The organism is Paenibacillus mangrovi (genome assembly GCF_022898935.1).
Lineage (GTDB): Bacteria > Bacillota > Bacilli > Paenibacillales > Paenibacillaceae > Paenibacillus_AQ > Paenibacillus_AQ mangrovi.
Window position 1 is genome coordinate 461088 of the sequence record NZ_JALIRP010000001.1, and the last position, 56319, is coordinate 517406.

Sequence of the window (56319 nt, forward strand, 5' to 3'; positions counted from 1 at the left end):
TATTTTCCCAAATGGAGTCGATTCTGAGCGCCGAGGAAGGCCCATGGCTCAAGGTTAAACGTGCATCCATCGCTTATAAATCGTCTACGCAGTTTCTCGAGACCATCCGCCGTTACAAGGATCTTCTGGAGCAAAGCGGCATGAAATTCAAGCCGATCCGCTTCAAGGGCCGTCTGATTGTTTCGGAGGAAGTGATGCGCGAGAAGTTCTACAGCTTTGATTCAGCGGTGCGGCTCGCCAACCGGGTGGAGCTGATGCGGGATTGGCTGCTTAAGGAGCTTGCCCAGTTCGCGAAGAACGAGCGTCAGGCACCTTGGGTTGATGAGCAGATTGAGCTGCTCGATCCAGATGAATATCAAAAAGCCTATACGAGAATGCGCCGTAAGCAGACGGCCAAGAAAAACGCCACCTTCGACGACTTTGAGCTCGAACGCAGCCTGCTGGCCAAGATGGTCGTCAACGAGTGGTTGAAGCCTGTGCGGAAATGGATCAAGCGAATGCGTTTCGTGGATGTGCAAGCGATGTATGAAGAGCTGTTGACCAACAAGGACATCTTCCTCAGCATCAGTGGCGGCAGCGGGCTCCCGGATGAATGGGAGGAAATGGGCAGGCAGACGGTCCGGCTGATGAACGAAGGAAAGCTCGCATACGAAGATGTGACGCCGTATTTGTATCTGCTGGATCTTCTGAAGGGATTCCAGATTAACAGTGTGATACGCCATGTCTTTATTGATGAAGTTCAGGATTACTCTCCTTTTCAGCTCGAATATGTCAAAAGAATTTTCCCACGTGCACGGATGACTGCGCTTGGAGATTTGAACCAAGGCATCTATGCGCATACGGATGTACTTGGAGGCAGCCTGGAGTCGCTGAAGCAGCTGTATGGTGATGCAGATACCGAAGTTATCTCGCTTACACGCAGCTATCGGTCAACGCTGGAAATCGTAGATTTTACTCGCAGCATGATGCCTGGAGGAGAGTCCATCATTCCGTTCAACCGCTACGGAGAAAAACCGCTTGTAAAGCTGTCAGACAGCAGGGAGAATCTGCACCGCAGCATCGTAGAGGATATTAAGAAACTCAACAACCAGGGCTATGAACATACGGCGATCATTTGTAAAACCGCTGAAGAATGCGAGCAGGTCTATGAGGCCCTTAAGGATGAGCTGCCGCTCAAACGCATTGCCAAAACGACGCCGTCGTTTGTGACCGGTACGCTGGTTATTCCATCCTATTTGGCAAAAGGCGTCGAGTTCGACGCGGTTGTCATCTATGATGCATCCGGGGAAGCTTACAGCAGGGAATCGGAGCGTAAACTGTTCTATACGGCCTGCACCCGCGCTATGCACCAGCTTCACATATACAGCCTTGGAGAACCTTGCCGTTTCATTCAGGACGTCAGCAAGGATAAATATATTCTTCAGTCATAGTCGCTTCAATGCAGTTAACTGAATAGCAGCATTTGAGTTCTTTTCGGAAGATTTATGACGACAGGAGCGCCTGACCGATAAATGCCTGAATAGTTGCGTGCAAAACAAACCACAATAGTACTTATTGAATGCAAAGGTGGTTTTGTCATGGAAGACAAGAAGTGGGATTTAGCTGCGCTTGCATCAATTCCTTTGATCATGACGCTTGGCAATTCCATGCTGATTCCCATTTTGCCGCAAATATCACAGCAGCTTCAAGTCAGCGCGCTTCAAGTCAGCATGCTCATTACTGTGTATGCGGTAGTCGCCATTCTTTTGATACCGATTGCAGGTTATTTGTCTGACCGCTTTGGCCGAAAAAACGTCATCATTCCAAGTCTTATTATCGCGGCTGCTGGAGGCGCATTGTCCGGTATTGGTGCATGGATGACAGGTGGACTTACCGCTTACTGGATTATTCTTGGCGGACGTTTTCTTCAAGGAATTGGTGCAGCAGGGGCTTTTCCAATCGTTCTTCCGCTGGTCGGAGACATGTTCAAGGAAGAGGATGATGTCAGCAAAAGCCTTGGAATCATCGAGACCTCGAATACGTTCGGCAAGGTGCTGAGTCCCATACTCGGTGCAGCGCTGGCCAGTGTGCTGTGGTATTTGCCGTTTTTGAGCATTCCGGTGATGTGTATCCTCTCCCTGCTGCTTGTCCTTTTTTTTGTCAAAACACCGAAAAAGAAAAACCAAGATAATCTTTCTATTAAACAGTTTCTATCCGACACGAAAAGCATTTTACGGGAAAAAGGCCGATGGCTGTATGCGATCTTTGCCGTTGGCGGAATCAGTATGTTTATTTTATTCGGCGTTCTTTTCTATTTATCCGAAACGCTTGAGAGCGAATATGGTCTACATGGAGTCGTAAAGGGCCTGGTGCTTGCAATCCCGCTAGCCTTGCTCTGTCTGGCTTCCTATGCAGCTGGCAAAATCATCGGGAAGAATAAGAAGCGCATGAAATGGACCGGATTTGCGGGCATGGCGCTCTCGACGGTCTGTCTTGTCATTACCGGATTCAGCAGCCAGATTTATTTTGTGGTCGCCTTTTTTTCGCTGTGCGGGGCCGGGATCGGCTCCGCGCTTCCGTGCATGGATGCGCTGATTACCGAAGGTATTGAGCAGAAACAAAGGGGGACGATTACTTCCCTGTACAGCAGTATGCGTTTTATCGGTGTTTCCCTTGGCCCACCTGCCGTATCGCTGCTGATGAAGACGAACCACTGGGTATTGTTTGGCGTCATGGCAGTCGTTGGGGCAGTTGGCGGTCTGCTGACACTGTTCGCGGTGAAGCCCGAGGGGAATAAGAATGATAAGCCTACTGATCATAAAACGAAGCCGGAGGCTAGCATTCTAATGAAGTCGGCGAAAGTCCGCTAATGACTTATGGACCGAAAGTGTCATGTTCGGCAGCTTTACCTTATACAATATATTGATGTCCCTGTCCCTTGCGCCATTTGTTTCAGGTCTGCCGGTGCAGGCTTGAAACGCCGCCCGAAGCTCCTTGGCCGGGAGCCATCTCCAAACTTTATCGTTTATTCGGTATGCCTGCTCTTAAGGGATTCCCAAGTACATTGAAGCAAAACATACGCTGAACATCGTTCTCTTGCAATGAATAACAGACGAGGCCGGCTACTGTATGAATAAACGATAATGTTCAGGCTCCTGCTGTTCCAAGGGGAGGGACATCCACAATCGATTATTAAGCCCTAAATTAAATTTATCGGGGCTTTTTTTGTTGTGCTTTTTTTAACTTTTAAATATTAAAAAAATAAGTATAAAAACAAAAATATATCTGGTATAATCAATTCAATTCAAATAAAAACAAATATAAACAAATTAAAACAAACAATACAGGAGGCATATCATTCATGGTACAAAGCCGGTGGAATCACGAAGAAGCATCCAAGCAAAAAGCAGGGGTAGACGAACTGGTATACCGCTCCAACCTGATCGGAAGTGACCGGAGCGTATGCAACTGGGGTGGAGGAAATACCTCGCTCAAAACCGTCGAGAAGGATTTCCGCGGTCGCGACGTGGAAGTCATGTGGGTCAAAGGCAGCGGATCCGACCTGGCCACAATGAAGGCGCAGCATTTTACCGGTCTCCGCCTGGAAGATATTAAGCCGCTGATTGAGCGCGATGAAATGCCAGATGAGGAGATGGTGGCTTATCTGTCGCACTGCATGATAGACAGCAAGCATCCGCGGGCATCCATTGAAACGCTGCTGCATGCTTTTCTTCCATATCCGCATGTGGATCATACCCATCCGGATGCGATTATCAGCCTCTGCTGCGCGGATAACGGCAAAGAGATCGCCAAAGAAATTTATGGGGATACCTTTGTATGGGTGCCATACATCCGTCCGGGCTTCACATTGTCCAAAATGATCGCCGAAGGCGTAAAGAATAATCCAAATGCCCAGCTCGTACTTATGGAGAAGCACGGCCTGGTAACCTGGGGAGAAACCTCGGATGACTGCTACAACCAGACGATTACCATGATCCAGAGGGCTGAACAATACATAAATGACCGCATTCAGGAATCCGAAGTTTTTGGCGGATGCCAAGTGGAAACTCTTGCGGAAGAGCAGCGCAAAGCCATCCTCGCAGAAGTTATGCCTGTCATCCGCGGTGAGGTCAGCGACGGCAAGAAAATGATCTGCACGTATGATGCGGGAGATGATGTACTGCAGTTCGTGAACAGCAAAAACGCCAAAGCCCTGTCACAGGTCGGAGCGGCATGCCCGGATCACCTGGTACATACGAAACGCGTTCCGCTGTTCGTGGACTGGACGCCATCCGCAAATGGAGCAGCAGCGCTCAAAGAAGCCGTACGTGAAGGCATTGAAGCCTATAAAGAGGAATACAAATCCTATTTCGAGCGCAACATGCATGAAGGCGACGTGATGTTCGAAGCGGCTCCGCGTGTCATTCTGATTCCAGGCATCGGCATGGTCAACACGGGGAAAAGCATTGCCATGGCAGGTGTCAGCGGAGCGCTGTACCACCGCGCGATTGCGGTTATGAAGGGGGCGACGGCACTTGGCGAATTCGTATCCCTGAACGAAAATGAATCCTATAATGTGGAATATTGGCCGCTCGAGCTTTATAAGCTGACGCTGGCTCCAGCTGAAGCGGAATTTTCCCGCAAAATCGCCTTTATTACCGGCGGAGCAGGCGGCATTGGCAGTGAAACGGCCCGCCGGCTCGTGTCCGAAGGCGCCCATGTCGTTCTAGCCGACTTAAATCTCGAAGGCGCCGAGAAGGTTGCAGCCGAAATCAATGCAAAGTATGGTGAAGGCCGGGCTACGGCTGTAAAAATGGATGTAACCAGCGAGGAGATGGTCATCGCGGCATTGGGTGAAACCGCATTAACCTACGGCGGCGTGGACATTATCGTGAATAACGCTGGTCTGGCAACCTCCAGTCCGTTTGATGAAACTTCGCTGAAAGAGTGGAACCTGAACATGAATGTTTTGGGTACCGGCTACTTCCTTGTGGCCCGTGAGGCGTTCAAGCAGATGAAGGAGCAGGGGCTTGGCGGCAGCATGATTTTCGTGGCTTCGAAAAACTCGGTATACGCCGGCAAGAACGTGACGGCCTACAGCTCGGTCAAAGCGCTGGAAGCGCATTTGGCCCGTTGCATTGCCGCCGAGGGCGGAGAGCATGGCATCCGCGTGAACACCATTATGCCTGACGCCATTCTGCAGGGCTCCTCGATCTGGAACTCGAACTGGCGCAACGAACGTGCAGCGGCTTACGGAATCGAGCCTGACCAGCTTGAGGAGCACTACCGCAAGAGAACGACGCTGCTCGTGAACATCTATCCGAAAGACGTGGCGGAAGGCATCGCCTTCTTCGCTTCTTCGAAAGCCGAGAAAACGACCGGCTGCATGCTGACGATTGATGGCGGCGTTCCGGCGGCATTTACGCGGTAACTACTAAATCCGAATATGCAATCATCCGATTTTTCGTTAGGAAGCAATCCCCGTCATATCTTATGATTGGGGATTGATTTCTTCTTTTAGAGATCCGACAAGATATGCTATCATAACTTAAAAAAAAAGGAGGGGAGCTAGAGATGAAAGTATCGCTTTTTATTACTTGTATCAGTGATGCGCTGTTTCCGCCGGTTGGGGAGGCTATGGCCCAGCTTCTCGCCCGGTACGGCGTCCGTCTTCATTTTCCCGAAGTGCAGACCTGCTGCGGTCAGCCGGCTTTTAACAGCGGCTATTGGGATGAGGCCAGGGCTTCAGCCAAAACCATTTTGGAAGCGTTTAACGACAGTGACTTTGTGATCGCTCCATCGGGCTCCTGCACGGGCATGATTCATCATTATTATCCCAAATTGTTCGAAAACGACGCCGTATTGCTGGAAAAGTGCCATCGGCTCAAAGACAAGACCTATGAATTCACTCAGTTTCTTGTTCAAGTGCTGGGTGTAACGGATGTCGGAGCCTATTTTCCGCATAAGGTGACTTACCATCCTTCCTGCCATGGTTCGCGTCTGCTAGGCATTAAGGAAGAGCCGATGCAGCTCATGAGCCATGTTGAGGGCATGGAGTATATTCCACTTCCGTATGCAGAGGACTGCTGCGGCTTTGGAGGCACCTTCGCCATCAAGATGAGTGAAATCTCCGGAGCGATGGTGGAAGAGAAAAGCCAGCATGTGCTGGAAACGGAGGCTGAGGTTCTCGTAGGCCTGGATATGGGCTGTCTGCTTAATATCGGCGGTAATCTGAAATTTCAGGGCAAGCCGGTTCGTGTGATGCATCTGGCGGAGCTGCTGTATGAAGGGGTGAAGAACCGTGAGCAAACCGCAGGGGTCTAACGTCAAGGAACGCGCCAAATCCGCGCTCAAGGATGAATTTCTGATCGATGCCGTCAAATTTACGACCGAAAGGCTGAAAAACGGCAAAAAGGCAGCGACAGCGGAGCATGGCAACTGGGAAGAATGGCGGGAGCGGGGCCGGCAGATCCGTCTTCATACCATCGCTCATCTCGATTACTATTTGAGTCAATTTATTGCAAATGCCCGCGCACAGGGGGTGCATGTTCATTTTGCACCGGAAGCGAAGGACGCTGCCCGGATTGCCGTGGAAATCGCCAAGCACCGGGGGGCGAAGTCCGTCGTGAAATCGAAGTCGATGGTGTCGGAAGAGGTTCACATCAATGAGGCCTTTGAGAAGCTGGGGATCGAGTCCATTGAAAGCGATCTCGGTGAATATATTATTCAGCTGGCCAATGAACCGCCATCCCACATTATTATTCCGGCCATTCACAAGAACCGTTATCAGATTGCCGAACTGCTGTCCAAGGAAGCCGGGGAGACGCTGCCTCCGGAGACCAAAATTTTGGCCGGCTTCGCCAGACGCAAGCTGCGGGATAAGTTCCTCGAAGCGGATATCGGGCTTACAGGCTGTAACTTCGGTATCGCTGAAACGGGAAGCGTCGTTATTTTTGAAAATGAAGGCAATGCCCGCATGGTCAGCACCGTACCGAAAACGCAGATTACGCTGATGGGTATGGAGCGCCTGATCCCATCATGGGATGATCTGGAGGTCATGGCAACGCTCCTGCCAAGATCGGCTACCGGACAGAAGCTGACGGTGTATATGTCCGGCATAACGGGACCAAGGCGCGAGAACGACGGGGACGGACCAGAGGAAATGCATATTATCATCGTCGACAACGGCCGTTCGCTACAGCTTGGAGATCCGGATTTTCAAGAGCTGCTGAACTGCATCCGCTGCGGCGCCTGCTTAAACGCTTGTCCGGTCTACCGGCATATCGGCGGACATTCCTATCCGGGAACCTACAGCGGTCCCATCGGGGCTGTATTAACACCGGCGCTGAACAAGAATACGCAGGAATGGCAAGACATCGCCAATGCTTCGAGTCTTTGCGGTGCCTGCTACGAGGCTTGTCCTGTCAAAATACCTCTGCATGACATGCTTGTTTATCTGCGCAACCGCAAAGTGGAAAGGGGATATACCGCTTCCGGCGAGAAAATGGCTATGCAAGGCTTCAAGCTGCTGATGGGAAGCCACAAATGGTTCCGGCAGGCAGTAAAGGCAGGTCAAATTGGACAAAAGCTCTTGGTTCGGGACGGTTATATCCGTTCGCAAATCGGTCCGCTTGGGGGCTGGACGGCATACCGCCACATCCCTGCACTACCGAAGCGCTCATTCCGCGAGCAGTGGGCAGGCTTGTCTAGTGAAGTCGAGAAGTCGATAAGGCCCATGCCTGATGAAATGAAAAAGCGAATGGAACAGACGGTTCAGGCGCGCGGGAAAGGAGGACATCACGCATGAGCAAATCTGATCCGGCATTTCTAGCGAAGCTAAGCAAAGAATCGCAGGAAGCCGAGAAGCTGTTTATCGGCAATATCGCAAGCAGGCTGGGGCGTTCAGCCATCAGTCCTCTGCCTGCGCATCCTTTTCGCGGAGCGCCGGAGTTCTGGACCTCCTATGAGCTTGAGCGGGAGGAGAGAATCGCTCGTTTTATGAGCAACTGGCAGGCTGCGGGAGGATTTACCGAAAGGGCAGACTCGATGTCCGAGATTCCGGATATCGTTGCTCGTATCCTTGGAGAGCTGAATGCCAAGTCAACGATCCGGCAAAATCTACCTGAGCTGAAGCAGCTGGGATTGGAAGAGAGGCTGCCGGAGCTTCGGCATGATGCCTGGGATAGTCTGGATGCGGAAGGATCCCTTCGCACCGCTGAGCAGGCAGATGCCGGGATCGTCTTGGCGGACTATGCCGTAGCCTACACCGGCTCGATGATTGTTATGTCCAGCGCGGATAAAGGGCGATCCGTCTCGCTGCTGCCGAATATCCTGATTGCTATTATCTCGGCAGACCGCATGTATACCCGTCTCGGGGAAGTGATGAGCCGCGTTGCTGCGGTCCCTGGTGATCAGTTCCCGGCGGGCATACATTTCATATCGGGTCCAAGCCGCTCCTCAGATATTGAAAATGATTTGACCATTGGTGTTCATGGCCCCGGCGTGGCCTACGCATTGATCGTTGGATAAGTGTCCCGCCCGCTGCATTCGGCGCAAGCCGCTGAGTCGGCGGGCCCTTTTTTCTTGAGAGGGTGCTATAATCTAATTATGACGGCCGGCAGATCAAACGCCGGCTATGAAAGAGGGTAGCTATGTTAGTTGCGGAAAGATACGATAAAATCGTGAGGCTCGTCAATGAGCGGGGGAGCATCCGCGTATCGGAGCTCAGCGAGTTGTGCGGGGTAACGGAGGAAACGATCCGCCGCGATCTGGACCGCCTGGAGCAGCAGGGAAAGGTTCGACGCAGCCATGGCGGGGCTGTCAGCGTCAAGGAGGCACAGGCGGAAACGCCGTATTTTGAACGTGAAGTGATGCATCAGGAGGAGAAGAAACGGATCGCACGTGCGGCCGTTGCATTAATTGAGCCATATGACCGGATCGCGCTGGATGCCAGCTCGACAGCATGGTACATGGCTTCTATCCTGCCGGATATCCCGCTTACAGTACTGACGAACTCCATTAAGGTGGCTCTAGAGCTGTCTTCCAAAGAAAAGATTGAGGTCATCTCCACCGGAGGCATTTTGGCGGCCAAATCCTTGTCCTATGTCGGACCGATGGCTGAGCGCAGCCTGGAAGCCTATTATGTGGATAAAGCGTTCGTATCCTGCAAAGGCGTTCATCCGGAACGGGGTATCAGCGAATCGAACGAGCTGCAGGCGATGATGAAGTATAAGCTGATCAAGCAGGCTGCGAGCGTCTATCTTTTAGCCGATGCGAGCAAAATCGGGGTGCAAGCTTTCACGCACGTAGCCGGTTGGGAAGAGATTGATGCCGTAATTACGGACAGCCACATCGGTGACGGGGATGCCAAGATGCTGCGGGAGAAAGAGCTTGAGCTGATCATCGCGGAAGAGGCTTGATAATCAATATGATGCAGGCTGCAATATTTGCACGAAGAAAGAGGCTGCCTCCTTTGACTGGATAACCAGTGGATAGGAGACAGCCTTTTATTATAGTTATGGCTCTAATACTTCAATTAACGTTTAGGCAGAAGCTTGACGTATTCATCGGACAGCTTCATCTGAGCCAGGTTATATTCATAATCACTTTTGTATTTGGCAAAATCGGTGACAGGCTCCAGCGTGTCCAAATTGATCGCAGTGCCTTCTTCGAATGTTTTGCCCGGAACATACATAATTTCATTGTTAAAGAAAGAGCCGGTTGGCAGGTAATAACGGCTGCCTACGATATTGTGATCGATGTTCAGCAGATCATGGCCGAAGGCGGTAAATTTCTCATCTTTCAGGGAAATTCCCATCAGATTGGCAAGCGTCGGCATAATATCCACCTGTCCGCCAACCTGTTTCACTTCCTGTCCTTTGACTCCGGGTACGTGAATCAGCAGCGGGATATTAAAGCGCGTTACACGGGGATCATACTTGATGCCGAGTGCCTTGCTGACCATTTCCGGATCGTTATCCTGCGGCTGAAGCCCGAAATGGTCGCCGTAAATGACAAGCACGGTATCGTCCCACATGCCGTTTTGCTTCAGTTGGTCAATCAAGGTTCCAATCGCATAATCCGTATAATTCACGGCAGCCAGGTAGTCTCCAAGCTGCGTGCCTTTCAGATCTTCAGGAAGGGTCATTTTCATGCGGTCTGCCGGTACATTAAAAGGAAAATGGCTAGATACAGTAACAAACTGCGCATAGAATGGCTTTTTTTCCTGATGAAGCTTCGATAAAGTTTGGACCCCGAACTTGTACAGCTCTTCATCAGAAGCGCCAAATTCATTAAAATGGTCGTTTTTATAATACGGTTTATCATAGTAATGCGTGAAGTTTAACGCTGGATACAGCTTATCCCGATCCCAGAACTTGACGTCATTCACATGGAAGGTATCCGCTTCGTAATTTTGTTTCTCGAGCAGTCGCGGCATGCTTGGAAGCTCACGATCACCGTATCCTGTCGACATAGGGATGTCGCCCGTTGGATAGATGGAAGTGTTGCTCATAAACTCCGCATCAGAGGTGTTGCCCTGACCGATCTGCTGGAATATCTTTGGAAAATAAAAGCTGTCTTTAGCCAAATTGTTCAATACCGGAGTAATCTCCTGATTATCAATGGACAGATGGATCGGGAAGTTCTGGAACGCCTCCATCTGGATTACAATAACGTTTTTGCCTTTGGCTGCACCGAAATACTTGGGCTGAGCCTGTGGATTGTCCTGATATTTAAAGGTTTTTTGCGTTGAATTAATTTTGTCTATGGTCTCGTTAATATTGCCTGAAGCAACCTTAACCGCGTCCTCTTTGGCTCTGATGCCTGCGGCGACTTGGTAATTAATGAATCCCAGATGTTCAGCCTGAAGCACCTCGTTGGTAATGGAACGGTCCTGGCGGATAAAGAAAGCGGAAGCAGCCAGGGCAATAACGCCGATGACAGCCGGCCATCTTTTGCGCAGAGGCGTGGACATGCTTGGCCCCCGCTTCATCACTTTACCGATGATCCAGACCACCGCGATGATGATCACGTCGGCAAAGAAGAGATAATTTGCCGTTTCAATCGTGGATTGGACGCTTGATTTGATCTGCGTGACCTGATTCAGTTCTGAAAGGGCGGTATAGGTCGGCACCGAATTGAAGTGTTGAAAATACAGCGCTGACGCGAAAAAGATAACAGAGCAAAGCAAATTAAATATCCAATACACGATTCCCTTCGCCCTGGAAGGCGTCACGAGCTCAATCAGGGAAAGCAGCACGAGCAGCGACGCTACATCCGCTGTGACGCGGCTCCACATAATCTCGTGGAAGAAAAAGTAGCGTAGAAGCAAAAGCTTCAGCAATAACAGAATAAAGACCCCAATGACGGGCGTCTTAGGTTTGGATGAACGTATAAATAAGTCTCTCATTCTTACTCCTCTTAATCCATGTAATGAATTTTCGTAAAGTTACCTCCCTGCCTGTTTTCTATGATTTCTATTAAACAATGAAAATACTAAATTAACACAGATTTCACAATCTGTTAATCACTTTTGGGGCTCCGGACCACAAATTCCATAAAAAAATACCTGGACGAGCTCTTCAACGAACTTCTCCTGGTTCTCACGAAATTTGTTCGATTCCAGCATCCGATAGGATGAATCGTTCAGCATGTTGAGGTACAAAATGACGGTTTCAATGGAGATGCTGTCAGATATTTCGCCGCTGGCTTTGCTCTTGGTAATGAGCTCGACCACCAAAGGTACGCTGCGCTCCTCATAGCTTTTTTGCACAAACTCCCGAATTTCCGAATCCTCCTGCATTAGTTCCGCTATCACGGAAGGGTGGAAGGAATGGGTCGCTTGTTTCTTTTGGAAAATAATATATTCGATTTTTTCCTTCAGAGAATAATCCCCGCGAATAAACGTCTCAAAATCCTCTATGGTCTGAAGTACATAGTCCTTGAATGCCTCGCGGATTAATGCTTCCTTGCTGCCAAAATAATTATATATGGTCACCTGGGAGACTCCGGCTTCCCTGGCGATATCTGCAATACGGATTTGCTTCACACTGCATGACGACAGCATTCGAAGCATGGTTTTCTTGATTCTATCTTTAATTTGCTGGGCCCTGCGTTCAAAACCGTTCATTCACATGTCAGCTCCATCTTCCGGCACCTGCCGCTTAATAATGAAATTATAGCACAGAAATATTTCATAACTCTATTGACGAAATATTTTCTCAGGCGTATGATCTGGATATGAAATAATTGGTTGTTCATATTTCATAATTTTGTTCCCGAGTGGGAGGGGCAGGTCATGCTTACAGTATCGCATGTAACGAAGGTATTTCCGGGAGGAAAAGGGATTTTTGATGTTTCTTTTACGGTCGGAAAAGGGGAGGTATTCGGATTTCTAGGTCCGAACGGGGCGGGGAAATCAACAACGATCCGCCACATCATGGGATTTATGAAACCGGAAAAGGGATACGTCCAAATTAAAGGCTATGATACCTGGAAGGATCAGGGAAAGTTTCAGAAGCTGGTCGGTTACTTACCGGGAGAAATTGCTTTTATGGAGGGAATGACGGGAAAGTCTTTTCTTGATTTTATGTCCAGTCTCCGGGGTGGCGTGAATCAGCAGCGCAGAGCTGAGCTCATCAAGAGATTGCAGTTCGATGACCGGACGCCAATCCGTAAAATGTCCAAAGGAATGAAGCAGAAGGTCGGGATTGTCGCCGCATTTATGCATGAGCCCGAAGTGATCATTCTGGATGAGCCGACATCGGGTCTGGATCCGCTCATGCAGAAAGTGTTTATTGAGCTGGTTTTGGAAGAAAAAGCGAAGGGAACCACATTTCTGATGTCATCGCACAGTTTTCCGGAAATTGAGCGTACCTGCGACCGAGCGGCAATTATCAAAGATGGTAAAATCATTGCCGTCAATAATGTTCATGAGCTGCAGGCGGTTCAGCGGAAGCTGTTTGAGGTTACCTTTGAAAATATAGCGGACCGGGATGCTTTTCTCAGCAGCGGTCTCAAGATCGATTCATATCAAGACAAACAGGTGCGCGTGTCGGTTCAGGGGGATTACAACCGTTTTACCCAGGAAACGGCCAAATACAAGATTCGCAGCATCGATGTGTTTACGCAGAATCTCGAGGATATTTTCATGGATTACTACGACCGGGAAGGAAGAGACTGACATGAATATGCCGTTATATGGACAAATGATGAAAAACCATCTGCGGACGATGTCGAGTTATGCGTTTGGATCGGCTTTTTATATTTTGCTGATGTTCTGGATTTATCCGAGCATGCAGACGCAGTCGGAGAGCTTGAACGCACTTCTTGCCTCTATGCCTGAAGGACTCAGCAAGGCGTTTGGCTTCGAAAATGGGTTCGGCAGCATTGACGCATTTATTTCTGGTGAATATTATGGGCTGCTGTTTATACTGATTCTCTCCATATTCAGCATCATGACCTCCACGCAGCTGATGGCGCGCCTTGTCGATCAAGGGTCGATGGCATATCTGCTGTCCGCCCCGACGACCCGGGTTAAAGTGGCTTTCACACAGGCTATTGTGCTGCTTACAGGTCTGGTGGTGATTACAGCGATTACAACGCTGGCCGGTTATGCAGGGTACGCCTGGTTTATCGGAGACTTGAATGATTTTAATTCGAACAGCTTTTTGCTGCTGAATGTTGGTGCGTTTTTACTTTTCTTTGCCGTATGCGGCATCAGCTTCTTAATTTCGGCCGTGTCGAATGATGAGAAAAGAGCGCTTGGCGCCTCTGGAGTTGTGGTATTTGGATTTTTCAGTTTGAACCTGGTCGGCAAAATCAGCGATAAGCTGTCCTGGATGCAGCATATCTCATTATTCTCGCTGTTTGATCCAGCAGGTATTGTCAAAGGCACCGTGGACTGGATGCCAGTTGTCATCATTTTATTGGCCGTTGGATTGGCCGGATTTGCTGCAGGAATCATCCTATTCAGAAAAAGAAGCCTGCTTCTGTAATTCGAGCTATACTAGGGAGTAGAAGAAACGTTAAACAGGAGGCCCCTATGAAAGCACTCATTCTGGCTGCGGGTTACGCGACAAGACTGTATCCGCTGACTCTGAACATGCCGAAATCTCTGCTCCCTTTAGGTGATGTAACGATTCTGGACCTGATTGTACGGAAGATGGAAGAAGTGGTTTCCATATCCGAAATTATCATAGTATCCAACTCCAAATTTTATGAAGCTTTTATGAAGTGGGCCGAATCCCGTTCCTTTAATAAGGCCGTCAAAATCATCCATGATGGCTCCACATCCGAAGATAACCGGCTTGGAGCCATCGGTGATATACAATTTGCGATCGAATGTGAAGGATTTGATGAGGATCTGCTCGTTTGCGCCGGGGATAATGTGTTTACGTATGATCTAACTTCATATGTGGACTACTTTCAGAAGCAGCAAAGGGACTGTGTACTTGTCCAGCATTTGCAGGATACGGAAGAACTGAAGAGAGTAGGCGTTGTAGAGCTGGATGATTCGCAGCGGGTAATGTCTTTTGAGGAGAAGCCTCAGCATCCCAAGACGGATATCGGGGTTTTTGCGGTGTATCTGTACCGGAGAGAGACGCTGCCTTTATTCAAGGAATACTTGCAGGAAGGGCATGAGCCCGATGCCCCCGGTTATTTTCCGGAGTGGTTGTCCCGCGTAAAAGAGCTGAGAGCCTATTTTGCAGAGGGTGTCAGCTATGATATGGGAACGCACGAGGCCTACCGGAAGCTGCAGGAGCTCGTGAAAAATAATCGGTTGTGATGATTAAAAACCAAACAAATGTTCTTGTTTTGTGCTGGCCCAGATGGTATGATTAGGAAAAGGTACATACCATTTTGGATCATCCAAAGGAGAGGTTCTCATGAATACGAAGCAGGAAAAATTGGAAGCCTTCGCTGAGCTGATCGGATTCGCCCAATCGCTGGAACGTTTGCCGGAAGAACAGTGGACAGGTCCGATTACAGAGGGCAAATGGTCGCCGCGCGACATTATGAGCCACATCATGCTGTGGGACAAATACTTCCTGGTGCATGCGGTTCGCCCGATGGCAGAACATCAGCCGCTTACGCTGAAGAACCTGGATTTTAATGAGTTCAACCGAGATGCAGCAGCCTATGGATTAACGCAAAGCAAAGAGGAGCTGATCCGCCAGATCGTGGAAGCGAGGAGTCAGCTGATTGAATTGCTGCAGAGCATTCCAGAATCAGAATACGGCGATAAGCATGGCGGCACCATGTCCGTCGATGAGTATCTGGTAGATTTTTATGAACATGATCGGCATCATATGGGACAAATTCATACATATATAGCAGGTCTGGCATGATCATTTTACGTCAGGGAGATTTGGCGGTCCGATCCCTTTCGGTAGAGGATGCATCGCTTCTTTTGAAGTGGCTCAGTGATCCGCGCGTACTGGAATTTTACGAAGGACGTGACCGGCCGCTTGATCTCGAAAAGGTACAAGAGCATTTTTACCGGGAAGACAGCGATTCTGTTCGAAACATCATTCTCTATCGCGACGAGCCGATTGGCTACATCCAGTTTTATGAGGTTGATGCGGAGGAGCGGGAGCTCTACGGATATGGAGAGTCTCAGGAACGAATCTTCGGCATGGACCAGTTCATCGGAGAACCCGGTTGCTGGAATCAAGGAATAGGAACGCAGCTGATTCAGGCGATGACGGCCTATTTATTCGGCAGCCTGCAGGCGGACCGGATCGTCATGGACCCGCAGACATGGAATAGCCGCGCGATTCATGTTTACGAGAAATGCGGGTTTGTGAAAAAGAAGCTGCTGCCCAAGCGTGAATGGCATGAAGGCGCCTACCGGGATTGCTGGCTGATTGAGCTAGCTGGAATCTGAGCCGACATAGAAAAATAAAGGGTTGTTCCCATAGGTCTAAAAAAGACTTGAGGGGAACAGCCCTTTTCTCTATGAAAACGTCATTTCTTGGCATGAAACCATGCACCTAGATCGTAAACTGTACTAGAATCTAATTTAATTATCCAAGGGAGGTCCGGCATGAGGATCGGGGATCAATCTGGGGACCAGCCTTTAGCAGAACTGTCGGCCTCACTGCAATTAGAAATAGCCGAGTTCGACGTGTGGAAGAAATTCTGGTCCATTTATTATGATCAGGGCTCGGTTGGCTTTAGCCTGCAGACGGGGCCGGGGCTAATTCTGCCTGTTGGAACCGTATCTTATTGGGTGAAAAACGGCAGCAACACGATAGGGGGTGTTATAGTTTCCTCTAATGCGATTCGCTGCCTGTTCACCATTCCGCCTTTTCAGGCGGATGCGGCATTAGTCAGGCTCTTATCCCGGAAGATGCAGCAGCTTGAAGGAAGTAGCGGGACCGTTCATGCTTGCGATATTTTGCCGGATCAAGAGGATTTGTTCATCAGGGCTGGATTCCGTCCGGATCCTCATCGGTACCGGTGGATGCAGCGGCCTACTGCCGAATTCGTCCATCCACCCGACCATCATATTACTTTGCGTACTCCTAACATGATGAAGGAGGATGGAGAACAAAGGCTTCTTTTGGAACGTGAGATTGGCCTGTTCCTGTTTAAGCATGCTAACGAAGTCGCAGGAGCGGCGGGATTCTCTTTTTCGGAGGTGCTGGCCAAGCTTCGCCGCTTTGCCGCCCTTAGCCCGGAGGATGCTTTGCAGGCATCAAGCCTGATGTATGACACGCGCACACGCGCTTTAATCGGTGTGTGCTTGATCGACATGGAGGAGGGCTGTCCAACTATCGACGAACTTGCCGTTATGCCGGCATACAGAAGCCGGGGACTTGCGACAAGAATGCTGCAGCATGCTCTTTCTGAGCTGGAAAAGCGGGGACAGCCATTGCTGCGGATTAGGGTCATGCATGGACATCCGCTCGAATCCTTGTGTTTTCACCTCGGTTTTATGCCGGGGCCTTTGTTTATACCGTTAATGACGCTGTACGGAATGGATCATGGTTATCGTCCATAACTGCATCGTAGACGAGGAAGGGTTACGGGCCGTTATAGCCGCCCCATACTTTATTCTGTTAACGTAGCTCATTGACGCTTGTCGAATAATGTTTTAGAATTTTTTTCGTAAGGTTCAAATTTAAACATCAAGATATTGCAGCACCTGCTTTTAAACTCCGATTCGTTCGTGAGTGGCGAAATTTTAACGAAGGCTATCTGTCATCGGTTTCGTTCGCCCCCTGTCTTAACAGACAGGGGGCTTTTGGTTGTTGCGTAACACTGGCATCAGGAGGAATGAACATGAACAAACTGAAATACTCGTTGCTTATATTAATTGGAGCATGCAGCTACGGCGTCCTGTCATCGATTATGAAGGTCGGCATGAAGGAAGGATTTACGGTGAACGAGATGCTCGGAGGCCAGTATGTATTCGGCTGGCTTCTGCTGCTTGTGCTTATGCTTCTTTTTTCGCGGAAAAAAGTGGGGGCCAAGCAGTGGCTGGCGCTGATGGCGGTGGGAATCACCATGAGCGGCACATCTGTGTTTTATGGAAAGGCCGTTGAACGTCTGCCCGCATCCATCGCCGTTGTCCTGCTGTTCCAGTTCACCTGGATTGGCGTTCTCATGGAAGCAGTAGCGGATCGGCGTGTTCCCAGCCGCAGCAAACTCATATCCATCGTGATACTGATTATAGGAACCTTGTTTGCCGGAGGCGTCATTGGCGAAAGTACGGGTCATCTGGATATGAAGGGTGTGGTATACGGTCTTTTGTCCGCATTTGCCTTCGCACTGTACATGTTTGTCAGCGGACGTGTCGGCACGAGCGTTCCTGCGCTGAATAAAAGCTTTTTTATGACAACAGCCTCAGGCATCATTGTATTGTCGGTGTTTTCTCCCTCATTCCTATGGGATGGCACGCTTGGTGAGGGATTATGGAAGTATGGGCTTATTCTTGGCTTTCTCGGAATTCTGATTCCGGTTCTCTTCTTCTCGATCGGCATGCCAAAGGTGGGATCGGGTACGGGGGCCATTCTCGGAGCGGCTGAGCTGCCGGCCGCCGTTGTTGCGTCGGTGCTTATAGCTCAAGAGCATGTAAGCAGTCTGCAGTGGCTGGGGATTCTGCTTATTTTTATCGGCATAGCCATTCCTCAAGTCCGGTTTTCCCGTAAAAAGGAAGCACCGGCGAACGAAACTTTGGAAACGGCGGCAGGACTTTAGTTTTTGTATAGGAATACAGATTAAGCCCTTCATTATGGAGGGATGTAAACGTGTAGACTTCTCTTATTCTCTTAGTCTCGGCTGTCTTAGCCGCAGGCTATTTTTTTTGTATAATAGAATCAATAAGATGGAGTTATGACGCAATTAAAAAAATGATGACTACATTTCCAATATGAGGTAATCTAAGGGGGCTATATACAAAAATATTACAGGAGTACAGCCCAATGATAATAAGACAAATGCAAGTCCATGAGTCCGGGCTGATCCGGCAAATCGACAGATCCGAAATCATCGGTAAAATCTACAAAATGCAGGATGGGGAGCTTCAGGCTGTTGCTGCTGGACATGAATGCAAGGCTTGGGATGAAGCGCATACGGAGGAGATGATTGAGCGTTTTGAAAAAGAACTTGCGGGCGGTGGAATTGCGTACGGGGCTTTAGACGGTGAGACGCTTGCCGGTTTTGGGGTGCTCGGACACAGGTTCCGCGGAGAAAACTTGGACCAGCTGCAGGTGGACTTAATGTATGTGAGCCGTTCTTACCGCAGGCAGGGCATCGGATCGCGCATTATGGAAGAGCTTAGCAGGGAAGCTAGGGAACGGGGCGCGTCCTACTTATACATATCTTCGACGGAAACGGAATCAGCGGTTCATTTTTATATGGCCAGCGGCGGACGAATTACGGATCAAGTCGATGAAGAGCTGTTCCGGAAGGAGCCAGAAGATATTCATATGCTGAAAAAGCTGTAATACGTCTAGAACATGGCTTTTGATTACTTAAAGAAATGGATGAAGGTGAAGAATTGATCGTAAATATCGGATACGTTTTAGTAGTGTTGATTCTTGCAGCCGCCGGTATTCTTGCCTGGAAGAACTTAATGATTATCTTGGACCAGCGAAAAGTGAATGGCGAAATGCCTGCAGCCTCCTCATATACCGTGCAGGTTACCCGCTTGTCCGAGGCTGAGGAGCAGGAAAATATGACTCCGCTTTTTGAAGCTTCCTATCAGGAGCAACAGGGAACGGTGCACGTCTGCTTATGCAGGATGAACGGAACGATTAGTGAGCTTGAGCTGGATCATGCAGTGCAAATTATGGATCATACCTGCTCCGAGTTGGCAGATAAGGGAACGGTCATCGAAATGTTATCTCATCCTGAAGCTGCCACAAATGAGGAAGAAAGCGTAGCGCTTCTCCATCTTGAGCAAAAATTACGTGACAAATGAAGAATATTACAAGCGGGGTACAGAGGAGGGGGAAAGCGGCATTGACACGAAACATGCTGAGTGGTCCTGACCGGTTTGCATCGCTGTATACGGATTTGAGCAATCCGGTTACCAATCATATTTATATGAACATCGGGTACAAGCCGCTCGCCGATTCGGTTGTCTATGTGTTTCGCTAGCCTTAAGTACAAGACTACGATCTGATCTGATTACATATGGTAGTTGCCGCTTGGTTCATTCAGAACCCATTCGAGCATGCTGATCATATCTTCCACGCGCAGCAGCTGTGCCGTCAACGAATCATGCACCGTACTGTCCGGACGGACGGCTTCAAGGCGGGTGAGCAGCGATTTTTTCTGAACGGTAAGCTCCTTGATTTTGGATTGAATCTGGTTTTCGGTTCTCATGAATAATTCCTCCAGGTGTTGTCATCATATGTCTGATTATAGCAGGTTACAGGAAAGAACCATAATCATCCCTTATGTATGAACTTGAATCTCATGTGAGGAGCGTGTAGAAGATGAACCTGAAGCAATTAGCCGCGGAAAAAGCGGTGGAATATGTCAAGGACGGTATGCGTATTGGACTTGGAACAGGCTCAACGGCTTATTGGGCGATCCGGAAAATAGGTGAACGTGTCAGAGAAGGACTGTCGATCCAGGCGGTGGCTACCTCCAAGGCTTCAGAAAAGTTAGCGCTGGAGCAGGGGATTCCCTTGATTCCTTTTAACAGGCTCGAGGGGCTTGATCTAACGATTGACGGTGCAGATGAGCTCGACCGCGGGCTTCACTTGATCAAAGGCGGCGGAGGAGCGCTGCTCCGAGAAAAAATCGTGGCCTATCACAGCAAGGAATTGATCGTCATCGCCAATGAAAGCAAGCTGGTGGACAAGCTGGGCCGCTTTCCGCTGCCGGTTGAAATTGTTCCTTTTGCGAATGAATGGACGCTTGCCTCACTAGAGGGAATGGGCGCAAAGCCGATGCTGCGCACGGAGGACGAGCATATCTACGTAACGGATAACGGCAATTACATTGCCGACTGCCGTTTTGGCTTTATTGAGGACCCGGAGAAGCTTCACCGGTTGCTCTTGGCCCTGCCGGGCGTTGTGGACAACGGTCTTTTCATCGGACTTGCAGCAAGAGCTGTAATCGGACACAGCGACGGTAACGTGACAGTTATCGAACGAGAGGCATCGCTAGGCGTAAAAGATTTGAATTGATGCGTAGCAGAAGCCTTTTGCCGGCGTTATTAGATCATGGGAGATTGACAATCCGGCGAATTTCCATTATCTTTGCATTAAGATAGTATGTTTGGAGGTTTCATGTATGGCAGATAAAACGAACAACGACGATATGTCACTGGAATTATTTATTGTACTCGCACGCGCCTATAATTCGGTAGTGGCCCACTCCACCCGTGATATTCAGAGCCATGGCCTGAATACGACCGAATTCGGCGTGCTGGATCTGCTGTACCACAAAGGCCCGCAGCCTTTGCAAAAAATTGGGGAGAAGGTATTGATCTCCAGCGGCAATATTACCTACGTGGCAGATAAGCTCCAGAAAAAAAATCTGCTTGTCCGTAAAGCATCACCGGATGACCGACGTGTTATTTTTGCCGATTTGACCGATGAGGGACGCGCTTTCTTCGAGCAGATATTTCCGCAACACCAGCAGGTGCTGGTTCATGCCGTCGAGGGCCTCTCGATGCAAGAGAAGCGGCAGGCAGCCCAGCTTCTCAAGAAGCTGGGGCTCTCTGCCGAAGAAAGATTTAAGGCCGGACATGCCGAGTAGATATCGGTGAACGGCGGGCCCTTAATAGAATGAATATGTATTTCATGAAAAACAGCCCTGTTGCCGCGTGAGGCGGAATAACGGGCTGTTTTTTGCTTCCGGACCCGGGTTGATTTAAAGCTTGAATCGGTGCACCTGATCCCCATGTCCCTCCTTGGCCAAAATCTCCTTCTGTCTGTGTCCAATCAAGTCAAAATGGGGAAAAGGACTGCGGTTGTGTATATAACGGGACGGTAGGTCATGCTGCTCGCACCATAATTTGAGGCGGTCCAGATCCGAACATCCAACCTTGGTTACGGTCGTGATGCCAGGAAAACGCGGATCGATCCAGTAATGTGTCAAAAATGCAATCTCCCCTCTAGCCACCGCTTCTTTCCACTCGTTAAGTTCCTTCCGGTTAATGCCAAAAGCCATGATTTACCACCCCATTTCAATGTCATTCATCCGCCGTTTTATTCATCAGTCTTCTAAGCTTTCCTTCTGTTGAAGAGCCGGATGCCGGCGTGTACACACTGCAGCGGAGATCGGCACTGCCCTGAACCTGTAGTGAAGTCAGATCAAAGAGCATTTTTCCCATTTTGGCATGCCGGAATTCGATGACGACCTCAGGCGCGCTGCTTACTTGGCTGTGTTTCCATAAAGGCAGAAATTCCGGATCGATCTGTTCCATTTCCCGTAAAAATCCCTCATACCATGAGTCATCTACATACTGTCCATAATAGGAGCGGAAGATGGAGAGGAAGCCCATCACAAAATGCTCCCAGTTGACGGCCAGGCGGCGGAACTCCTTACGGGTGAAGAGAAGACGAATCATGTTCCGCTGATCCGGTGGAATACGGTCGAATTCAAGAAACACGTGGGATGCCGCCTGATTCCAGCCCACGATCTGGCAGTGGCGGTCGGAAATGATCGTGGGGCAGTAATGAAGCTCGTCCACCATTTTTTGCAGCGAAGGACTGATCTTCGGCTCCTCATGCTGATTCAGGCTTGTGCTGGGCGTCTCCATGGCGAGCGAAAACAGATATTTACGCTCATCGGCGGTCAGCTGCAGCGCAGAGGCGATGCAGTCCAGGACAGAGGAAGATACGCTAATGTCCCGTCCTTGTTCGAGCCAGGTATACCAAGTACTGCTGACTCCTGCGAGCTGGGCAACTTCCTCTCTGCGGAGCCCGGGTGTCCGTCTGCGGATTCCTGGCGGTAGACCTACGGATTCCGGTTGAATCTTGGCGCGCTGCGAAGTAAGAAAAGCGGAGAGGGCCTGCAATCGGCTGTCCCGGTTCATGAAAAAAGATCCCACCTTTCCATCTGATAATAACCCAAAGGTTCAACATAGTATTCATTATACTAGTATAAACAACAACTTGTAATAGGATAACGGCTGTGAAAAAATATTTCCATAACGGAAATACAAGGGAGGAACCAAGTTATGGAAAGAGTCGTGATTACAGGTACCGGAGTGGTCTCGCCACTCGGCAATGATGTTTCAACGTTCTGGAATGCTATGCTGCAGGGTAAATCGGGGATCTCACGGATCAATTCCTGGGATACTTCACATATGAAAACCCATATAGCGGGAGTGATTCATGATTTCGATGCGGACGCGCGCTTCGGCAAGAAGGAAGCGCGGCGTATGGACCGCTTCTGCCAGTTTGCCATGGCTGCGGCCGAAGATGCGATTCAGGATGCGGGACTCGCATTGGATCAGGTGGATAAAGAGCGGATGGGCGTATATGTCGGTTCCGGGATCGGAGGTATTTCGACCTTGCTTGAACAGGAAGAGCTTCTGCGCACCCGGGGAGCATCCCGGATCAGTCCTCTGCTCGTGCCGATGATGCTCTCCAACATGGCTGCAGCCATGATCAGCATTCATACCGGTGCGCAGGGACCGACATTATCACCCGTTACAGCATGCTCGATCGGGAATACAGCGATCGGGGAGGCGTTCCGGCTGATCCGCGCCGGCGGCGCGGATGTCATTATCGTCGGCGGTGCAGAAGCGGCCATTACGGAAATTTCGATGGCGAGCTTCGGCAATGCGACCGCTCTCTCTACTTGGGATGGCGACCCGGCACTCGCAAGCCGGCCATTCGATGCCGGTCGAGACGGTTTCGTGATGGCGGAAGGAGCCGGGATTCTGGTGCTCGAGAGCTTAACCCATGCGCTGAGCCGCGGAGCCCGGATTTATGCGGAGGTTACCGGATACGGAGCGACATCCGACGCCTATCATGTCGTAGCCTCCCATCCGGAAGGCAGAGGAGCCTATCAGGCCATGAAGCTGGCGCTTAAGGAAGCAGGCGTGGAGCCTGGACAGGTGGATGTCATCAGCGCCCATGCGACAAGTACGCAGGTGGGAGACCGGTCTGAAATGGAAGCCATCAAACGCCTCTTCGGCGAAGAAGCTTACCGGATTCCGGTAACCGCGCATAAATCTATGCTGGGTCATATGTTTGGAGCTTCCGGCGGAGCGCAGGCGATCGCCATGGTACAGATGATTCAGCATGGCCTCATTCCTCCGACGATCAATCAGGAGGAACGCGATACGGCGTGCGATTTGGATGTGGTGCCGAATGAAGCTAGGGAGAAGAATGTTCGCATCGGTATATCGAATTCCTTCGGTTTTGGCGGGCATAACGCCGTTGTTGTGTTTCAGAATTTCGATCAATGAACATCACGCAAAAGCAGCCCATGAGGGCTGCTTTTTAAGAGAATTATATATAAATGTATATTTATTACCATTCAAACTACCAGTCTATTACGAATCGAGTGATATCTTCTTGAGCGAGTTCCTTACCGAGCAGGACTTCCATCAGCTCAAGATCGGTAACTGCCTTTATACCATGCTTGATGCCAGCTGGAATTTGTAAAACATCGCCCGCCTGCAGCTTATATAGTCTATCCTCCATTAGGATCTCCGCGCTGCCCATCACAATCGTCACGATTTCTTGCCGTTTGAGATGCTGGTGATAGCTCGTATATTTTCCTTGGGTGAGCTTCACTTTCTTGATCATGGCTTCATTTCCTTTTTCATCTTTCCAATAATTCAGGATCTGATAGGAGCCCCATCTTTTCTCCTCATACATTGGAATCTGTGGCACTTGTGGGAGCCTTTCCTTGATTCGATTGGCTTTATCCTTGTTAGCGATCAAAATGCCATCAGAGCTTGCCGCAACAATGGTATCCGGGACACCAATAATTTCAATGAAATAGGGAAGTTCGTTAATGAGATGGGTATTAGTGGAATCATCCGATATTCGCCCTGATCCGATCACCCGATCCTCAAAATGACCGCTTAGCGCCATCCAGCTCCCCAGATCAGTCCAATATCCTTTATACCCCATAACAACGGCAGGCAGTGTGACCTCAACGACTTCCTGATCGAAGCTGGCATTTGGAAGTTGTTCGTAATTAGCCAGCCAATGCTCAACTTGGAGAGGATGCCCCTTGGCCTTCAAATACGTCAGCATGAATCTCAAGGGGAATGCAAATACACCGCAGTTCCACATCGCGTGATGCTCGATTAAGCGACTGGCCGTTTGCTCATTAGGCTTTTCTACGAACTGGTGGATGAAAGAATATTCGTCATTCTCCTTGGGCAGAACGGGAACGATATAGCCGAACTGATCAGAAGGATAAGTAGGCTTTGTTCCGAGAAGAGCAAGATCTGCCTTAGAACGTGAAAGGACACCCGGAAAGTGATGGAGCAGCCGGAAAAACGGAGTATCTACGTAAGTATCCACCGGAAGAATACAAATCGTTTCATTTGGATCTACTTGCAGCTTCTCATGAAGATAACTTGCAGCTAAAGCGACGGCTGTGAAAGTTCCCCTTTTATAAGGTTCGCTTATAATAGGGATGTTCTCACCAACATAGTTACGCGTAATTTCCACTTGACTGTGATGAGTGACGATACACGTGGATTGAAGCAGTCCCACTTCATCCAATTGTCTGCATATCCGTTCAATCATCGATTCTCTGACTCCATCTTCGGATTTCAAAAGCCGAAGAAACACCTTGGAACGAATCTCGTTAGATAAAGGCCATAGTCTTTTTCCAGATCCCCCGCACAATAGTACAATTCGCAAGCTAAATACTCCTTCCTAGGGGAACATCACCCTTCATCCTTATTTTTCTTGGCCCCAATTACTTCTTCAACCGCATGCTTCATTAACACCCCCGCCCGATCCCAGGATAAGCGAAGCACATCTCTTCTCCCTTGGAGTCCTTTTCGTTTGCAAAGCTCGGGATTTTCATATGCTTTCCTCATGTTCTTTTTCAAGCTGTTCAGATCCGGTTCCGCCCAAAGTTGTCCCTTTTGCACAAACAGGTTGCTGAACTTTCTCGAGATGGCGCTGTTCATGCTGCTTGACGGGCTCCTCAGCTGGTACGGAATCAGGAACGAGTTACCCGGCGAAAGGAAATCCATTTGCCCGCCCCAACCTGTAGCGATGACCGGTACGCCGCTCGCCAAAGCTTCTAAAAAAGGCAGTCCGACACCCTCGCCACGAGTGGGGAGGACGAAGGCATCGGCGAGCGTATACAAACCTTTTTGCTGGCTTTCACTGAGATGGCGGCCCAGAATGACAACAGGGGCTGTATCTTTTTGAATTCCCAGTCTTTTTTTGTATTGCCATATTTTTTGTTGAATCCATTTCTCGTTCTCTTGAGCCGCATATCCGTTCGTTTTGATCACAAGAATGACGTTATCCTTAGAGGAGAACTCCTCCCAGTAAGCTTTTAGCAAACCCTCCGGATTTTTGCGATGCTGAAAGCCGAATACAGATACGAACGTAAACTTGCCTGCCGCACTCGGCAAAAGCATCTTCTTATTGTTCGGATGAAACTCCTTGGTGTCTACGCCATGGGGAACAATGAAAATCGGGACTTTCACACCGCTTCTCATTAGTGCCCTCTTATTATGCTGGGAGGGTACACAAATCGCATCAAATTTGTTCATATGGGAAAGCCAGCTTTGGGGGGTCCTACTTGTTTCCCAAACGGTATTCAAAATAATGAAATCATACATACTGCGCTCTTTCTTCCACTCGATGCTACTAGGAATATGGTGATAAATTAGCGCCTTTTTGCCTTGGGAGTCGTTTATACGATGGTTTGAGGCACCTATACTAACGGCTACACCCTGCCGCTTTAGAGATTGTGCATACGCTCTACTGGCACGGCCAAGTCCGCTTAATTTGTGGACGGGTCCCTTCCAGACAACATAATAAGGCTTCATTTGGTTATCATCTTAGAAGATTTAAGATACCCTTTACGTTTGTGAAAAGAAATGGATCGATATGTTTTTGTCAGAGAAGACATCTTGGAAGGTGAAATTTGAGGAAAACTCAAATGTAAGCTCTTGTTGTTTGCTTGCTTCAGAATCATCTTCCCGGGCGTAGACGAATAAAGATAATTTCCATACGTTTCAAATTCAGAGAAAGCAAATTGCTTGGATTTATTCATACTTCTTATAATTGCGGAGTACCAGCTTGTGTTATGTTTAGACTCAATCGCTTGCTTTAACTGCTTTACTTTTGATTTCTCAAACAACATGTAATGGGTAACGAAGGATAATCGAGAGGAGCGGCCTTTTCCCATCAATTTTTTATACGTAGTGAAGTATTCGCCCTGACTCCAGTTTCTGCAGAAAAACACGGTCTTGTCGCCGACCCTGAAGACGTGCGGACGAATGAGCACGGTATCGGCATCAATAACCAAATAGTACTTTGATGAGCACAACTTATCGCCGCCCAGCTTAAGCAGCTGCTGATAAAGCCACCCAGACCGATCCCACGTTTTGGATTGATAATGGATGTCCTTCTTCGTTATTGGCAGAACCGTATCTTCATGGACGAATCTACACCCTTTTTTCAAACAAAGATCAAGAATTCTTTGCTTCCGCGGAGCCACAATCATGATTTCGCGGATAGGGTGCTTTACATACTTCCTCACTCCATCAATGACATGGGGGAGTGTCGCTAGATCTTTCTCAATCGCTGGGATTAACACATCAATTGGGGCTGTCATTTGATCATCTCCATAATCAAATATATGGATTATCATATGCTGGAAAAATGAAACGGAGTGGGTATAGTGAGATTGAAAAACACAAAAGTTAGCATGACATTCATGCCCGCAGCTTATGAGTTGATTGCAGAGGGTTGAAATTCTCCGCCCGAAAGGTTACATTAACGGAACGAAAGCTCTCAGGAGCAAGAAGATGTGGAGGTTATAAATGATGCTATTGAACATAAAGTCATACATATACAAACCGGAGGTTGCCGAGCTGTTTTCTTATGCGGTGTTCCCGGATGACCAATCGGTCGAGAAGACCATACGCGAATACGAAAGCAACGAAGACTGGCAGCTGTACGGCTATGAAGACGGAGAACTGCTGGTTGGATTAACCGGATATGAGAAATCGGGAAGCGAGGTCATTCTCCGCCATATCGCGGTCATACCGGAAAATCGCGGGCTTGGCTACGGAAGAGGAATGATCCTGGAGATCATGACCAAGGAGAAGCCGGAACGGGTGATCGCGGAAACAGACGAGGAGGCCGTGGATTTTTACCGGAATCTCGGATTTGTCGTCAGCAGTTTGGGCGAGCAGTACCCGGGAATCGAACGCTTCCGCTGTGTCTATGAGGTAGAAAACGAAGAAGATGAGAACTAAGAAAAAAGCTCCGTCATCAGCAGCGGCAGCATGAGATGGCTTCCTTTGGAAGCCGTCTTTTTTTGTTTTCTTTTTGAAAAAAAATGCAACCAAACACCATTTTCATGCATCATTATAGCAGGGGGGAGGAAGCCGGACTGGATATCATACCTGGACTGAAACAAAAGGATGAGGAAGCGCTTCGACAGCTGATGCGGTTATATGGAAATGATCTGCTGCGTACCGCTTATTTGCTGCTGCGGGACCGGCATGAGGCTGAAGAAGCCGTACAGGATAGCTTTGTACTCGCTTTTGAGCGGATCAGGCAGCTAAAGGACGATATGAAGCTCAAAAGTTGGCTTATCCGGATCGTCGTGAACCGCTGCCGCATGAGACAGAGAACCCTTTAAGCTACATCTACCGCGAAGTGATTACGCTTCATTATTTTCAGGAATGGAGTGTTAATGAAATCGCGGAGCATTTGAATCTGAACAGCAATACGGTCAAGGCCAGACTTGCCAGAGGCCGGCATGCTCTAAGACAGACTTTGGAGAAGGAGGGGGACATCGAATGGATCAAGGGGAGTCAAATGTGAAACAAGAACTTGACTGGGAGCTCTCCGGCCTTCAGTTTGGTAAGCAGGCCGAGGTCATCCGGAGAACCCATCCCTCGACTTTAAAGGACCGTTTGCGTTCCTTTTGGAATAAAGAGCTGGAGCTCCCAGTAATTCCGCTGGGGACTGCGATTGCGCTGCTATTGACGGCGGTATACCTATATCATGCGGTTCGGGAGCCCAAACAAGCCCCTGTTTCCGGTGAAGCAAAGCAGCGCGAATTGATTGAAACGGGAGGCAGCTTTTATTGGAAGGACGAATTTGAAAGGAGGCTGGCCCGAATTGAAAATCCGGATCAAAGTTAAGCATGTAGTCTATATTCTGGGTCTCTTCCTGGTGCTTATTGTCGGTTTAAATTACGGGACATCACCTGCTCAGAGGATGGCAGAAGCAGACCGGGGCTCAAGGCAGGCGGATGCGGAGAAAAAAGAGGAAATCTTACGCAGCATTGACGCGGCCAAGCCGGACGAGAAGCTGAAGCTGATTGAGGAACATATGCTGAATGATCGTAGCAGCAACTTGCCCCGTATGTACGATGTTTATATTGGCCCGGGCGGAACCATGTTCAGCGGACGATCCATGGAGGTGGATACCCGGCCGGAATTCAATCTGAAAGAGATGGTTCCTTATCTGGAGTTCTATGTACAGTCAGGAAGCTCGGATCCGGATGTCAGCACAGCGGCGAAGCTGCTGGCCTATTATTATGAGGGTTCGGGACAATGGGATAAGGCTTCGCAAATGCTGGAAAATGCCCTGGAACGCCTGCACATTACCCAATACACCTATGCAAGGAATGAACTGATCTTTATGCAGGTCAAACTGGCCGCAGAGCAAGGACAATACGACGAACTGCTTCAGCTAAGCGAAAAACTGATCCAGGAGAATAAAAATCAGGTCAATCCAGATACCATGGCACAACTATCTGAATATCTGGCGCAGTATGCCTTGGTCAAAGGGAAAGCTCCTGAAGTGCTGAAATGGATCCAGACCAAGATGGAGCAGCAGCAAAAGCAGACTACCGATGAACGTGTACACAATTTGTATACGGATCAGCTTATGGAGATCCAGAATCGTTTGAGCAAGCTCACTTCCGGCGGGAAGAAGGCTCTGACGGAGGTTACTGGCACCATAACCAAATCCAATGGGGAGCCGGTCGCTTATGCAGGCGTATTTCTGCGGAGGCAGGAAGATGACAACCACAGTATCAATGAATCGGAGCCTTATCAAACCATGACCAATGAACATGGCGAATACTCGTTTGAAGGTGTGCTTCCCGGAAGCTATAAGCTGTATCTGGGGCTCAATATTAGCCAGATCAATGGATGGACTTGGCCTGTGCTTGCGGATGACGGCTGGATCGATCTGAAGGGGCAGGCCAAAGTTCAGGAAAATGTCGTCTTTCAGCCGCTGATGAAGCTGAAGTTCCCTGTCAACGAAGAGGTTATAAGGGATAAAGCGCTGACTTTTGAGTGGGAACCCGTGGCGGGTGCCGCATACTATAATCTGAATGTAGGCATGAAACTGAAATCAGGTTCATCCAGTCGTACGGTCAAACAAGGCATTGTCACCTCCCGGGTACAAATTCCTGTCCAGGACTTGTATGACCAAATATCGGGTGTATCCTCCTATTCGAACGGAAACGAAAAGGTGCAGCTCGATCCGCTGTCCTTGCTCGGGTATGCCAATACGAAGAACCAATTTTCATGGGGCGTCGAAGCATACAGTGCTGACGGCAAACTGCTGACGCGAAGCGACGGATACCGCTTGAGCAATGACTTGACGGGAAATCTACCCTTCTTCTATTTGAAGGAACGGAAGATGACAGATGCTGACAAGACGCTGCTTAGCGGCAAGCTGGATAAGGCGGAGGCCATGTACAAAGCGGATGCCGACCGTGACCCGACGGATATGCATGCCCTGCATATGATGCTGACGGTCCTTGAGGGGAAAATGATGCTGATTCGGGGAGATGGCAAGGCGGATACCGATACGAAAAAAGCTTTGGAAGCCCAGCAGGTCGAAATTCTGGAGCGGCTGGTTGAGCTGTATCCTACGGATGTGTATTACAATTGGCTCTCCGATTATTATTTTAAACAGGCAGATTGGAATAACTATAACCGTTACTATACACTTGTGAAGTCTGTGAGCCGAATGAAGGACAACAGCTATTCAGATGGTAAGCATGGGATCGCCCTTATGAAGCAGGAAAAACCCGATGAGGCTGCTGTGTATTTTAAAGAGTCAGTCGAAAACGACTCGAGTCACCGATTTATCGGTACTTACCTGGCACTGCATCTATTCATGGGCGACTCACTGGATGAAGGAATTCAGCTGGCAGCAAAATATCCTGACCGGATGATGTATAACAACCCGCTTAATTGGGAGGAGCTGCTCCTAGCGATGAAGCGGGAATCTACGGGGAAACGTGACTACAGCGCTGTGCTGAAGGACAAAATCAGACTTTACATCCAAGGTAAAGACGAAGAGTTGAAACTCTGGCAACCTTCTGCGGATTCAGGTCTTACTGCGATGAAAAAGTTTATGGATGCACTCCAGCAGGTTGGCTGACATAGACAGTTATTGATTTTCATAAATTCTGAAGCTGACCGGAGTCATTGTCCCTTACCTCTTCCCGACCCCTTTCATACACTGATATGAACGAGGACACGTTGGAGGGAGAGAAGGTTATGGCAATTCCATATACGGCAGTCGGGGATTCGTTGACGGTCGGCTTTGGAGCCATGCCGGGAAACGGCTTTGTACCGGTATACCGGAGCATGGCGGAACGGAAACTCGGTGAGTTTGTATCGCATGAGAACTTCGGCATCAACGGGCTAACTTCATCCCAATTGTACGCAAATATGAAGCGCAGCGCACACCTTCGTAATTCACTAAAGGAAGCGAAGATCATCACCATTTCGATCGGTGGCAATGATTTAATAAGAGCTGCGAAAAGCGCACCACCACAAAATATCACACAGCATTTCAACAAAGCGCTCTCTCAGTGCCAATCCAATTTCTCAGGGATTATGCAAACCATTAACCAGCTCAAATCAGGCAGAAGTTCTCCTTATATAGTGCGCGCGGTGGGACTGTATAACCCCTACCCGCAGGTGGAGGCGGCGACGCTGTGGGTTCAGCAGTTCAACAGCTATATCAGCGGACATTGGGGTGCGGGATATGCTGCGGCCAATATTTTCTCATCCTTTTACGGACGCGAAAAAGAGCTGCTGTCCCTCGATCATCTTCATCCGAATGGCAGGGGCTATAAAGTCATCGCTGACCACTTAAATCGAATGGGATACTATCCGCTGGCATAAGGTGCGTAAGCAATGGAAAGAACGATGAAAACAGACCCTCAGAGGTCTGTTTTTTATGGAGGCCATCAGCGCTCCTATCGGATCGATTTATTTCTTCATCATGCTGCGAACAGCCCATTTCCGTTCCTGCCGCTTTTTGTATTTGGGAAGCGAGCGGTAGATGTCGATCGATTCCTGAAAGGCAGCCTTGGCGTCATCTTTTCTGTCGAGTGACTTATACATCATGCCAAGCAGGTAATACCCTTCGCAGGAGGAGGACTGGATATCCTGAAAGCGATGCACGTAATCCACAGCTTTGTCACGGTCGCTGTTTTTGTATACTTCTGCGAGCCGAAGATAAGGTTGTCCGTATTTCACTCTCGGATTCAGCTCCAGGGCTTTCAGAATATAGGCTTCGCCTTGCTGGATGTGACCCTGCCGCAAATACACGGTTCCAAGATCATCCCAGAATTCTGCTGAATCCTCGGACTGGGACTCGATCGACTCGAGTAATTTTTGCGCTTCTGCATCTTTTTTACGGTCAATCAGCAATCTTGCCAGCTCATGCTTGGATGAAACATCATTTGGATTCATGCTGATCTGGGTGCGCAGTCTGGAGATTTGCCCCATCTGTTTAAACGGCTTGGTCAAGCTTGGAAACACACCGACAAAACGTCGGTCTAGCAAATACACGATCACCAGTAGAATAAGAATGGCCAGGAAAGGATTTCCCAGCAGCCTCGATAATAGAACGAATCCGAAAATTTTTCCCATATATGTCCTCCTCAAACATTTGACTTCAAAAAGATAGAAGCTCTTTATGTCGATAACGCGCTGCGTACACTAAGTATATATTTCGATTGGTCCAGCGGATTCACTCCATGACGCTTCCGCTCGGCTTGAACATCCGGCGGACATGCCTGGTACCCGAAGAATGAGGAAGCCATGACACCTTTGCCGCTGGTCATCGAGCGGAGTCTGACTGGATATTCCAGTGAAGTGGCTGCAGGGATGATACCTTCAATGATGCATCTGCCATGAATGACGGAGGGAGCTTCGAACTCTGCTCTCATCTGTACTAGCTCACTCAGGATTTTGCCTCCGAATTCCTCCGGAACAGTAATCCGGAAGCGAAGCATCGGCTCAAGCAGGGTGGTTCCTGTGCTAGCCAATCCATTCATAATGCCCATTGGCGTAGCAACGACAAAGTCGAGCGGATGGGTATGCCATACATGATGTTCACCTTCGATTAGGGTCACTTTCAGATCGGTGACTTCCCATCCATACAGTCCCTGCTGCAGTGCTTCCGGCACACGTCGCTTCACTTCGTTCTGGTAGCTGGACAGCAGATGCTCGCTGCGCACTACCGAGCTGTAGATCAGGCCGCTGCCGCGGGGCAGCGGCTCGATGGCAAAACGTAGAATTGCCCAGCAGGGCTTGGGCATGGTATAAGCGATGAAGCCTTCTCCGGCTTGAGCCGGCGTTTCCTTATAGATGATGGATGGCTGACTGAACTGGGCCTCCAGACCAAAGCGGGTGAGCAGCAAGCTGGAAAGGATTTCGAGCTGAATGGCACCCATGACTTTAACATGCAGCTCACGCTCGGACTGCAGCCACTGCAGATCCAGCAGCGGGTCTTCCTCGGTCAGCTCATGTAGAGCTTCTACAAGTTCCTGATACCGGGACTCATCCTTGGCTTGAACTTGAACGGTCAGGAGCGGAACAGCCAAGGAAGGCGAAGGCGGAATGCCGATGGGGCTGCCGAGAATATCGCCGATCTGTGACTGGCTGAGTCCATACACGGCCGCAATATCTCCAGCCTGAAGCTGGCCAAGATCGGTATATTTTTGGCCGTTCATTTTACGGATTTGCGTTACCTTCTCTTGAACTTCGCGAGTCAGGTTCGTAACGGCATCCCTGTTCTTCAAGGATCCACGATAGAGACGAACGAATGATGTGCGTCCCATCTGCTTGTCTCGCTCAATTTTAAAAACGATGCCGGACAGGGCTTCCATTTCATCGCCTGCAGGGGCAGGCAAATATTCGATTGCCGCATCGAGCAGTTCGCGGATTCCAAGCCCACGCTGTGAGGAGCCGAAGCAAACCGGGAACAGCTTCGCTTCGCGGCTGAGTGCTTGAAGTTTTTTATGAAGCTCAGTCGATGAAATCTCTTCTTCGTCAATGATGCGGCTGAGTATGTCATCATCCAGATCAGCAACCTTTTCCAAGACAAGGCCAGGGGTGAAACCAAAGCCGTTTTCAATCGCTTCTCCGTTCCAAACAGGCATAATTCCTGTAAACTCCTCGCCTTCGCCGAGCGGGGTCTGCAAGGGGACGGTATGAACGGTAAGTAGCCTGTTTATGTCCTGCATCACTTGCGCGATGGAAACGCCGAGGCGATCCATTTTATTGACGAAAATTAGTGTGGGAATTCCCATCGTCCGCAGGGCATGCCACACCGTTTCCGTCTGGGATTGTACGCCTTCTGCGGCCGAGATAATCAGGATGGCACCGTCCATGACACGCATGGAGCGTTCGACTTCCGATAGAAAATCGACATGTCCGGGAGTATCAACCAGGTTAATGTGAATGCCTTTCCACATAAGGGATGTAGCAGCGGAACGTACGGAAATGCCGCGTTCCCGCTCGATTTCGAGTGAATCCGTCTGTGCGGTTCCTTGATCGACACTTCCGAGAGCACGGATGGCACCACTTTCGTACAGCATATGCTCTGTTGTTGTCGTCTTGCCTGCATCCACGTGTGCGAAGATGCCTATATTTCTAAGAGTTTGCGCTGTCATAAAATTATGTAACACTCCATCTCGTTTTTCAAAATAAATGAGGTCGATATTCGTTTTTATTAAGATATCAGAAAGTATTACCTCGCTGGAAATGCATCATGATATCGCAAGAAAAACTTCTGCTAAAAGCGGTCTGTCTTCTGTGAAAGTACGTCGATATTCGTTTTTATTATAGCATGCTAAATCCCTCCGGGATGAAGGATTAGGTTCATATTTTCCCCGCAGAGTGACGATACCATGTCTATGTAACTATGATGTGTGTTAAATCAAAGGAAAATGTATTTATTTGCCAAAATAAACAAGGACCTTTAGGACTGATTTTATAAATGGGATGAAAAGAAGGAGGCCATCCGCCGATAAATTAGTTGAGGTGATACGGATGGCCAAAAAAGGACAGACTTTCTGCACTTACAGTTTGGATACCAAGAAGAAGGCTGTGGACATGCGTCTTCAAGGAATGACCAAAAAAGAAGTGGCCGAAGCGTTGGGAATAGCCGATATCGGCCGATTGAAGGTATGGATGAGAAAATACCGAGAGCAAGGGGACTCCGGATTAATAGACCAGCGGGGACGTTCCAAAGAAACGCTTCACATTTAAGAAATGAAAAATGAAATGGTATTCTTGAATAACAAAGGGGAGAGAAGAGAGGCCTGATAATGGGGCTTCTTTTTTCTGTGTAAAAATACTGACGCAATAACGAGCATGCTCAAAATACATCGTCTTCGGAGAAAAAAGTACGATACGTAAAAAAAGAAGGGACCCTGCTCTAACGACCGGGATCCCCTCTTTTTTGTTGTGACGCTTGCGCGGTACCCAGGTGAATGGACGCCCCTGTTGGCTAACAGCGGTCTTGCTTAGGCGGTCAGACAATTCTGTTGTTAATCTTTAGCTGACAGGGTGATTAAATTGAGGAGAACGGTTACTCCGCCGAGGATAATGCTGCTCCACATCACATTGGATTCGACGGAATAAACAAACGGAAACACAATAAACCAGGCACCGGCCAGGAGGGAAATCCAGTTTTGCCAGGAACCCCATCCTGAGCTGGAGAACGCCCATAAGGATACAATCAACTGAACGGCTCCGACAATCACACTCGTCCAAAGCGCTCCCTTGTCATCGGAGTAGCCCGCAATCCAGGGCGCAATAATAAACCAGATACCGATTAGAGCGACAATGGTATTATCGACGCTTCTTAACTTCATCCACACACCTCCGTTTAAAATCAATGCCAACACGATGGTACGTAAAAATCATATGCAATAAAATGTGGATGATTACAAGAATATGTAAAAAAGGACAGGCATAACAACAAAAAGCGACTTTTGAATGGTTAATCACCATTAGAAATCTATATCTTTTAGCAAAATTTAATGATGGAATAAGAATTCTTTCATGTTTCATCGGACAAGTTTCTGTATATTTATATGTATAACCCCCTTTGATATATATACGGACTTGACCCTGCCGATGAGGAATCAGCAGGGTTCTTTTTTTAGATATCAGGCGGCACAAAAAACGGGGAGCCGGCTAGATTACCCCTCCATCGCTCTTATGGATTCAGCAACCTTCACCATCATGGAACATTCGACTCTCTTGCGGAAGATGTCACAGCTGAAGTCGTAGGTTCCGCCCAGGGAACCCGTCGCGTGCAGCGCATTGGCAGGACAGCCGCCGCTGCAGTAAAGTTTCGCCCAGCAGTCCTTGCATTCCAGCTTCGAGTAGCAGTTGCTCTTTTTAAATTGGCATTGCAATTGAGGTCGTGTGATCCCATCCCAGATGTTTCCCATGCTGTACTCTTCATCCCCGACAAATTGGTGGCAAGGGAAAAGTTCACCCCACGGCGTAACAGCGAGATATTCGGTTCCTGAACCACAGCCGGTAATTCTCTTCTGGATGCAAGGGCCTTCCGAAAGGTCAAGCATGTAATGATAGAAGGTAAATCCCTTGCCTTGCTCACCACGCTCGATCATTTCCTTGGCGAGAATTTCGTACTGGTTGTAAATCTCCGGGAGGTCCTTCTCGGTAAGTGCATAGGGTTCCCGTGGATCACAGATGACTGGTTCCATCGAGATTTTATCAAAACCCAGGTCTGCAATATGAAATATATCATTGGTGAAATCGACATTGTTACTAGTGTAGGTTCCTCGTACATAGTATTCTTGATCTCCGCGCTTTCGGACGAATTCCTGGAACTTCGGAACAATATGATCGTAGCTGCCTTTTCCGGTAACCGTAGTGCGAAGCCGGTCATGAACTTCTTTTCTACCATCCAGGCTTAATACGACATTATACATTTCCTGATTTAAAAACTCGGTGACCTCATCGTTCAGCAGCATGCCGTTTGTCGTGAAGGTGAAGCGGAACTTTTTTTTGTATTCTTTTTCTTTGCCTCTTGCATAAGCTACGATCTGTTTTACCACTCTCCAGGCCATAAGCGGTTCCCCGCCGAAAAAGTCGATGTCTAGGTTTCGGTGATGACCGGAATTCTCGAGCAGGAAATCGATAGCTCTTTGTCCAACCTCATAGCTCATAATCGCCCGATCTCCGTTGTATTTCCCCTGGCTGGCAAAACAATAGTCGCATGACAGATTACAGGTATGAGCAACATTGAGGCAGAGCGCCTTGACATACGCCTTTCGATTTCTTAAATCAATGGAAAGGTCTTCATATTCATCCTCAGTAAAGAGCTGCCCATCATTTTTAAGCTCCTCAATCGCCGCGATAGTTTCTCGGATGTCCCCTTCAGAAATCTCGGAATCGTGCTCATACTTTTTCAGCATCAATGCCAAGATTTCTTTCGCAGAAGTATGCTCATAAAGCTCTATCATTTCAAATGCTAGGTCGTCGACAACATGTACCGAGCCACTGTAGGTGTCTAGCACGATGTTGTATCCGTTTAGTTTATATTGATGAATCATAATTGTTAATCGAGCTCCTTTTACCTCTAAAAAATAGTCGCCCATCTGCGAGAAGCAGTGGGCGGTAAAGATCCGAACCTATCGGTTCATTGCGTTTTCACAGCGCTGGTTAGCAACACCGCAGGAAGTTTTGCAAGCAGACTGGCAAGATGTTTGGCATGCACCGCATCCGCCGTGTTTTGCGGTATCCTTCAGTTTGCGGGTACTGAGTGTAACGATTCTTTTCATCATGAATAACTCCTTCTGCAATTTCATTAGTTCAAAAATAAGTAATTAAATTTGTGAATAATTTCACTTGTTTCCGTGAACCATTGTAGCAACACCTTGGATGTACGTCAATTATCCCCGGGTGAACGTCAAATTGGTTGTATCTCGCTATCATCGCGTGAAAAGTAATGTTCTGTTCATACTGCGTTCATAATGCGCTGATACTATGTACTCACAAAAGAAAATACTATACTAACTTGAGGTGAACACATATGCTAGCAGCTGCGATTATTTTTATCAATTTAGCACTTGTATTTTACACGATCGGCGTATGGGGGGAGAAGCGTTCGAGTACGCTTCAAAATAAACATCTTATATTTTTCCTGTTCGGATTGATTTGCGATACGACAGGAACAACACTCATGAGCTCTTTGGCTACGAATGGCGGAAATATTGTTCATGCAATAACAGGCGGTGTAGCACTGATTCTTATGCTTATCCACGCGGTATGGGCGTTTCTTGTCAAATGGAAAGGAAGTGCGAAAGCACAGCATAACTTCCATCGTTTCAGCTTGATCGTATGGATTCTATGGCTCATTCCTTATTTCATTGGTGTAACCATGAGTATGCTATAAGGGAACCGTAAAAAGTCGTTCGCCCTTGATCTTTCCAGTAGGAGAGGTTAAGGGCGTTATTTATGTTCTGGATTAGTCCATCATTAGGAACTGTGATAAAATATCTATATATTAATGATGAAAATGTAGGAGCGAGCGTGATGATTCAGGAAATACAGCAGTTTAAAGCCGATTTCTTTAAAGCACTGGCACACCCGCTGCGGATTCGGATTTTGGAAGTGTTGTGCGAAGGAGACAAAACCGTAAACGAGATACAATCCCTACTTGGAAGTGAAGGATCTGCCGTATCCCAGCAGCTGGCCGTACTGCGGAATAAAAATGTGGTCATCGGGCGAAAGGACGGTACTTCTGTCATTTACTCCTTAACGGATCCGCTCATTAAGGATCTGCTGGGAGTAGCCAAGCAAATATTTGACAATCATCTGATTAATGCAATCAGCATGCTGGAAAATATAAAAAAAACGTCTGCTGACGAGCCTTCACTGAAGAGCTAAGAACATTTTCCATTTAATAAAAAGTAATAAAGCTGCGAGAACAGAAGTAAAGAGGGGCCTTAGGCTTCCTATGCTTCTGTTTTTGTGTTTTTCAAGGGCTAACGGTAAATTGACATCCACATAGCACACCTTTAAAATTCTATATATTCAAATAATCAAATATTCAGAATAAAGGTGAATTATTAAAATGAAATGGTTTGGAGACAGCAGATTCCAAAATTATAGCTTGCAAGCATTACAAAAAGACATGATGTCCGGGTTAATTGTCGGTATTGTCGCCATTCCGCTAGGAATGGGGTTTGCAATTGCCTCTGGAGTGAAGCCGGAATACGGCTTGTACACCACGATTATTGCAGGCATCCTGATTTCCCTGTTCGGCGGCTCCAAGTTTCAAATCGGTGGTCCCACAGGTGCGTTCATTCCTATTCTTTTTGCGATTGTGATGCAATACGGTTATGAAGACCTGCTGATCGCCGGCTTTATGGCGGGCGTTATGCTGTTCCTGATGGGACTATTTAAGCTCGGCGGTGTCATTAAGTTCATTCCGCGCCCGGTAACTATAGGATTTACAACAGGCATCGCCGTCACGATCTTTTGTGGACAGATTGCTAACTTTTTGGGGCTGCGGGGTTTGGAGAAAACAGAGAACTTTTTCTCTAGTATGAAACAAATTGTACTTCATTTTTCAACGATAAACCCATTAAGCATACTTACAGCCATAATCTGTCTTGTCATTTTGATTATAATTCCCAAATGGTTTCCTAAGGTACCTGCTTCCTTGATCGGTTTGCTCGTCTCAACCATAGTGGCTTTATTGTTCTATCCAGGCAAGGTTCAAACGATTGGTTCCACCTATGGAGCCATTTCAAACAGCCTGCCTTCGCTTCATATCCCAGAACTGTCGATAGAGCATTTGCAGACGCTGATCAAGCCTGCTTTTACAATCGCTATGCTCGGAGGCATTGAATCCCTGATGTCAGCCGTTGTTGCTGATGGTATGACGGGAACCCGGCACAACAGCAACCGGGAGCTGATGGGTCAAGGTATCGCCAATATGGTCACCCCTCTATTTGGGGGGATTCCGGCCACGGGTGCGATTGCAAGAACGGCTACAAATATTAAAAGCGGTGCTGTTTCGCCCATTTCCGGTGTTGTTCATGGTATTGTCGTCCTGCTCGTGTTGATGCTGTTCGCGCCTTACGCCTCTATGATTCCTTTGGCGAGCATGGCTCCAGTTCTGATGCTCGTCGCCTGGAACATGAGTGAACGAAAAGAATTTGCCCATATGCTCAAAACCCGGACTGCAGATTCTATCGTTCTGGTCATTACATGTGTGCTCACCATTTTTGCCGATCTGACGATTGCCGTAGAAATGGGCCTTCTACTTTCGGCCATCCTGTTTGTGAAACATATGAGCAGCCTTCTTGTTACGAAAAAAGTTCTTCCGGATCCATCGGATATCAACGCCCGAGTATCTGCCAATATGGTGGGTGAGCACCGTAACTGCCCTCAGATCAGCATCTACACAGTTGATGGAGCTCTGTTCTTCGGTGTGGCCCGCATGTTTGAACAGGCAATTATGGATGAAATCAACTACAAGCCAAAGGTGCTCATTCTCAAAATGGATAATGTGCTCTATATGGATACAACCGGTGAATCCAACTTTGCCAGCCTTGTGAAGCATTTTAAGAAACATGGCGGTATAATCATCATTTCGGAAATTCAGGATCAACCGCGCGAGGTACTGCGCAAAACAGGGCTGGACAACTTAATTGGGGCGGATCGATTCTTCGATAATACCGGTGACGCGATCCAATATGCCTTAACCAAGCTAAACAGGGCGCAATGCGCAGGCTGTAAGCAGTTCGCTTTCCGGGAATGCACTGCACTGTCAGGTTGTGCGGAAGCTGAATCTATACATGAACCCAAGAGGAATCACATTCGTTCAAGAAAGCAAGAGTTTCCGGGTATAAATAAGTAATATTGTGAGCGGATATGGACATTTCCAGTATCCTGACTTTAAAGAGACGACGCCCATGCTGGGTGAACATGGAAAACGGATACGCCTGTTTTTAGGCGTATCCGTTTATTTTGTCATCTGCTATTTTTGGTAAGCTTTCATTTTTAACTGGTCCTTGTGTTGAAGTGACTTATATAGATGAGGGTGGATTTTGTACCAGCTTGCATGTTTGAAGACATCTGCGTAATTTTCCACTGGAGTCTTCATAGCGGCTTCACCCTTTTTCCAGTCCACGCGGTTCACTGCGATTCTAACCAGCTCTTTACTGGTGTTTTTCCCGTTTGCCGGGTCAGGATTACCATACAGGCAAACCTCCACCGTACCTATACCGTCATTTTCAAACAGAATTTGGCTGTAGGCCAAAAGTGTATTTGCCGCATCCATCATCCATTGGTCCGGGCTCGCCGCATCATGCTTCAGGTCCACAGTGACTGTTTTATTGTTTGCTCCCTGAAGCTGGATGTCTTTGGCCTGTGCAACGTTCATGACTCCTTCGCCGGATACGTCGACAAGAACTTGCTTAACGTTCTCACGGGTGACTTCAGCATTGGACCAGACGTCCTTTTTCTGCGCTGCGTTGACTTTGGCTGGATCTGTATTCCGCGAACAGGAAGCCAGCAGTAAGCACGCAGCAATCATCATGCAAATTACCTTTAAAGGCGATCTGGGCTGCAACTTCATCCCCCTTTCTCTAAAGCATGATACAAATTGAAGTCTATCAGAAGCGGAACCAGAATGGAATACATAAACAATTTATGACAATCTAGACAAAATACCGTTACAAATTTTTAACTCTCACATCTACTAATGCTAGAAAGGAGGGAGTCTTATGAAGAGACATTCATTCGCACGTAATCGTGTAATTCGTCTTCGCAGAGGCCAGTCCGTCAGATTATTCTGCGGTACTCCACTGATCACCCGCTGCCGCCACTAAACCTTCTTGCAGCAACACAGTCAAGCGGCGCCGGGATTCCGCCGCTTTAATATATGTGGATATTTTATTTATATGCAAGAACGGATTATTATCATCAGGTTGCGCAGCATTGTTTGATTTTATTTAAGCGCTAACTTTGGCGTTTTGTTTTCATGGAATCAAATGGACAGGAGTGGCGGACAGAGCACATCCCAGGCTGTGCCTCCGGACGAACATCCATGGATTGAGGAGTTTGGCTGCACGGCCAGATACCGCCGGAGATGCCATTCTTTTGTGCAAGGCTCAGTGGTTCCGAATCCACGTAAACATCCTTTCAATAGCTTTTATATGAACTTCAACAGGCATATGATGGCCATATCCTTCATACCAATGGAGATCAACATCCTTGCCTAGTTCTTTCAGCCGTTCGTACATGCGGAGACCATGGCTGTTATGAACCTGCGCATCTTCGCTGCCGTGAATAATCAGTACCGGACAGTGTATACGTTCAGCCATGCAGATCGGAGAACGTGCCTCGTATATGTCCGGATATTTGTTCGGATTTCCGACGACCCTTTTCAGCATCCGGCGCAGATCGATCCGTTCCTCATAGGTACGGGAAAGGTCTGAAACGCCGCCCCAAAGGACAAGCTGCGAGAGGTATGATGTTTCCGCTGCCGTAAAGGCCGCATTTATGGAGCCACGGGAGAAACCCATCGCCGCAATGTGGTCCCGATCGACAAAAGGTAGGCTTGCCAGCAAACGGCAGGCGGCCGGAACATCCTCCATGTCCCCACCGCCGAACTCATCCCGGCCTTCTCCACCCTGCGTACCGCGGTAAGTGGGGGCAAAGACGATAAATCCGCTGCGCGAGAACCGCTCGAGCCATTCGATTTTCACCTGGCCGACTCTGCCGATTCCCCCTCGACAATAGATGAGAACAGGCCACTTCCGTTCGGTGATATTCTTCTGTTCCGGATCGATATTGTTCGTGATAACCGTCATTGGCATTTCCGTTTTGCCATAGAGCTGGTGAACCTGAGCCTTCAGCTTATCGAGGTCAAGCGTATAGCCATATGGAAGAGAAAGATAACCTTTTACGTTGTATTCGCTAGAACGATATGTCAAGTGAATGATCATGTTTGTCAGCTGCCTTTTTAAAATTGCTTCTTTTGAGTGTGGGATATGCACATTCCCATTCAAGTATGTTCAATGATTGTACCTCTACTGGAGAGAAAAGAGAAGGAACGTACTCGGATCTATCAAATGCAAGCACAAATAAAGGGGCTGGATATCCAGCCCCTGATACATGTTCAATATTTAAAAGTCGTTATGAGACCTTATGATTGTCCCGACAAGAACACAATGAGGCAGAATGCCGACATCAGGGACGAATAGTAGACGGAATATTGTGTTCTCTTCTTATTGTTGTTGTCGAGCAGATTGAACATAAACAGAAAGCTAAGCACAGGAACGAGCAAGTAAGCCGTGTACAGAATGATTGTCGCCATTCTTAACACCTCCAAGGATGAAATTGTTGGCATATTCATTAAGATATTGCCATGCTTTTATACTATCACGCTTTTACGCATTTGTGTAAAAAAGTTTTTAGGAACATAAAATCGGGCGCCCCTTTCGGGACGCCCTTTCATGGGAGAGGAGAAACCGGACGAAGAGCTTATGGGGAAACGTAAGCTTTCCGCGGTTGTCTACGACATTCTTTTGATGTCGATAGTTAAAGCATTCCCCGGATAAGCCGTTTTATACATCCCTTGCCAAAATTAGATGACCGAGTCTCCATTTTTCAAATTCGGGTTGGTTGTGGTACGATAATCGTCAGAAATAGACAGTATTCATATGATTTTATCTAATGAATATGGACAACGATTTTTATACTTAGAATGGGTGAGCATAACATGAGAGTGGTATCGGGCAGCGCTAAAGGCAGACCGCTAAAACCGGTCCCAGGTATGGGTACGCGGCCTACAACGGATAAGGTCAAAGAAGCAATTTTCAGCATGATTGGTCCCTTTTTTGACGGGGGTACGGCGCTGGATTTGTTTGCTGGCACAGGCGGATTGGCGATTGAAGCCTTAAGCAGAGGCATGGACAAGGCTATTTTTATTGATATGGATCCAAAAAGCATTGAAACCGTCCGCGCCAATCTGAAGGCAACCAAGCTGGAGGGACAGGCCGAGGTGTACCGCAATGAAGCGGAGCGTGCGCTTAAGGTATTGGCCAAACGCGAAGTATCGCTGGATGTTATATTTCTGGACCCGCCGTACCGGATGAAGAATGGGGACAAGCTAATGGACATCATGCATGAACAAGGTATGCTCAAAGACGGCGCAACGATCGTTCTTGAACATGAATCCGGCTATGAATATCCAAGTGAATTCGGCCTCTTTTCTTGTATTCGGCATGCGGTGTACGGGGAAACGGCGGTTTCCATTTATAAATACAACGATATCGAAGCGGCCTTGTCCGAAGACGAAGCCGCCGGGGAGGAAGATCAAGATGTCAGAGAATAAACGGGTGGCTGTATATCCAGGCAGCTTCGATCCAGTCACCATGGGTCATCTGGACATCATCCAGCGAGCGGCAAGGCAGTTTGATGTGCTTATCGTGGCCGTGCTTAACAATCGCAGCAAGCAGCCGCTTTTTTCAATTGAAGAACGTATGGATCTAATCCGTCAGGTGACTGCCCATCTTCCGAACGTGGAAGTGGACAGCTTCCGGGATTTGACCGCGAACTACGTGAAGCACCGGAACGCGCAGGCGATTGTCCGTGGTGTGCGGTCCTTAACGGATTTTGAGTATGAATTCCAAATGGCGTCGACGAACCATAAATTGAATCCTGATGCCGAAACCGTCTTTATGATGACGAATCTCAAGTATTCCTATGTAAGCTCCAGTATTGTTAAAGAGATTGCGGCTTTTCAGGGCGATGTGAAGGATCTGGTTCCTCCTGAGGTGGAAAAAGCACTGCGCTTGAAATACAACAATTAATTAACGGGGACTTTTCCGGTAAAAACGCGTCAGCATAAACAAAAGGGAACTTCCGAGCATGATGATCAGCAGAATACCCTGCCACTCAAGGAGCTTCGGTACAGCTTTCCAGAGGGTGAAGCTTCCGTTTATATCAGCTGGAAGATCCCCGCGGTTGTTGTATGCCAAGCTTGTGTTTTTCGGGAGATATAAGGTAAAAGGCCAAACAAGCCAGGTTGCAGCAAAAGCGATCGCGCCGTGGAGAAGGCGAATCAGCGCGAAACGAAGCCAGTGACTGCCGGCTTTGCGGAGAACCGACATGGATTGCAATAGAGCGCTGATGCCGCTGAGCCCCAGCAGGGCCGAGATGACGGACCATTGCAGCCTGTCTGAGGAGAACGCCGCTGTGCTGGCTTCCCGTGCTCCGAGATGCACTTCAAACAACCCAGAAAGCCAGTAGGCTGGGAAGTATCCGTGAAGAAACCGGCTGGCAATCTGAATGACAACTGCAAAAATGATGATATATCCACCGACCATCATCAAGGTCTGAACGGCATTCGTAACGGAATCTCCCAGCAGTCTGCCGAAGCTGCGGCCGTCCTTGGCACGTGCCTGCTTGGCTGAATCCAGAGAGCGGTGAACCAGGGAGCGGCCTTTCTTGCCTTTAGATTTCTTATCAGGAGCCTGATGGACAGAGCCGCCTGCTGAAGTTTTTCCGATCCGGCCCGCAAGCAAAAAAGCTAGCAATCCGGATAACCAGTGCACTGCAAGGGCGATATATCCAGCCGCCGGCTCATGCATCAATCCCGTTGCAATCACGATCAGTATAAGCATGGGATTGCAGAAGTGGGCAAGTGCCGCGAGTTTATTCGTGTCCTTGGCGCTCAAATCTCCTTGATCGTACAGCTGCCTTGCCGCCTGGGCGCCTCCGGGAAAGCCGGTCGTCATGCCCATTGCGAGCACCCAGCCGCCGATTCCAGGGAGCTTGAAAAGCCGGTTCATCAGCGGTTCAAGCCATGTCCCAAGGGCATGCACCCAGCCATATGCAATAAGCATTTCAGACAATACAAGAAAAGGAAGCAGCGCCGGAAATACAATCTGCCACCATAGCTGAAGACCCTGGAGAGAAGCCTGAAATGCGGGGGCAGGGGAACTGACAATGGAGGCCACGAGCGTAAGTGCGCCCGCGCCAAGCAGAAATGTGGAAACGAGCGTGAAGTGGAGAGGAGCTTTTTTTTTCATGATTTCACCTCTTCTGAGTAAACATAACTAGTACCCAATCTATGCGGGTAAGACAACCATAAGACCAGGGAGCAGGATGGGAATGAGAGAAGGGAATAAGATGCAGCAATCGAAAAAAAGGGAAGGCCTACGCCTGGTCCTCTACCTTTTCATGGTAGTCCTACTGGTGTACGTAACGGTTTATATGCCAACTCCGTATATGATCTACCAGCCGGGAAGCGCGGATGTGGTTAAACCGATGCTTTCGGTGCAAAAAGGGGATCAGGAAGAAAAAGGTACATTTATGATGACAACCGTATCGGCCAGCTACGCCAATCTTGTCATGCTTGTAGCTGCGGCTTTTAATCCAAATGCCGAAATCACTAAAAAGCAGGAGAGGCTCGGCGACAAAAGCGAGGATGAATATGCTGCAGAACAAGTGTATCTCATGAGCGATTCGCAATCTTCTGCGATGGAAGCGGCATACCATGAGGCTGATGTTCCATACAGCATCGTACCCCAGTATTTGTTTGTTTTCTCTACACCAGAGGGTGACGAAGCACGGAAAAATTTCAAGCCCGGCGACAAGCTTCTTGAGGTAGATGGTAAGCCGGTAACGGACAACGAGAGCTTGATAAAGATTCTTAATACGAAAAAGGTGGGAGATCAGGTCACCGTGAAGCTAATCCGCGGCGATAAAACGCTGGAGGAAAAAGTGAATCTGATCGAGATTAAGGACAAGGATACAAATCAGACCCGTCCGGGGCTCGGAGTGACCATTGCTACGATGCAAAAAGTGGAATCAAAGGATCCAGGTCTGCAGGTGAATTTTGAAAATACCCGCGTCGGTGGACCCTCAGCAGGACTTATGTTTACGATGGAGATTTACAACCAGCTAACGGAGGGCGATCTGACCAAAGGCTATCAGGTTGCCGGAACAGGAACGATCGATAAAAACGGTAACGTGGGCCCGATTGGCGGAGTTCAGCATAAAATCGTCGCCGCCGACCGGAAGCATGCAGAAATCTTTTTTGTTCCCAAGGATAATTACGAGGAAGCCAAAGCCAAGGCCGATAAAATAAAAACCGACATGAAGCTCGTGCCGGTGAGTACGCTGGAGGACGCCATTCATTATATGGACGGCCTGCAGGCCAAATCTTAATTGAATAATCGGATCGGGGCTTCCAAGTAATCTCTGAATATGCTGTGCATCTCAGGGCTCGGAAAGGCATTGGCGTAAGCGGCGGAAGCTCTGAGGTCCAGCTCCAGCTGAGGATGCTCGAATGAAGACGGCTTGACGATTACAGGCAGAGAGGCCGTCTTCTTCATTTTTTTCAGAAGCATTTGCCCGCCTCTACTGAATCCAAGTACACGCAGATATCCGGGACCATGGGCAAGGGCAGAAGGAGACATTTGAGCTTTGGTATGGCGCAGCAGAATGTGGGCTAGCATCCGCTGCAGCTTCGTATGCGTGTAGCGTTTGGTCTTCAGCGCCTGCAGCAGCTCGTCTACCTTCGGTTCCTTCAAGGTGTAGATGAGACGCTGCAGGCGGTGTTCCAGCCCTTCTGTGACCTCATGGAGGCTTGCGAGATCCTGCGGAGAGCTGGTGAGAAGCAGATGCATCAGCACCCCGCGGAAGGAATCCCAGGTTACAGGCCCGCGGCCTTCGCGGAATTCACGGCTAAGTATGCTGAGCGTGGACTCTGGCAAATAAGGTGCTGCCGCGCTCAAATCCTGCGTAAGCAGCATGCGGCGGACAGCCGTAGCGCTGGCAACAGCCGAGTGGGCTGGCATTTCGTCATGATATCCGGCATGAATTCTTGGAATGGTAAAAGGGCGGATCGGACTTTTCAAACGGTTCAAGGCAATTAGATAATGCAGGCCGAGCGTATGGTTAGGCTTCTGGAGCACCTGAAGAACCTCGCTCTCCTCGCCCGGGAACCCGGCCGCCGCGGCGGCAGCCCTACTGTATGCAGCAGGGTAATTCATCCCTTCGCGCAAATGAAAGCTGATCCGCTCCTGCAGTTCCGGGCTTTCCTCCGCGAGTGTGTGGGAGAGAGGAAGCAGCAGATCGAGCGTGCCGCTTTCCGTTCCGAAGCAGAGGCTGTCCACGACGCCTGTAGCATGGAGAAGGGCGACACCGCCGTACGCAAACCATTCCGCGGGCTGGGTCGCATAAGCTGCCGGAAGCTCGATCACAAGATCCGCTCCCATGGCAAGTGCCATTTCCGCCCGTGCAAATTTGCTTACGATTCCAGGCTCGCCGCGCTGAAGGAAAGGACCGCTTAGAATAGCTACGGAATATTCTGCGCCCGAAATTTCTTTGGCTCTGGTATAATGATGGACATGACCGTTATGTAAAGGGTTGTATTCGACGATTAATCCGACAGCTGACACAGAATGTTCAACTCCATCCGTATGTTGATTCTTTCATCTTATCATAAAAGTTTGCCATCCCTGCAACAATAACTATTGTGGCAAGTAAAGGTCAAACTATTGACAAAGCTTCCCGTAAATCGGTATAATAATTTTTGTTTGTTTGGAGTGATATATATGCACTTTCAATTTAGAAAAATGGCAGCCAGCAGCGAGCCGCTGCAGGTCCGTCAGCAAGTGGATGTAAGCCGTTTAGTTCAAGGACTTGGCGATATCAAGGTACCTCAGCCGCTTCTTGCGGAGCTGAAGGCAGCTTATGTCGGTCAAGATACGGTAGATGTGCATGGAAAGCTCTCTGTAGAGCTGGACATGTCTTGCTCCCGCTGCTTGAAACCTGTGCAACAGCATCTGAACATTCCATTCCACGAGCAGTTCAAGCTTGTGAAGCCTTCTGAAGAGATTCAGGACGAGGATGACGATACCATTTATGTGGATGAAGAGAATGTGGATCTTGTTCCATATGTGGAGGAATCATTCGTGCTTCATATTCCGATGACCGTCGTATGCAAGGAAACTTGCAAGGGCCTGTGCCCGAACTGCGGAACGGACTTGAATGAAGGCACCTGCGACTGCGACACGGAAGTGGTAGATCCACGGCTTGCGGGGCTAAAAGACTTTTTCAAATGAGCATGCAAGCATTTTACCGGGGCGTTTAAAGCCTTCGGTTTATTGAAATAAGGAGGTGGGAACATGGCAGTACCTCAACGGAGAACGTCCAAAACACGTCGTGACAAACGTCGTACTCACTTTAAACTGGCGGTGCCAGGCATGGTGAAATGTGAACAATGCGGAGAATTGAAGCTTGCTCACCACGTATGCAAAGTGTGCGGAACGTATAAATCAAGAGAAATTATTTCGCAGTAATGCGGAAAATCAAGTAGTACTTCATCTATGGTGAGGTGCTATTTTTTTTGTCTGCCCTTTCTTTTTAGCTTGTCATGCTTTATACTGTTTTAGTACCAGGTTCTAAATAGATACGGAATAATTGAGCTTTTTCATTCTATCCATGACGGCCCTCAAAAGCCTGACTCATAAAAAATAAAGCATAGGAGGTGCCTCTGATCGAACGGTTGCCCAAGAAACAGCGACATCAGCATCTATTGAAACTTATTGAAGCAAATCCGTTTGTGACGGACCGTGAATTGACCCGCGAGCTGAAGGTCAGCATTCAGACCATCCGTTTGGATCGTATGGAACTCGGAATACCGGAGCTTCGGGAACGCATGAAACAAATGGCCGAGCATTCGTACGACCAGGTGCGTTCGCTGCCACTGGATGAAGTGGTCGGTGAGGTCGTGGACCTGCAGCTGGACAAGAGCGGCATCTCCATTTTTGAAATACGGGAAGAGCATGTCTTCTCCCGAACCCATATCGCGCGTGGACATTATGTCTTCGCCCAAGCGAACTCGCTGGCGGTAGCGCTCATTGACGATGAGATTGCACTTACGGCATCGGCGGATATACGATTTTTGCGCCAGGTTCATTTGGGAGAGAAATGTATTGCCAAAGCGTACGTAAGATCAATGAACGGGCAAAAGGGAAAAGCTAAAGTAGAAGTGTTTACTTACGTGGGTGAGGAAATGGTGTTCCAAGGCAATTTCGTCATCTACCGGTCAACAGGGGAAGATAACATTGAAGGGGGAATGTAGTATGCGGATCGCCATCGACGCCATGGGCGGCGACAACGCTCCTGAATGCAATGTCGAGGGAGCCTTGGCCGCAGCAGCGGAATGGAAGGATACACATATTATTCTGGTGGGGGATGAATCCAAGATTGGGCCTTTGCTCAGTAAAAATGGTGGACAGGTTCCTTCGAATATCAGTGTTCAACATGCAGGGGAAGTTATCGGGCCTGAAGATGAGCCTGTGAAAGCGGTGCGGCGTAAAAAGGATGCTTCCATGGTCGTAGCCGGACGCATGCTTAAAGAAAAAGAGGCCGATGCGATGATCTCAGCCGGCAATACCGGGGCGCTGATGACAACAGGGCTTCTGGTTGTCGGACGTATGGAAGGCATTGAGCGGCCCGCCCTCGCTCCTATGATCCCGACGCTGGATGGCGCCGGTGTACTGGCGCTCGATCTTGGCGCCAACATGGACGCCAAACCCGAGCATCTTGCACAATATGCTCTAATGGGCAGCCTGTACCGGCAAAAGGTTATGCGCGTTGAGCGGCCGCGCGTGGGTCTGCTCAACGTAGGCACCGAGCCAGGCAAGGGAAATGAGCTGACGAAGCATACGTTCCCGCTGCTGGAGCAGATGCCGATCCATTTTGTTGGCAATGTGGAAGCGCGTGATATTATGAGCGGAAACTGCGATGTGCTGGTGTGCGACGGATTTGCCGGGAATATCCTGCTCAAGTCGATCGAAGGCACGGCTGGAGCCTTGTTCAAGCTTTTGAAGGAACAGTTCAGCCAGAATCTCAAAAGCAAACTGGGTGCAGCCATTCTGATGCCGCAGTTACGCGGACTCAAGGATAAGCTGGATTACAAGGAGCATGGTGGTGCGCCTCTCCTCGGTCTCAGCGGACTCGTTGTCAAAAGCCACGGCTCTGCAGATGGTAATGCCATTAAAAATTCTGTGCGCCAAGCGAGAATCGCGATTGAAAACCAATTGGTTGAAAGTATTTCAAACGAAATCAGCGGGAAGAGAGTGACGATATGAGTAATTTACGGCCAGTAGGCATCATTGGCACAGGGATGTATGTACCGGAGAAGATTTTGACCAATGCTGACCTCGAGAAAATGGTGGAAACGAACGATGAGTGGATCGTATCCCGTACAGGCATCCGGGAACGGCATATCGCGGCTCCAGATCAGGCTACTTCCGATTTGTGTTATGAGGCTGCGGTAAAAGCGTTGGCATCTGCCGGGATGACGGCAGATCAGCTGGATCTGATTATCATCGCAACCGTAACGCCAGATACATTCTTTCCATCGACCGCTTGCATCCTGCAGGATAAGCTGGGCGCAAAGCAGGCAGCGGCATTCGATATGTCCGCAGCATGTTCCGGATTCGTATACGGGCTCGCAGCCGCCCGCAACTTTATCAGCACAGGTATGTACAACAACGCTCTGGTCATCGGTGCCGACTGTCTGTCCCGGATTACGGATTACACGGACCGCAATACCTGCGTACTCTTCGGCGACGGAGCAGGTGCTGTCATTCTCGGCGAAGTGCCGGAAGGCCGCGGTTTCCAATCCTTTGATCTTGGCGCTGAAGGGGCTGGAGGCAGCCTGCTGAAACTCGAAGCCGGTGGCTCCAGAATGCCGTCCTCTGCAGAGTCCGTTGAGGGCAAGAAGCATTATATCTATATGAATGGTCGCGAAGTGTTTAAATTCGCAGTGCGCGTCATGAACACGGCTACGGGGGAAGTTCTGAAGAAGGCGGGCAAGACCAAGGAAGATATCGATTTGTTCGTACCTCACCAGGCTAATATCCGGATCATTCAATCCGCTATGGAACGACTTGATCTGTCCCCTGACAAATGCGTTGTCAATGTGGATAAGTACGCGAATACTTCAGCTGCCTCGATTCCACTGGCGCTGGTCGAAGCGGCCGAGCAGGGACGCATCAAGGAAGGCGACTGTGTGCTGATGGTTGGTTTTGGCGGCGGTCTGACTTGGGGAGCATCCGTTCTGATCTGGTAATCATTTATATATTTTTGAACCATATGTAGTGAGAGGAGCCGTAAGATGGGTAAAACGGCATTTGTATTCCCTGGACAGGGGACCCAGTCCGTTGGAATGGGCAAGGATTTTTACGAGGCGGTTCCCGCTTCTCGTGAAATGATCGACAGCGCGGACCGCGCGCTGGGATTCTCGTTGTCCTCGCTTATGTTTGAGGGTCCGGATAGCGAGCTGAAGAAAACTTACAATACACAACCTGCGCTGCTTACAGCGAGTGTTGCTGCTCTTGCGGCTTTACGCGAGAAGGGCGTAACCCCGGATTATGTGGCGGGTCACAGCCTTGGGGAATACAGCGCGCTGGTTGCAGCAGGAGTTCTCAGCTTTGAGGACGCGGTGACTATTGTGCGCGCCCGCGGCGAGTATATGGAGGCCGCTGTGCCAGGTGGTCAAGGTGCCATGGCAGCTGTACTTGGCGCGGACCGCGCAGCACTAGAGGAGCTCTGCCGCAGCATCACCGAAGGCGGACAGCTTGTTGAAATGGCGAACATTAACTGCCCAGGGCAAATCGTGGTATCCGGATCCAAGGAAGGCGTTGCTGCTGCAGCTGAGAGAGTCAAGGAAGCTGGCGGCAAGAGAGCCATTCCGCTTGAAGTCAGCGGACCGTTCCATTCATCCTTGATGAAGGAGGCTGCGCAGCGCCTCGGCGACAAGCTTGCGGCTGTATCCTTCCAGGAGCCGATCGTGCCGGTTGTGGCCAATGTCACGGCGCGTCCGGCCGATAGCGCGGAACATATCCGCGGACTTCTGGTGGAACAGGTGTATTCTCCTGTACTTTGGGAGGACACGGTTGCGTATCTGATCGCTGAAGGTGTCGATACATTTGTTGAGATCGGACCGGGTAATGTATTAACCGGTTTGATCAAGAAAATGGACAAGACCGTAAAGCTCATCAATGTGAATACTTTGGAGAGCTTATCGGAAAATTTCTAGAACCTTCATGAAGGTACACCGTATACCAAGAAGAAAGGAGAATAATGCATGTCCAAACCATTGCAGGGGCAAGCTGCGCTTGTAACCGGAGCATCCCGTGGAATCGGCCGCAGTATTGCGCTGGCACTGGCTGAAGCCGGGGCCAACGTTGCCGTGAACTACTCGGGAAGCGAGGCTGCAGCGCAGTCTGTAGCCCAGGAAATTAAGCAGCTTGGTGTTGAAGCGTTTGCCATTCAGGCGAATGTAGGCCAGTCCGACCAGGCCGAGCAGCTCATCAAAGAGGTTGCGAACGTGTTCGGCCGGATTGATATTCTGGTGAATAACGCCGGCATTACCAGAGACAACCTGATTATGCGCATGAAAGAGGAAGAGTTCGATCAAGTCATTGAAACGAACCTCAAGGGCGTATTTAATTGTCTCAAGTCTGTCAGCCGTCCGATGATGAAGCAGCGTTACGGCCGCATCATCAACATCTCGTCGGTTGTCGGCGTGCTTGGCAATGCCGGTCAGGCTAACTATGTCGCGGCCAAAGCCGGCGTCATCGGTTTGACTAAATCGTCTGCGCGTGAGCTTGCTTCGCGCGGCATAACGGTCAACTGTGTGGCTCCAGGCTTCATTGACACCGACATGACACGCGAGCTTTCTGAAGACCTGAGAGATAAAATGATTCAGGATATTCCGCTTGCCCGTCTTGGACAGCCGGAGGAAATTGCCAAGGTTGTGGTTTTCCTGGCTTCCGAAGGGGCATCCTATATGACAGGACAGACTCTTCATGTAGACGGCGGCATGTATATGTAATACCCACAGACAGGCTGAAAAGCCTGCAAGAGAACCGTTTTCATCGCCTCTGGCATTTTGAAAACTTTTCTCGTATAATACCAAAGAGGAGGTGAACCGGATGTCCGATGTATTGGAGCGTGTAAAGCGCATCGTCGTGGATCGTTTGGGTGCTGACGAAGCTGAGGTAACACTGGAAGCATCTTTTAAAGATGATCTTGGTGCTGATTCTCTCGACGTTGTTGAACTAGTAATGGAATTGGAAGACGAATTTGATCTGGAAATCTCAGATGAAGATGCAGAGAAAATTACGACCGTAGGTGAAGTTGTAAATTACATACAATCTCATACCTAAGTCATTTGATAAGTCCCGTACTGCTATACAGGCGGGACTTCTCCTCATTTTTTGAAAGTGAAACCGCGAATAACATGAATATAATTGCATTGGAACAATATCACATTGGTACATGCAGTCGATATAGAGGTGAGTGTATTTGAAACATAGAGTGGTTGTTACCGGAATGGGCGTTATGACGTCACTCGGCCATGACCTGGATACGTTTTGGAATAACTTAATGGCTGGCAAATCCGGCGTTTCCCGGATCGAATCCTTCGATGTCAGCGAATACCCTACACAAATAGCAGCTTCGATTAAAGACTTCAATCCTGAAGAATTTATGGATCGCAAGGAAGCTCGTAAAATGGACCGCTTTGTTCAGTTAGCGGTTGCTGCTGGGAAAGCTGCAATGGAGAACAGTGGCCTGGATATCCAGAAGGATGCTGATCCTGACCGCGTAGGTGTTTCCATTGGTTCGGGTATTGGCGGACTGGGAACTTGGGAAGACCAGCATAATATATTGCTTGAAAAAGGTCCAAAGCGCGTCAGTCCTTTCTTTATTCCAATGATGATCGCCAATATGGCTTCAGGCCAACTGTCCATCATGCTTGGAGCGAAAGGTCCGAATACGACACCAGTGACGGCGTGCGCGACAGGATCACATGCTATTGGAGATTCGTACAAGCTAATTCAGCGCGGCGATGCCGATGTCATGATCTGCGGCGGTGCGGAAGCGACAATCCGTCCGACAGGCATGGCCGGTTTCTGTGCGATGCGGGCTATGTCCACACGCAATGATGATCCCGAGAAAGCAAGCCGTCCATTTGACACGGAGCGTGATGGGTTTGTTATGGGTGAAGGTGCCGGGATTCTGATTCTGGAATCTCTTGAGCATGCGCAAAAACGCGGAGCTCATATTATCGCGGAAGTGCTCGGTTACGGCCTCAGTGGAGACGCTCATCATATGACTGAGCCCGATCCTGACGGACCGGCACGCTGCATGACTATGGCCCTGCGCGACGCCGGACTTCAGCCGGAGGATGTGGATTATATTAATGCCCACGGTACTTCGACGCCGGTAGGCGATCGTTCCGAAACTATTGCGATCAAAAAGGCTCTGGGAGATCATGCTTATAAGGTAGCTGTCAGCTCGACCAAATCCATGACCGGCCATCTTCTTGGTGCCGCCGGCGGTGTGGAGGCCGTTATTTGCGGAATGTCGCTGCAGCATCAAAAAATTGCGCCAACGATTAATTTGGACAATCAGGATCCAGAATGTGATCTGGACTATGTTCCGAATCAAGCTCGCGATGCGAAGCTGGATGTTGTTATGTCCAACTCCTTTGGCTTTGGCGGTCATAACGCCACGATTATTCTTAAAAAATTCGATGAGTAAGGGGACGATTTGTTGAGTGGAGATCTGAAGCAGTTACAGCAGAAACTTCAAATCCAATTTCACAATCGGCTGCTGATGAAACAGGCCTTTACCCACGCTTCTTATGTCAACGAACACCGCTTTAGCCAGCAGCAGGATAATGAGCGCCTGGAATTTCTGGGCGATGCCGTGCTGGAGCTGACGGTATCCGAATATTTGTATCAACTTTTTCCGAACCGTCCGGAAGGTGAGCTGACGAAGCTGCGCGCGGCCATTGTCTGCGAGCCCTCGCTCGTGAAGTTCGCGGAGAGCCTGGATTTCGGGCAGTATGTGCTGCTTGGCAAAGGGGAAGAGCTAACAGGCGGGCGTACCCGCCCGGCCCTGCTTGCGGATGTGTTTGAATCGTTTGTCGGAGCTTTGTATCTGGATCAAGGTCTGGAGTCAGCCCGTACTTTTCTGCAAAAATACGTGTTTCCGCTCGTCGAAGCGGGCGGCAATCTGCAGATGAGCGATTTCAAAACAGAACTGCAGGAACTGACGCAGCATCACAATATGGGCGCTCTGGAATACCGGATCGTGGAAGAACGGGGTCCGGCGCACGAGCGCGAGTTTGTCTCCGAGGTTTATATGGGGAATGAGTGTGTGGGAAGAGGATCGGGCCGCTCCAAAAAAGAAGCCGAGCAGCAGGCTGCTGCAGTCGCATTAAAGCAGATGAAACTGGCTGGAATTTGACGGCTCCCTGTAAATAGTCAAGGACAAACAAAGAGCAAAGAGCAGTCGCAAATGATGAATGGCAGTAGCCTTCAGACTGC

61 protein-coding genes (1 of these 61 cut by a window edge) are annotated in these 56319 nt (G+C 49.0%); 43 read left to right on the forward strand and 18 right to left on the reverse strand.

All coding sequences use genetic code 11. From position 1 onward, the window contains the following. The 7 genes from helD to MUG84_RS02005 form a co-directional block, all read left to right on the forward strand. Nucleotides 1-1430, forward strand: the 3' portion of a protein-coding gene (gene helD, locus MUG84_RS01975; protein ID WP_244718800.1) for an RNA polymerase recycling motor HelD. 928 nt of this gene lie to the left of the window's left edge; 1430 of the gene's 2358 nt are visible here — the last part of the coding sequence; the start codon falls outside the window, past its left edge; its stop codon occupies nt 1428-1430. A 147-nt stretch (nt 1431-1577) separates the two neighbouring features. Beyond that, a complete protein-coding gene (gene bcbE / locus MUG84_RS01980) occupies nt 1578-2849 on the forward strand; it encodes a bacillibactin exporter BcbE (RefSeq protein ID WP_244718804.1) in 1272 nt (423 codons plus the stop codon). A gap of 491 nt (nt 2850-3340) precedes the next feature. Continuing rightward, complete coding sequence (locus MUG84_RS01985; protein WP_244718807.1) at nt 3341-5410, forward strand: bifunctional aldolase/short-chain dehydrogenase; 2070 nt, start codon at nt 3341-3343, stop codon at nt 5408-5410. A 143-nt stretch (nt 5411-5553) separates the two neighbouring features. Beyond that, nucleotides 5554-6303 carry a (Fe-S)-binding protein gene (locus MUG84_RS01990; RefSeq protein WP_244718810.1) on the forward strand — a complete coding sequence of 250 codons (750 nt, stop codon included), beginning with the start codon at nt 5554-5556 and terminating at the stop codon, nt 6301-6303. Beyond that, entirely contained in the window at nt 6281-7786 is a 1506-nt protein-coding gene (locus MUG84_RS01995) for a LutB/LldF family L-lactate oxidation iron-sulfur protein (protein WP_244718813.1), read from the forward strand. The genes MUG84_RS01990 and MUG84_RS01995 overlap by 23 nt, the downstream gene beginning before the upstream one ends. Continuing rightward, nucleotides 7783-8508, forward strand: a complete 726-nt coding sequence (locus tag MUG84_RS02000) for a LutC/YkgG family protein (protein WP_244718831.1) — start codon at nt 7783-7785, stop codon at nt 8506-8508. The genes MUG84_RS01995 and MUG84_RS02000 overlap by 4 nt, the downstream gene beginning before the upstream one ends. Before the next feature lie 122 nt (nt 8509-8630). Next, nucleotides 8631-9398: a DeoR/GlpR family DNA-binding transcription regulator gene (locus MUG84_RS02005; protein WP_244718835.1), complete on the forward strand. Its 768-nt coding sequence runs from the start codon at nt 8631-8633 to the stop codon at nt 9396-9398. Nucleotides 9399-9514: 116 nt separating this feature from the next. On the opposite strand, the gene MUG84_RS02010 is transcribed toward MUG84_RS02005, so the two are convergent. Both MUG84_RS02010 and MUG84_RS02015 read right to left on the reverse strand, forming a co-directional pair. Continuing rightward, nucleotides 9515-11389: an LTA synthase family protein gene (locus MUG84_RS02010; protein WP_244718836.1), complete on the reverse strand. Its 1875-nt coding sequence runs from the start codon at nt 11387-11389 to the stop codon at nt 9515-9517. 117 nt (nt 11390-11506) lie between these two features. Continuing rightward, entirely contained in the window at nt 11507-12109 is a 603-nt protein-coding gene (locus tag MUG84_RS02015; RefSeq protein WP_244718837.1) for a TetR/AcrR family transcriptional regulator, read from the reverse strand. Nucleotides 12110-12277: 168 nt separating this feature from the next. Here MUG84_RS02015 and MUG84_RS02020 point away from each other — a divergent pair, with 168 nt between their 5' ends. The 10 genes from MUG84_RS02020 to MUG84_RS02065 all read left to right on the forward strand — a co-directional run bounded on the left by MUG84_RS02020 (nt 12278) and on the right by MUG84_RS02065 (nt 19590). Further along, a complete protein-coding gene (locus MUG84_RS02020) occupies nt 12278-13162 on the forward strand; it encodes an ABC transporter ATP-binding protein (RefSeq protein WP_244718838.1) in 885 nt (294 codons plus the stop codon). A gap of 1 nt (nt 13163) precedes the next feature. Then, on the forward strand, nt 13164-13976 hold the full coding sequence (locus MUG84_RS02025) for an ABC transporter permease subunit (RefSeq protein ID WP_244718839.1): 813 nt from the start codon (nt 13164-13166) through the stop codon (nt 13974-13976). Between the two features lie 47 nt (nt 13977-14023). After that, the gene (locus tag MUG84_RS02030) at nt 14024-14767 is read left to right on the forward strand and encodes a nucleotidyltransferase family protein (protein ID WP_244718840.1); all 744 of its coding nucleotides are present in this window, start codon (nt 14024-14026) and stop codon (nt 14765-14767) included. Between the two features lie 100 nt (nt 14768-14867). Further along, nucleotides 14868-15329 (forward strand): DinB family protein, encoded by a 462-nt coding sequence (locus tag MUG84_RS02035; protein WP_244718841.1) that lies wholly within the window; start codon nt 14868-14870, stop codon nt 15327-15329. After that, the gene (locus MUG84_RS02040) at nt 15326-15868 is read left to right on the forward strand and encodes a GNAT family N-acetyltransferase (protein ID WP_244718842.1); all 543 of its coding nucleotides are present in this window, start codon (nt 15326-15328) and stop codon (nt 15866-15868) included. Before MUG84_RS02035 ends, MUG84_RS02040 begins: the two co-directional genes overlap by 4 nt. Before the next feature lie 159 nt (nt 15869-16027). Further along, entirely contained in the window at nt 16028-16987 is a 960-nt protein-coding gene (locus MUG84_RS02045) for a GNAT family N-acetyltransferase (RefSeq protein WP_244718843.1), read from the forward strand. A 281-nt stretch (nt 16988-17268) separates the two neighbouring features. Continuing rightward, nucleotides 17269-18186: an EamA family transporter gene (locus MUG84_RS02050; RefSeq protein ID WP_244718844.1), complete on the forward strand. Its 918-nt coding sequence runs from the start codon at nt 17269-17271 to the stop codon at nt 18184-18186. Nucleotides 18187-18410: 224 nt separating this feature from the next. Continuing rightward, a complete protein-coding gene (locus tag MUG84_RS02055) occupies nt 18411-18935 on the forward strand; it encodes a GNAT family N-acetyltransferase (RefSeq protein WP_244718845.1) in 525 nt (174 codons plus the stop codon). Nucleotides 18936-18988: 53 nt separating this feature from the next. Next, complete coding sequence (locus MUG84_RS02060; protein WP_244718846.1) at nt 18989-19411, forward strand: hypothetical protein; 423 nt, start codon at nt 18989-18991, stop codon at nt 19409-19411. A 41-nt stretch (nt 19412-19452) separates the two neighbouring features. After that, nucleotides 19453-19590, forward strand: a complete 138-nt coding sequence (locus tag MUG84_RS02065; RefSeq protein WP_244718848.1) for a GNAT family N-acetyltransferase — start codon at nt 19453-19455, stop codon at nt 19588-19590. A 30-nt stretch (nt 19591-19620) separates the two neighbouring features. Here MUG84_RS02065 and MUG84_RS02070 read toward each other — a convergent pair whose 3' ends face one another. Further along, nucleotides 19621-19818, reverse strand: a complete 198-nt coding sequence (locus tag MUG84_RS02070; RefSeq protein WP_244718850.1) for a hypothetical protein — start codon at nt 19816-19818, stop codon at nt 19621-19623. A gap of 113 nt (nt 19819-19931) precedes the next feature. On the opposite strand from MUG84_RS02070, the gene rpiA reads away from it, so the two are divergent. Both rpiA and MUG84_RS02080 read left to right on the forward strand, forming a co-directional pair. Further along, the gene (gene rpiA / locus MUG84_RS02075) at nt 19932-20630 is read left to right on the forward strand and encodes a ribose-5-phosphate isomerase RpiA (RefSeq protein WP_244718852.1); all 699 of its coding nucleotides are present in this window, start codon (nt 19932-19934) and stop codon (nt 20628-20630) included. A gap of 106 nt (nt 20631-20736) precedes the next feature. Then, nucleotides 20737-21204, forward strand: a complete 468-nt coding sequence (locus tag MUG84_RS02080) for a MarR family winged helix-turn-helix transcriptional regulator (protein ID WP_244718862.1) — start codon at nt 20737-20739, stop codon at nt 21202-21204. 114 nt (nt 21205-21318) lie between these two features. On the opposite strand, the gene MUG84_RS02085 is transcribed toward MUG84_RS02080, so the two are convergent. After that, nucleotides 21319-21618, reverse strand: a complete 300-nt coding sequence (locus MUG84_RS02085; RefSeq protein WP_244718865.1) for a hypothetical protein — start codon at nt 21616-21618, stop codon at nt 21319-21321. Nucleotides 21619-21640: 22 nt separating this feature from the next. Next, nucleotides 21641-22486, reverse strand: a complete 846-nt coding sequence (locus tag MUG84_RS02090) for a helix-turn-helix transcriptional regulator (RefSeq protein ID WP_244718868.1) — start codon at nt 22484-22486, stop codon at nt 21641-21643. A gap of 144 nt (nt 22487-22630) precedes the next feature. Between MUG84_RS02090 and fabF (MUG84_RS02095) the strand changes: the two genes are divergently transcribed. Then, on the forward strand, nt 22631-23869 hold the full coding sequence (gene fabF / locus MUG84_RS02095; RefSeq protein WP_244718890.1) for a beta-ketoacyl-ACP synthase II: 1239 nt from the start codon (nt 22631-22633) through the stop codon (nt 23867-23869). A gap of 76 nt (nt 23870-23945) precedes the next feature. Here fabF (MUG84_RS02095) and MUG84_RS02100 read toward each other — a convergent pair whose 3' ends face one another. The 3 genes from MUG84_RS02100 to MUG84_RS02110 all read right to left on the reverse strand — a co-directional run bounded on the left by MUG84_RS02100 (nt 23946) and on the right by MUG84_RS02110 (nt 27228). Further along, on the reverse strand, nt 23946-25286 hold the full coding sequence (locus MUG84_RS02100; RefSeq protein WP_244718893.1) for a sugar phosphate nucleotidyltransferase: 1341 nt from the start codon (nt 25284-25286) through the stop codon (nt 23946-23948). Nucleotides 25287-25312: 26 nt separating this feature from the next. After that, the gene (locus MUG84_RS02105) at nt 25313-26104 is read right to left on the reverse strand and encodes a glycosyltransferase family 4 protein (RefSeq protein ID WP_244718896.1); all 792 of its coding nucleotides are present in this window, start codon (nt 26102-26104) and stop codon (nt 25313-25315) included. 329 nt (nt 26105-26433) lie between these two features. Next, nucleotides 26434-27228, reverse strand: a complete 795-nt coding sequence (locus MUG84_RS02110) for a DUF6492 family protein (RefSeq protein ID WP_244718899.1) — start codon at nt 27226-27228, stop codon at nt 26434-26436. A 208-nt stretch (nt 27229-27436) separates the two neighbouring features. On the opposite strand from MUG84_RS02110, the gene MUG84_RS02115 reads away from it, so the two are divergent. From MUG84_RS02115 to MUG84_RS02135, 6 genes are all read left to right on the forward strand, one after another. After that, entirely contained in the window at nt 27437-27874 is a 438-nt protein-coding gene (locus tag MUG84_RS02115) for a GNAT family N-acetyltransferase (protein ID WP_342346086.1), read from the forward strand. A gap of 83 nt (nt 27875-27957) precedes the next feature. Next, a complete protein-coding gene (locus tag MUG84_RS27420; RefSeq protein WP_342346087.1) occupies nt 27958-28263 on the forward strand; it encodes an RNA polymerase sigma factor in 306 nt (101 codons plus the stop codon). Then, nucleotides 28209-28448 (forward strand): RNA polymerase sigma factor, encoded by a 240-nt coding sequence (locus MUG84_RS27425; protein ID WP_342346088.1) that lies wholly within the window; start codon nt 28209-28211, stop codon nt 28446-28448. The genes MUG84_RS27420 and MUG84_RS27425 overlap by 55 nt, the downstream gene beginning before the upstream one ends. Beyond that, nucleotides 28445-28771, forward strand: coding sequence for a hypothetical protein (locus MUG84_RS02125; protein WP_244718902.1), 327 nt, complete (start codon nt 28445-28447; stop codon nt 28769-28771). The genes MUG84_RS27425 and MUG84_RS02125 overlap by 4 nt, the downstream gene beginning before the upstream one ends. Next, the gene (locus MUG84_RS02130) at nt 28749-31034 is read left to right on the forward strand and encodes a carboxypeptidase-like regulatory domain-containing protein (RefSeq protein ID WP_244718905.1); all 2286 of its coding nucleotides are present in this window, start codon (nt 28749-28751) and stop codon (nt 31032-31034) included. The genes MUG84_RS02125 and MUG84_RS02130 overlap by 23 nt, the downstream gene beginning before the upstream one ends. A gap of 119 nt (nt 31035-31153) precedes the next feature. Further along, nucleotides 31154-31786, forward strand: coding sequence for an SGNH/GDSL hydrolase family protein (locus MUG84_RS02135; protein ID WP_244718908.1), 633 nt, complete (start codon nt 31154-31156; stop codon nt 31784-31786). Between the two features lie 87 nt (nt 31787-31873). Here MUG84_RS02135 and MUG84_RS02140 read toward each other — a convergent pair whose 3' ends face one another. Both MUG84_RS02140 and MUG84_RS02145 read right to left on the reverse strand, forming a co-directional pair. Further along, nucleotides 31874-32539 carry a tetratricopeptide repeat protein gene (locus MUG84_RS02140; RefSeq protein ID WP_244718912.1) on the reverse strand — a complete coding sequence of 222 codons (666 nt, stop codon included), beginning with the start codon at nt 32537-32539 and terminating at the stop codon, nt 31874-31876. A gap of 44 nt (nt 32540-32583) precedes the next feature. Continuing rightward, on the reverse strand, nt 32584-34566 hold the full coding sequence (locus MUG84_RS02145; protein WP_244718916.1) for a GTP-binding protein: 1983 nt from the start codon (nt 34564-34566) through the stop codon (nt 32584-32586). A 379-nt stretch (nt 34567-34945) separates the two neighbouring features. On the opposite strand from MUG84_RS02145, the gene MUG84_RS02150 reads away from it, so the two are divergent. Further along, nucleotides 34946-35164, forward strand: coding sequence for a helix-turn-helix domain-containing protein (locus MUG84_RS02150; RefSeq protein ID WP_244718935.1), 219 nt, complete (start codon nt 34946-34948; stop codon nt 35162-35164). A gap of 281 nt (nt 35165-35445) precedes the next feature. Here MUG84_RS02150 and MUG84_RS02155 read toward each other — a convergent pair whose 3' ends face one another. The 3 genes from MUG84_RS02155 to scfA form a co-directional block, all read right to left on the reverse strand. Beyond that, nucleotides 35446-35772 carry an SPW repeat protein gene (locus MUG84_RS02155; protein ID WP_244718939.1) on the reverse strand — a complete coding sequence of 109 codons (327 nt, stop codon included), beginning with the start codon at nt 35770-35772 and terminating at the stop codon, nt 35446-35448. A 330-nt stretch (nt 35773-36102) separates the two neighbouring features. Further along, complete coding sequence (scfB, locus tag MUG84_RS02160) at nt 36103-37488, reverse strand: thioether cross-link-forming SCIFF peptide maturase (RefSeq protein WP_244718942.1); 1386 nt, start codon at nt 37486-37488, stop codon at nt 36103-36105. Nucleotides 37489-37566: 78 nt separating this feature from the next. Further along, nucleotides 37567-37716, reverse strand: coding sequence for a six-cysteine ranthipeptide SCIFF (gene scfA / locus MUG84_RS02165; RefSeq protein WP_244720890.1), 150 nt, complete (start codon nt 37714-37716; stop codon nt 37567-37569). A gap of 251 nt (nt 37717-37967) precedes the next feature. Here scfA and MUG84_RS02170 point away from each other — a divergent pair, with 251 nt between their 5' ends. The 3 genes from MUG84_RS02170 to MUG84_RS02180 all read left to right on the forward strand — a co-directional run bounded on the left by MUG84_RS02170 (nt 37968) and on the right by MUG84_RS02180 (nt 40805). Then, entirely contained in the window at nt 37968-38330 is a 363-nt protein-coding gene (locus MUG84_RS02170; RefSeq protein ID WP_244718946.1) for an HsmA family protein, read from the forward strand. Nucleotides 38331-38470: 140 nt separating this feature from the next. Next, nucleotides 38471-38824 carry an ArsR/SmtB family transcription factor gene (locus MUG84_RS02175; protein ID WP_244718950.1) on the forward strand — a complete coding sequence of 118 codons (354 nt, stop codon included), beginning with the start codon at nt 38471-38473 and terminating at the stop codon, nt 38822-38824. Between the two features lie 187 nt (nt 38825-39011). Beyond that, nucleotides 39012-40805: a SulP family inorganic anion transporter gene (locus tag MUG84_RS02180; protein WP_244718955.1), complete on the forward strand. Its 1794-nt coding sequence runs from the start codon at nt 39012-39014 to the stop codon at nt 40803-40805. A gap of 120 nt (nt 40806-40925) precedes the next feature. Here the strand turns inward: MUG84_RS02180 and MUG84_RS02185 are convergent, their stop codons facing one another. From MUG84_RS02185 to MUG84_RS02200, 3 genes are all read right to left on the reverse strand, one after another. Beyond that, a complete protein-coding gene (locus MUG84_RS02185; protein WP_244718958.1) occupies nt 40926-41519 on the reverse strand; it encodes a hypothetical protein in 594 nt (197 codons plus the stop codon). 541 nt (nt 41520-42060) lie between these two features. Further along, nucleotides 42061-42897 (reverse strand): alpha/beta hydrolase family protein, encoded by an 837-nt coding sequence (locus MUG84_RS02195; protein WP_244718961.1) that lies wholly within the window; start codon nt 42895-42897, stop codon nt 42061-42063. Between the two features lie 200 nt (nt 42898-43097). After that, entirely contained in the window at nt 43098-43268 is a 171-nt protein-coding gene (locus tag MUG84_RS02200; RefSeq protein WP_244718964.1) for a hypothetical protein, read from the reverse strand. Nucleotides 43269-43673: 405 nt separating this feature from the next. On the opposite strand from MUG84_RS02200, the gene rsmD reads away from it, so the two are divergent. Both rsmD and coaD read left to right on the forward strand, forming a co-directional pair. Beyond that, nucleotides 43674-44288 (forward strand): 16S rRNA (guanine(966)-N(2))-methyltransferase RsmD, encoded by a 615-nt coding sequence (rsmD, locus tag MUG84_RS02205; RefSeq protein ID WP_244718967.1) that lies wholly within the window; start codon nt 43674-43676, stop codon nt 44286-44288. Continuing rightward, nucleotides 44275-44766 carry a pantetheine-phosphate adenylyltransferase gene (coaD, locus tag MUG84_RS02210; RefSeq protein ID WP_244718970.1) on the forward strand — a complete coding sequence of 164 codons (492 nt, stop codon included), beginning with the start codon at nt 44275-44277 and terminating at the stop codon, nt 44764-44766. The genes rsmD and coaD overlap by 14 nt, the downstream gene beginning before the upstream one ends. Here the strand turns inward: coaD and MUG84_RS02215 are convergent, their stop codons facing one another. Further along, a complete protein-coding gene (locus MUG84_RS02215; protein ID WP_244718973.1) occupies nt 44767-45987 on the reverse strand; it encodes a nucleoside recognition domain-containing protein in 1221 nt (406 codons plus the stop codon). A 100-nt stretch (nt 45988-46087) separates the two neighbouring features. Here MUG84_RS02215 and MUG84_RS02220 point away from each other — a divergent pair, with 100 nt between their 5' ends. Continuing rightward, nucleotides 46088-47128: a SepM family pheromone-processing serine protease gene (locus MUG84_RS02220; protein WP_244718976.1), complete on the forward strand. Its 1041-nt coding sequence runs from the start codon at nt 46088-46090 to the stop codon at nt 47126-47128. On the opposite strand, the gene MUG84_RS02225 is transcribed toward MUG84_RS02220, so the two are convergent. Beyond that, the gene (locus MUG84_RS02225) at nt 47125-48363 is read right to left on the reverse strand and encodes a nucleotidyltransferase (RefSeq protein WP_244718979.1); all 1239 of its coding nucleotides are present in this window, start codon (nt 48361-48363) and stop codon (nt 47125-47127) included. The genes MUG84_RS02220 and MUG84_RS02225 overlap by 4 nt on opposite strands. Nucleotides 48364-48519: 156 nt before the next feature. Here MUG84_RS02225 and MUG84_RS02230 point away from each other — a divergent pair, with 156 nt between their 5' ends. From MUG84_RS02230 to rnc, 10 genes are all read left to right on the forward strand, one after another. Continuing rightward, on the forward strand, nt 48520-49029 hold the full coding sequence (locus MUG84_RS02230; protein ID WP_244718982.1) for a YceD family protein: 510 nt from the start codon (nt 48520-48522) through the stop codon (nt 49027-49029). A 63-nt stretch (nt 49030-49092) separates the two neighbouring features. After that, nucleotides 49093-49266, forward strand: a complete 174-nt coding sequence (rpmF, locus tag MUG84_RS02235; RefSeq protein ID WP_036645943.1) for a 50S ribosomal protein L32 — start codon at nt 49093-49095, stop codon at nt 49264-49266. A 206-nt stretch (nt 49267-49472) separates the two neighbouring features. After that, complete coding sequence (gene fapR / locus MUG84_RS02240; protein ID WP_244718985.1) at nt 49473-50051, forward strand: transcription factor FapR; 579 nt, start codon at nt 49473-49475, stop codon at nt 50049-50051. A gap of 1 nt (nt 50052) precedes the next feature. Then, entirely contained in the window at nt 50053-51063 is a 1011-nt protein-coding gene (gene plsX / locus MUG84_RS02245) for a phosphate acyltransferase PlsX (protein WP_244718988.1), read from the forward strand. Continuing rightward, on the forward strand, nt 51060-52049 hold the full coding sequence (locus tag MUG84_RS02250; protein ID WP_244718991.1) for a beta-ketoacyl-ACP synthase III: 990 nt from the start codon (nt 51060-51062) through the stop codon (nt 52047-52049). The genes plsX and MUG84_RS02250 overlap by 4 nt, the downstream gene beginning before the upstream one ends. Nucleotides 52050-52094: 45 nt before the next feature. Beyond that, nucleotides 52095-53018 carry an ACP S-malonyltransferase gene (gene fabD / locus MUG84_RS02255; protein WP_244718994.1) on the forward strand — a complete coding sequence of 308 codons (924 nt, stop codon included), beginning with the start codon at nt 52095-52097 and terminating at the stop codon, nt 53016-53018. Nucleotides 53019-53066: 48 nt separating this feature from the next. After that, nucleotides 53067-53816 (forward strand): 3-oxoacyl-[acyl-carrier-protein] reductase, encoded by a 750-nt coding sequence (fabG, locus tag MUG84_RS02260; RefSeq protein WP_244718996.1) that lies wholly within the window; start codon nt 53067-53069, stop codon nt 53814-53816. 100 nt (nt 53817-53916) lie between these two features. Beyond that, on the forward strand, nt 53917-54150 hold the full coding sequence (gene acpP / locus MUG84_RS02265; protein ID WP_019638123.1) for an acyl carrier protein: 234 nt from the start codon (nt 53917-53919) through the stop codon (nt 54148-54150). Nucleotides 54151-54289: 139 nt separating this feature from the next. Next, on the forward strand, nt 54290-55528 hold the full coding sequence (gene fabF, locus MUG84_RS02270; RefSeq protein WP_244719052.1) for a beta-ketoacyl-ACP synthase II: 1239 nt from the start codon (nt 54290-54292) through the stop codon (nt 55526-55528). Nucleotides 55529-55540: 12 nt separating this feature from the next. Beyond that, nucleotides 55541-56239, forward strand: a complete 699-nt coding sequence (gene rnc, locus MUG84_RS02275) for a ribonuclease III (protein WP_244719055.1) — start codon at nt 55541-55543, stop codon at nt 56237-56239. The last annotated feature ends 80 nt before the right edge of the window (nt 56240-56319 follow it).

What these genes read in the sequence shown, in the direction of transcription:
- MUG84_RS02140 (WP_244718912.1), bottom strand. Translation starts at nt 32,539, where the DNA reads ATGGGAAAAATTTTCGGATTCGTTCTATTATCGAGGCTGCTGGGAAAT.
- MUG84_RS02035 (WP_244718841.1), top strand. Translation starts at nt 14,868, where the DNA reads ATGAATACGAAGCAGGAAAAATTGGAAGCCTTCGCTGAGCTGATCGGA.
- MUG84_RS02230 (WP_244718982.1), top strand. Translation starts at nt 48,520, where the DNA reads ATGCACTTTCAATTTAGAAAAATGGCAGCCAGCAGCGAGCCGCTGCAG.
- MUG84_RS02115 (WP_342346086.1), top strand. Translation starts at nt 27,437, where the DNA reads ATGATGCTATTGAACATAAAGTCATACATATACAAACCGGAGGTTGCC.
- MUG84_RS02020 (WP_244718838.1), top strand. Translation starts at nt 12,278, where the DNA reads ATGCTTACAGTATCGCATGTAACGAAGGTATTTCCGGGAGGAAAAGGG.
- rpiA (WP_244718852.1), top strand. Translation starts at nt 19,932, where the DNA reads ATGAACCTGAAGCAATTAGCCGCGGAAAAAGCGGTGGAATATGTCAAG.
- MUG84_RS02215 (WP_244718973.1), bottom strand. Translation starts at nt 45,987, where the DNA reads ATGAAAAAAAAAGCTCCTCTCCACTTCACGCTCGTTTCCACATTTCTG.
- MUG84_RS02030 (WP_244718840.1), top strand. Translation starts at nt 14,024, where the DNA reads ATGAAAGCACTCATTCTGGCTGCGGGTTACGCGACAAGACTGTATCCG.
- MUG84_RS02155 (WP_244718939.1), bottom strand. Translation starts at nt 35,772, where the DNA reads ATGAAGTTAAGAAGCGTCGATAATACCATTGTCGCTCTAATCGGTATC.
- MUG84_RS02195 (WP_244718961.1), bottom strand. Translation starts at nt 42,897, where the DNA reads ATGATCATTCACTTGACATATCGTTCTAGCGAATACAACGTAAAAGGT.
- MUG84_RS02000 (WP_244718831.1), top strand. Translation starts at nt 7,783, where the DNA reads ATGAGCAAATCTGATCCGGCATTTCTAGCGAAGCTAAGCAAAGAATCG.
- MUG84_RS02135 (WP_244718908.1), top strand. Translation starts at nt 31,154, where the DNA reads ATGGCAATTCCATATACGGCAGTCGGGGATTCGTTGACGGTCGGCTTT.
- fabD (WP_244718994.1), top strand. Translation starts at nt 52,095, where the DNA reads ATGGGTAAAACGGCATTTGTATTCCCTGGACAGGGGACCCAGTCCGTT.
- acpP (WP_019638123.1), top strand. Translation starts at nt 53,917, where the DNA reads ATGTCCGATGTATTGGAGCGTGTAAAGCGCATCGTCGTGGATCGTTTG.
- scfB (WP_244718942.1), bottom strand. Translation starts at nt 37,488, where the DNA reads ATGATTCATCAATATAAACTAAACGGATACAACATCGTGCTAGACACC.
- MUG84_RS02005 (WP_244718835.1), top strand. Translation starts at nt 8,631, where the DNA reads ATGTTAGTTGCGGAAAGATACGATAAAATCGTGAGGCTCGTCAATGAG.
- coaD (WP_244718970.1), top strand. Translation starts at nt 44,275, where the DNA reads ATGTCAGAGAATAAACGGGTGGCTGTATATCCAGGCAGCTTCGATCCA.
- MUG84_RS02070 (WP_244718850.1), bottom strand. Translation starts at nt 19,818, where the DNA reads ATGAGAACCGAAAACCAGATTCAATCCAAAATCAAGGAGCTTACCGTT.
- rpmF (WP_036645943.1), top strand. Translation starts at nt 49,093, where the DNA reads ATGGCAGTACCTCAACGGAGAACGTCCAAAACACGTCGTGACAAACGT.
- MUG84_RS02150 (WP_244718935.1), top strand. Translation starts at nt 34,946, where the DNA reads ATGGCCAAAAAAGGACAGACTTTCTGCACTTACAGTTTGGATACCAAG.
- MUG84_RS02080 (WP_244718862.1), top strand. Translation starts at nt 20,737, where the DNA reads ATGGCAGATAAAACGAACAACGACGATATGTCACTGGAATTATTTATT.
- MUG84_RS02050 (WP_244718844.1), top strand. Translation starts at nt 17,269, where the DNA reads ATGAACAAACTGAAATACTCGTTGCTTATATTAATTGGAGCATGCAGC.
- MUG84_RS01985 (WP_244718807.1), top strand. Translation starts at nt 3,341, where the DNA reads ATGGTACAAAGCCGGTGGAATCACGAAGAAGCATCCAAGCAAAAAGCA.
- MUG84_RS02200 (WP_244718964.1), bottom strand. Translation starts at nt 43,268, where the DNA reads ATGGCGACAATCATTCTGTACACGGCTTACTTGCTCGTTCCTGTGCTT.
- MUG84_RS02085 (WP_244718865.1), bottom strand. Translation starts at nt 21,618, where the DNA reads ATGGCTTTTGGCATTAACCGGAAGGAACTTAACGAGTGGAAAGAAGCG.
- MUG84_RS27420 (WP_342346087.1), top strand. Translation starts at nt 27,958, where the DNA reads ATGCAACCAAACACCATTTTCATGCATCATTATAGCAGGGGGGAGGAA.
- plsX (WP_244718988.1), top strand. Translation starts at nt 50,053, where the DNA reads ATGCGGATCGCCATCGACGCCATGGGCGGCGACAACGCTCCTGAATGC.
- MUG84_RS02105 (WP_244718896.1), bottom strand. Translation starts at nt 26,104, where the DNA reads ATGAGAAGCGGTGTGAAAGTCCCGATTTTCATTGTTCCCCATGGCGTA.
- fabF (WP_244718890.1), top strand. Translation starts at nt 22,631, where the DNA reads ATGGAAAGAGTCGTGATTACAGGTACCGGAGTGGTCTCGCCACTCGGC.
- MUG84_RS02110 (WP_244718899.1), bottom strand. Translation starts at nt 27,228, where the DNA reads ATGACAGCCCCAATTGATGTGTTAATCCCAGCGATTGAGAAAGATCTA.
- MUG84_RS02250 (WP_244718991.1), top strand. Translation starts at nt 51,060, where the DNA reads ATGAGTAATTTACGGCCAGTAGGCATCATTGGCACAGGGATGTATGTA.
- scfA (WP_244720890.1), bottom strand. Translation starts at nt 37,716, where the DNA reads ATGAAAAGAATCGTTACACTCAGTACCCGCAAACTGAAGGATACCGCA.
- MUG84_RS02145 (WP_244718916.1), bottom strand. Translation starts at nt 34,566, where the DNA reads ATGACAGCGCAAACTCTTAGAAATATAGGCATCTTCGCACACGTGGAT.
- MUG84_RS02010 (WP_244718836.1), bottom strand. Translation starts at nt 11,389, where the DNA reads ATGAGAGACTTATTTATACGTTCATCCAAACCTAAGACGCCCGTCATT.
- MUG84_RS01990 (WP_244718810.1), top strand. Translation starts at nt 5,554, where the DNA reads ATGAAAGTATCGCTTTTTATTACTTGTATCAGTGATGCGCTGTTTCCG.
- MUG84_RS02055 (WP_244718845.1), top strand. Translation starts at nt 18,411, where the DNA reads ATGATAATAAGACAAATGCAAGTCCATGAGTCCGGGCTGATCCGGCAA.
- MUG84_RS02025 (WP_244718839.1), top strand. Translation starts at nt 13,164, where the DNA reads ATGAATATGCCGTTATATGGACAAATGATGAAAAACCATCTGCGGACG.
- MUG84_RS02175 (WP_244718950.1), top strand. Translation starts at nt 38,471, where the DNA reads ATGATTCAGGAAATACAGCAGTTTAAAGCCGATTTCTTTAAAGCACTG.
- MUG84_RS02045 (WP_244718843.1), top strand. Translation starts at nt 16,028, where the DNA reads ATGAGGATCGGGGATCAATCTGGGGACCAGCCTTTAGCAGAACTGTCG.
- MUG84_RS02090 (WP_244718868.1), bottom strand. Translation starts at nt 22,486, where the DNA reads ATGAACCGGGACAGCCGATTGCAGGCCCTCTCCGCTTTTCTTACTTCG.
- rsmD (WP_244718967.1), top strand. Translation starts at nt 43,674, where the DNA reads ATGAGAGTGGTATCGGGCAGCGCTAAAGGCAGACCGCTAAAACCGGTC.
- MUG84_RS02180 (WP_244718955.1), top strand. Translation starts at nt 39,012, where the DNA reads ATGAAATGGTTTGGAGACAGCAGATTCCAAAATTATAGCTTGCAAGCA.
- MUG84_RS02040 (WP_244718842.1), top strand. Translation starts at nt 15,326, where the DNA reads ATGATCATTTTACGTCAGGGAGATTTGGCGGTCCGATCCCTTTCGGTA.
- fabG (WP_244718996.1), top strand. Translation starts at nt 53,067, where the DNA reads ATGTCCAAACCATTGCAGGGGCAAGCTGCGCTTGTAACCGGAGCATCC.
- MUG84_RS02170 (WP_244718946.1), top strand. Translation starts at nt 37,968, where the DNA reads ATGCTAGCAGCTGCGATTATTTTTATCAATTTAGCACTTGTATTTTAC.
- MUG84_RS02015 (WP_244718837.1), bottom strand. Translation starts at nt 12,109, where the DNA reads ATGAACGGTTTTGAACGCAGGGCCCAGCAAATTAAAGATAGAATCAAG.
- MUG84_RS02220 (WP_244718976.1), top strand. Translation starts at nt 46,088, where the DNA reads ATGCAGCAATCGAAAAAAAGGGAAGGCCTACGCCTGGTCCTCTACCTT.
- bcbE (WP_244718804.1), top strand. Translation starts at nt 1,578, where the DNA reads ATGGAAGACAAGAAGTGGGATTTAGCTGCGCTTGCATCAATTCCTTTG.